The 46,679-nt window shown below is 38.7% G+C and carries 42 protein-coding genes (1 of these 42 cut by a window edge); 33 read left to right on the top strand and 9 right to left on the bottom strand.

The features are described from left to right. The first annotated feature begins 313 nt into the window (after positions 1 to 313). The gene (glmS, locus tag ACTQX6_RS07610) at positions 314 to 2,128 is read left to right on the top strand and encodes a glutamine--fructose-6-phosphate transaminase (isomerizing) (RefSeq protein WP_304002375.1); all 1,815 of its coding nucleotides are present in this window, start codon (positions 314 to 316) and stop codon (positions 2,126 to 2,128) included. Positions 2,129 to 2,209: 81 nt separating this feature from the next. Next, positions 2,210 to 3,379, top strand: a complete 1,170-nt coding sequence (locus tag ACTQX6_RS07605) for an iron-containing alcohol dehydrogenase (protein WP_441657404.1) — start codon at positions 2,210 to 2,212, stop codon at positions 3,377 to 3,379. A 14-nt stretch (positions 3,380 to 3,393) separates the two neighbouring features. On the opposite strand, the gene ACTQX6_RS07600 is transcribed toward ACTQX6_RS07605, so the two are convergent. Beyond that, on the bottom strand, positions 3,394 to 3,966 hold the full coding sequence (locus ACTQX6_RS07600; protein WP_272005798.1) for a DUF5662 family protein: 573 nt from the start codon (positions 3,964 to 3,966) through the stop codon (positions 3,394 to 3,396). A gap of 120 nt (positions 3,967 to 4,086) precedes the next feature. On the opposite strand from ACTQX6_RS07600, the gene ACTQX6_RS07595 reads away from it, so the two are divergent. Continuing rightward, a complete protein-coding gene (locus tag ACTQX6_RS07595) occupies positions 4,087 to 5,784 on the top strand; it encodes a M3 family oligoendopeptidase (RefSeq protein ID WP_294688574.1) in 1,698 nt (565 codons plus the stop codon). Further along, positions 5,781 to 6,254 carry a pyridoxamine 5'-phosphate oxidase family protein gene (locus tag ACTQX6_RS07590; protein WP_294688572.1) on the top strand — a complete coding sequence of 158 codons (474 nt, stop codon included), beginning with the start codon at positions 5,781 to 5,783 and terminating at the stop codon, positions 6,252 to 6,254. Before ACTQX6_RS07595 ends, ACTQX6_RS07590 begins: the two co-directional genes overlap by 4 nt. A gap of 53 nt (positions 6,255 to 6,307) precedes the next feature. Here ACTQX6_RS07590 and ACTQX6_RS07585 read toward each other — a convergent pair whose 3' ends face one another. After that, complete coding sequence (locus ACTQX6_RS07585; RefSeq protein WP_294688570.1) at positions 6,308 to 6,604, bottom strand: hypothetical protein; 297 nt, start codon at positions 6,602 to 6,604, stop codon at positions 6,308 to 6,310. 45 nt (positions 6,605 to 6,649) lie between these two features. Between ACTQX6_RS07585 and ACTQX6_RS07580 the strand changes: the two genes are divergently transcribed. Together ACTQX6_RS07580 and ACTQX6_RS07575 are read left to right on the top strand one after the other, a co-directional pair. Beyond that, entirely contained in the window at positions 6,650 to 8,011 is a 1,362-nt protein-coding gene (locus tag ACTQX6_RS07580) for an MATE family efflux transporter (protein WP_320801892.1), read from the top strand. Between the two features lie 44 nt (positions 8,012 to 8,055). Beyond that, entirely contained in the window at positions 8,056 to 8,802 is a 747-nt protein-coding gene (locus ACTQX6_RS07575; RefSeq protein ID WP_117446640.1) for a DeoR/GlpR family DNA-binding transcription regulator, read from the top strand. On the opposite strand, the gene ACTQX6_RS07570 is transcribed toward ACTQX6_RS07575, so the two are convergent. Further along, on the bottom strand, positions 8,799 to 9,695 hold the full coding sequence (locus ACTQX6_RS07570) for a glycyl-radical enzyme activating protein (RefSeq protein WP_117446639.1): 897 nt from the start codon (positions 9,693 to 9,695) through the stop codon (positions 8,799 to 8,801). The two genes, ACTQX6_RS07575 and ACTQX6_RS07570, sit on opposite strands and share 4 nt — an antisense overlap. A 132-nt stretch (positions 9,696 to 9,827) precedes the next feature. Here ACTQX6_RS07570 and ACTQX6_RS07565 point away from each other — a divergent pair, with 132 nt between their 5' ends. Beyond that, on the top strand, positions 9,828 to 12,239 hold the full coding sequence (locus tag ACTQX6_RS07565; protein WP_117446638.1) for a glycyl radical protein: 2,412 nt from the start codon (positions 9,828 to 9,830) through the stop codon (positions 12,237 to 12,239). Between the two features lie 49 nt (positions 12,240 to 12,288). Here ACTQX6_RS07565 and ACTQX6_RS07560 read toward each other — a convergent pair whose 3' ends face one another. Continuing rightward, positions 12,289 to 13,119, bottom strand: coding sequence for an Rpn family recombination-promoting nuclease/putative transposase (locus tag ACTQX6_RS07560; RefSeq protein WP_369067370.1), 831 nt, complete (start codon positions 13,117 to 13,119; stop codon positions 12,289 to 12,291). Between the two features lie 214 nt (positions 13,120 to 13,333). On the opposite strand from ACTQX6_RS07560, the gene uvrA reads away from it, so the two are divergent. The 5 genes from uvrA (at position 13,334) to ACTQX6_RS07535 (ending at position 20,043) form a co-directional block, all read left to right on the top strand. Further along, the gene (uvrA, locus tag ACTQX6_RS07555) at positions 13,334 to 16,156 is read left to right on the top strand and encodes an excinuclease ABC subunit UvrA (RefSeq protein ID WP_117446636.1); all 2,823 of its coding nucleotides are present in this window, start codon (positions 13,334 to 13,336) and stop codon (positions 16,154 to 16,156) included. Between the two features lie 4 nt (positions 16,157 to 16,160). Continuing rightward, positions 16,161 to 17,138 (top strand): HPr(Ser) kinase/phosphatase, encoded by a 978-nt coding sequence (gene hprK, locus ACTQX6_RS07550; protein ID WP_022790147.1) that lies wholly within the window; start codon positions 16,161 to 16,163, stop codon positions 17,136 to 17,138. Continuing rightward, on the top strand, positions 17,122 to 18,579 hold the full coding sequence (gene lgt / locus ACTQX6_RS07545; protein ID WP_117446635.1) for a prolipoprotein diacylglyceryl transferase: 1,458 nt from the start codon (positions 17,122 to 17,124) through the stop codon (positions 18,577 to 18,579). Before hprK ends, lgt begins: the two co-directional genes overlap by 17 nt. Continuing rightward, positions 18,555 to 19,469 carry a thioredoxin-disulfide reductase gene (gene trxB, locus ACTQX6_RS07540; RefSeq protein ID WP_117446634.1) on the top strand — a complete coding sequence of 305 codons (915 nt, stop codon included), beginning with the start codon at positions 18,555 to 18,557 and terminating at the stop codon, positions 19,467 to 19,469. The genes lgt and trxB overlap by 25 nt, the downstream gene beginning before the upstream one ends. Before the next feature lie 73 nt (positions 19,470 to 19,542). After that, positions 19,543 to 20,043 (top strand): PocR ligand-binding domain-containing protein, encoded by a 501-nt coding sequence (locus ACTQX6_RS07535; RefSeq protein WP_022790144.1) that lies wholly within the window; start codon positions 19,543 to 19,545, stop codon positions 20,041 to 20,043. 36 nt (positions 20,044 to 20,079) lie between these two features. Here ACTQX6_RS07535 and ACTQX6_RS07530 read toward each other — a convergent pair whose 3' ends face one another. Continuing rightward, complete coding sequence (locus ACTQX6_RS07530) at positions 20,080 to 20,928, bottom strand: patatin-like phospholipase family protein (RefSeq protein WP_320863143.1); 849 nt, start codon at positions 20,926 to 20,928, stop codon at positions 20,080 to 20,082. 128 nt (positions 20,929 to 21,056) lie between these two features. Between ACTQX6_RS07530 and ACTQX6_RS07525 the strand changes: the two genes are divergently transcribed. The 6 genes from ACTQX6_RS07525 to lepB all read left to right on the top strand — a co-directional run bounded on the left by ACTQX6_RS07525 (position 21,057) and on the right by lepB (position 27,862). Next, on the top strand, positions 21,057 to 21,380 hold the full coding sequence (locus tag ACTQX6_RS07525; protein WP_117446631.1) for a cyclic-di-AMP receptor: 324 nt from the start codon (positions 21,057 to 21,059) through the stop codon (positions 21,378 to 21,380). A 279-nt stretch (positions 21,381 to 21,659) separates the two neighbouring features. After that, complete coding sequence (locus ACTQX6_RS07520; protein ID WP_320863144.1) at positions 21,660 to 24,644, top strand: MucBP domain-containing protein; 2,985 nt, start codon at positions 21,660 to 21,662, stop codon at positions 24,642 to 24,644. Between the two features lie 26 nt (positions 24,645 to 24,670). Continuing rightward, positions 24,671 to 25,879 (top strand): DUF7601 domain-containing protein, encoded by a 1,209-nt coding sequence (locus ACTQX6_RS07515; protein ID WP_441657403.1) that lies wholly within the window; start codon positions 24,671 to 24,673, stop codon positions 25,877 to 25,879. A gap of 24 nt (positions 25,880 to 25,903) precedes the next feature. Continuing rightward, positions 25,904 to 26,653, top strand: a complete 750-nt coding sequence (gene srtB / locus ACTQX6_RS07510; protein ID WP_117446628.1) for a class B sortase — start codon at positions 25,904 to 25,906, stop codon at positions 26,651 to 26,653. Then, positions 26,650 to 27,279 carry a Spy0128 family protein gene (locus ACTQX6_RS07505; protein WP_022790138.1) on the top strand — a complete coding sequence of 210 codons (630 nt, stop codon included), beginning with the start codon at positions 26,650 to 26,652 and terminating at the stop codon, positions 27,277 to 27,279. Before srtB ends, ACTQX6_RS07505 begins: the two co-directional genes overlap by 4 nt. Then, positions 27,269 to 27,862, top strand: a complete 594-nt coding sequence (lepB, locus tag ACTQX6_RS07500; protein WP_220412088.1) for a signal peptidase I — start codon at positions 27,269 to 27,271, stop codon at positions 27,860 to 27,862. The genes ACTQX6_RS07505 and lepB overlap by 11 nt, the downstream gene beginning before the upstream one ends. Positions 27,863 to 28,031: 169 nt before the next feature. Here lepB and ACTQX6_RS07495 read toward each other — a convergent pair whose 3' ends face one another. The 4 genes from ACTQX6_RS07495 to ACTQX6_RS07480 form a co-directional block, all read right to left on the bottom strand. Further along, positions 28,032 to 28,391 (bottom strand): hypothetical protein, encoded by a 360-nt coding sequence (locus ACTQX6_RS07495; protein WP_117446627.1) that lies wholly within the window; start codon positions 28,389 to 28,391, stop codon positions 28,032 to 28,034. A gap of 5 nt (positions 28,392 to 28,396) precedes the next feature. Continuing rightward, complete coding sequence (locus tag ACTQX6_RS07490) at positions 28,397 to 28,714, bottom strand: hypothetical protein (protein WP_272001474.1); 318 nt, start codon at positions 28,712 to 28,714, stop codon at positions 28,397 to 28,399. A 164-nt stretch (positions 28,715 to 28,878) separates the two neighbouring features. Continuing rightward, the gene (locus tag ACTQX6_RS07485; protein WP_117446625.1) at positions 28,879 to 30,153 is read right to left on the bottom strand and encodes a type II toxin-antitoxin system HipA family toxin; all 1,275 of its coding nucleotides are present in this window, start codon (positions 30,151 to 30,153) and stop codon (positions 28,879 to 28,881) included. A gap of 10 nt (positions 30,154 to 30,163) precedes the next feature. Further along, positions 30,164 to 30,463: a helix-turn-helix domain-containing protein gene (locus ACTQX6_RS07480; protein ID WP_117446624.1), complete on the bottom strand. Its 300-nt coding sequence runs from the start codon at positions 30,461 to 30,463 to the stop codon at positions 30,164 to 30,166. Positions 30,464 to 30,681: 218 nt separating this feature from the next. Here ACTQX6_RS07480 and ACTQX6_RS07475 point away from each other — a divergent pair, with 218 nt between their 5' ends. From ACTQX6_RS07475 to ACTQX6_RS07405, 15 genes are all read left to right on the top strand, one after another. Further along, positions 30,682 to 31,077 (top strand): Fur family transcriptional regulator, encoded by a 396-nt coding sequence (locus ACTQX6_RS07475; protein ID WP_117446623.1) that lies wholly within the window; start codon positions 30,682 to 30,684, stop codon positions 31,075 to 31,077. A 4-nt stretch (positions 31,078 to 31,081) separates the two neighbouring features. Then, on the top strand, positions 31,082 to 31,615 hold the full coding sequence (gene rbr, locus ACTQX6_RS07470) for a rubrerythrin (protein WP_022790134.1): 534 nt from the start codon (positions 31,082 to 31,084) through the stop codon (positions 31,613 to 31,615). Positions 31,616 to 31,882: 267 nt separating this feature from the next. Next, the gene (locus ACTQX6_RS07465) at positions 31,883 to 33,049 is read left to right on the top strand and encodes a zinc-binding dehydrogenase (RefSeq protein ID WP_117446622.1); all 1,167 of its coding nucleotides are present in this window, start codon (positions 31,883 to 31,885) and stop codon (positions 33,047 to 33,049) included. A gap of 8 nt (positions 33,050 to 33,057) precedes the next feature. Then, a complete protein-coding gene (locus ACTQX6_RS07460) occupies positions 33,058 to 33,756 on the top strand; it encodes a ribulose phosphate epimerase (protein WP_117446621.1) in 699 nt (232 codons plus the stop codon). A gap of 13 nt (positions 33,757 to 33,769) precedes the next feature. Further along, positions 33,770 to 35,152: an MFS transporter gene (locus ACTQX6_RS07455; protein ID WP_117446620.1), complete on the top strand. Its 1,383-nt coding sequence runs from the start codon at positions 33,770 to 33,772 to the stop codon at positions 35,150 to 35,152. A gap of 86 nt (positions 35,153 to 35,238) precedes the next feature. Further along, positions 35,239 to 36,297 (top strand): NAD(P)-dependent alcohol dehydrogenase, encoded by a 1,059-nt coding sequence (locus tag ACTQX6_RS07450; protein WP_441657402.1) that lies wholly within the window; start codon positions 35,239 to 35,241, stop codon positions 36,295 to 36,297. Between the two features lie 12 nt (positions 36,298 to 36,309). After that, positions 36,310 to 37,149 (top strand): class II fructose-bisphosphate aldolase, encoded by an 840-nt coding sequence (locus ACTQX6_RS07445; protein WP_117446618.1) that lies wholly within the window; start codon positions 36,310 to 36,312, stop codon positions 37,147 to 37,149. A 3-nt stretch (positions 37,150 to 37,152) separates the two neighbouring features. Continuing rightward, entirely contained in the window at positions 37,153 to 38,121 is a 969-nt protein-coding gene (locus ACTQX6_RS07440; protein ID WP_168965045.1) for a carbohydrate kinase family protein, read from the top strand. A 15-nt stretch (positions 38,122 to 38,136) separates the two neighbouring features. Then, a complete protein-coding gene (ydjG, locus tag ACTQX6_RS07435; protein WP_117446616.1) occupies positions 38,137 to 39,126 on the top strand; it encodes an NADH-dependent methylglyoxal reductase in 990 nt (329 codons plus the stop codon). A 137-nt stretch (positions 39,127 to 39,263) separates the two neighbouring features. Next, entirely contained in the window at positions 39,264 to 40,637 is a 1,374-nt protein-coding gene (locus ACTQX6_RS07430) for a dicarboxylate/amino acid:cation symporter (protein ID WP_441657401.1), read from the top strand. A 58-nt stretch (positions 40,638 to 40,695) separates the two neighbouring features. Beyond that, positions 40,696 to 41,454, top strand: a complete 759-nt coding sequence (locus ACTQX6_RS07425) for a DeoR/GlpR family DNA-binding transcription regulator (RefSeq protein WP_117446615.1) — start codon at positions 40,696 to 40,698, stop codon at positions 41,452 to 41,454. Between the two features lie 142 nt (positions 41,455 to 41,596). Further along, positions 41,597 to 42,751: a Fic family protein gene (locus tag ACTQX6_RS07420; protein ID WP_441657400.1), complete on the top strand. Its 1,155-nt coding sequence runs from the start codon at positions 41,597 to 41,599 to the stop codon at positions 42,749 to 42,751. 193 nt (positions 42,752 to 42,944) lie between these two features. After that, positions 42,945 to 43,748, top strand: a complete 804-nt coding sequence (locus tag ACTQX6_RS07415; RefSeq protein WP_117446613.1) for a mannose/fructose/sorbose family PTS transporter subunit IIC — start codon at positions 42,945 to 42,947, stop codon at positions 43,746 to 43,748. Positions 43,749 to 43,922: 174 nt separating this feature from the next. After that, complete coding sequence (purD, locus tag ACTQX6_RS07410) at positions 43,923 to 45,164, top strand: phosphoribosylamine--glycine ligase (RefSeq protein WP_441657399.1); 1,242 nt, start codon at positions 43,923 to 43,925, stop codon at positions 45,162 to 45,164. Then, positions 45,157 to 46,679: the 5' portion of a formate--tetrahydrofolate ligase gene (locus ACTQX6_RS07405; RefSeq protein WP_441657398.1), read on the top strand. The gene runs 148 nt beyond the window's last position; the window shows 1,523 of its 1,671 coding nt (coding positions 1-1,523); it begins with the start codon at positions 45,157 to 45,159; the stop codon falls past the right edge of the window. Before purD ends, ACTQX6_RS07405 begins: the two co-directional genes overlap by 8 nt.

Raw genomic sequence — 46,679 nt, 5'->3', positions numbered from 1 at the left:
AAGACAAGGAAGATTTAACTCGACTTTTAGAGCTTTTACATCTGATTGAGGAAGAGTAATCTTCCTTTTTTTGTGGAGGAATTTGTCAAAGCTTATCTTTTTGCGTATAATAGAATGCATTCATGGGGTCTATACAAAGAAAAGCGCCAGGACTGTAATTTTACAGTTGACGAGGACCAGGTTTTTCGAAAGATTCGGCGGGTGACCTGGAGGCTGGATACGGCCTGAAACAATGGACAAAAACAGTCTGTGAAGATTGAACAAATCCATTCGGTATCCTCCATGAAGTGAATAGAAAATGGAGGATTTTTTCATGTGCGGAATTACAGGTTTCGTGGGTAAAGGGGAAGCTTTACCATTTTTAATGCAGGGTTTAAACAAACTCGAATACCGGGGATACGATTCAGCCGGTGTGACTTTAGTAGATGATAATGGATTATATACCTTTAAAAGTAAAGGACGTTTGTGTCAGCTGGAAGACTTGTTGAAGGGAGAGTCACATCCACAGAAAACCGGGATTGGTCATACGCGCTGGGCTACGCATGGTATTCCCAGTAATCTTAATTCACATCCACATACGAATGCGAAGAACACGATTTCTATCGTACATAATGGTATTATCGAAAATTATCAGGCCATCAAAAAAGAGTTGATTCGACAGGGATATCCTTTTGTATCGCAAACCGATAGTGAAGTCATCGTGCATTTGATCGACTACTATGATCGAGGAAATCTATTGGAGGCACTACAAAAGGCAGTGCGCTATTTAGAAGGCAGCTTTGCCTTGTGTGTGGTGTCTGTACAAGACCCTGATACGATTTATGTTGCCAAAAAGGAAAGCCCTATGATTATCGGACATTGTGCATATGGTAGTTTTTGTGCCAGTGATATACCGGCTGTTTTAGAATACACCAAAGATATTTTGAGTTTAGAGGATGAACAAATTGCGGTGTTAAAAGCCGATAAAATACAAGTCTATGATTTTCAGGGAGAACTTAAGAAACAAAAATGGATGCACATTCCTTACGATCTGCAGGCAGCGCAAAAAGGTGGTTATGATACTTTCATGGAAAAAGAGATTCATGAGCAACCTTATGTTCTATCAGAAACTTTGCGTGGTCGAGTGGATAATGATGTAAGAATGGATGAGCTGAAAGAATTAAATATCAACTGGGAAAAGCTGGAAAGAGTTTACTTTTTGGCCTGCGGAACGGCTTTAAATGCCGCTTCATATGCACAAGATCTGTTCCGTCAATGGGTTCCGGCCTGTCCTTCCTTTGCGTTGGCAGCCAGCGAATTTCGGTACGGGAATTATTATTTGAATTCAGATACGCTATGTATTTTTGTATCACAATCCGGGGAAACAGCTGATACCCTGGCGGCTTTACAGCTGGCAAAGGAAAAACAGGCAAAGACGTTATCTATCGTTAATGTATTGGGATCTTCTTTAGCTCGTAAATCGGATTGTACACTTTATACTTGTGCCGGACCGGAAATCGCAGTGGCGAGCACAAAAGCTTATACAACACAGCTTGTACTCTTAGTATGTCTGATGATCGCCTTGAGTGAGAAATTAGGACGCCAACCAAAAGATGTATCCAAGCTGATAGAAGATTTGCAAAGAATTCCAGAAATCACAAAGGATATGTTGGCACAAAAAGAAATTGTCAAAGATTATGCACAATGTTTAAAAGATCAAAAAGATGCGTATTTTATTGGTCGAAGATTGGATTATTTTAGTGTCGTGGAAGGCGCCTTAAAGCTAAAAGAGGTCTCCTATGTCCATGCGGATGCTTATATTGCCGGAGAACTTAAACATGGACCGATTGCCTTAATCGATAAAGGAACGGTGGTCATAGCGCTTGCGACACAGGAAGAAGTTGCTTCTAAGACGATTTCCAACATTGAAGAAACCATCGCCAGAGGAGCTAACGTTATACTGATTACGACTCAGCATCAGGATACACATGCATTTCAAAAAGTCCTGCGCATTCCGGATGTACACCCGGCTTTGGCAGCTATACCAGCCGCTATCCTTTTACAGCTTTTTGCCTACTATGGAGCGGTGTTAAAAGGCTGTGATGTCGATAAACCTAGAAATCTTGCCAAGTCAGTAACCGTGGAGTAATCAAATAACTTTGATAAAGCATAAAAATTGAAAAGCCTTTTTGAACTATGATTAAATAGAGTCAAAAAGGAGTGAGAACAAGTGCTAAATTATGTACATGATATTCCGACTAAGATCTATTTTGGGAAAAACCAGATTTCCCAACTGGAAAGTATTTTAAAACCATTGGGAAAGAAAGTTTTGTTGGCATATGGCGGTGGTTCCATCAAAAAGACAGGATTGTATGATACGATCAAAAAAATCCTTGATGCAGGTGGCTTTGAGGTGGTGGAGCTATCCGGCATTGCGCCTAATCCTCGAATTGAATCCGTTGTTGAAGGCGTGGCCCTTTGTAAGCATCATCAAATTGATGTGATTCTGGCAGTTGGCGGCGGTTCTGTCATTGACTGTTCCAAAGCCATTGCGGCCGGTGTTTATTATCCGGGAGAGGATCTATGGGAAATGGTCAAAACGTCAGATCATCTTCAAAAGGCATTACCGCTTGTCGATATTTTGACATTGAGTGCGACCGGTTCTGAATTTGATGGTGGCGGTGTTATCTCCAATTTAAAGACAAAAGAAAAACTGGGAGGACTTTTTACTTATCCTACCGCTTCGATTTGTGATCCGACCTATACTTTTAGTGTTTCTTCCTATCAAAGTGCTTCCGGATCTGCCGATATCATGAGTCATATCATGGAAGGATACTTCTCAAAAACAAAAGACAGTGATTTATCGGATGAACTGGCACAGGGTGTTTTAAAAACAGTGATCAAAAATTTACCAATCGTACTTAAAGAACCGGATAATTATTCTGCCAGAGCCAATTTAATGGCCTGTGCCTCCGTAGCATGCTCCGGCATTCCGGAATACGGAAAGGCTTCTACCGGATGGCCTTGTCATGCGATGGAGCATGAGCTTTCCGCTTACTATGATATTACGCACGGTGTGGGACTGGCGATCTTAACACCTGCCTGGATGCGTTATATCCTTCAAAAAGATCCTTCAGTAACGTGGCGATTTGTTCGTTTTGCCAAAGAAGTTTGGAATTTGGAAGGTCAGGATGAAACAAAGCTTGCCTATGCGGGCATCGATGCGTTGGAACACTTTTTCAAAGATGCAGGAATCCCTATGCGTTTAAGCGAATTAGGTATCGATGATATGCACTTTGAAGAAATGGCAAAACATGCTAATCGTAATGGACGTTTATCCAATGCCTTTGTTGCTTTAAATGAGCAGGATATTGTCGAAATCTTTAAAAATTGTCTATAAAAACAGGCTCTTTCTCAATTTTGTTTTGAGGAGGAGCCTGTTTTGTCTTCTAAAATGGAATATCCTTCTTTTCGTACATGATGAACGATAAAATCGATCGTATCGTCCAATCCATGATCTGCCAGATACTGCAGAAGAAAGAGAATCAGTCGGTCTGTATCCGGATGGATCATGATACGATTTCTACCTTGCATGTAATAATCCAAAGCACTGTGGTCGGTATATTGATCCTTTTGATAGATCATACTGGCGGCGACGCGATCACAAAACATCTCGATGACATAATTGGCCGGCATCTTTACCGGATGGACTCCATTTGGTCCATTATCTAACCAGTATTCCCAATGATGTTTATTACGGCCCTTATGATGAAGCCAGCTTAAAGAATAGCCTATGTCTTCCTTCTGGGCATCGATAGGGGAACGAAAACCTTGGTAATAGGTAAAACCGGTTTTCAGCTCTGTCCAGGTATATTTGCTTAAATCATGTAAAATTCCCTGCTTATACAAATGACAGCGAAAACAAAGCTGTGTAACTTTGGCTTTATGTTGATTGATCGTTTTCAGATGACCTCGAACCTTATGCATGGACAACATAGGATCCCTCCTGTCTGTATCTTATTCTAACACAATCCGTGATCACAAAATTTTATTCTGTATTTAAAAGTGATAAAATGATTCCATTGATAAATAACAGGAGGAACGGCCATGAAATTCAGTGAATATCCATATCATACAATTGATGTCAAACAGGCAAAAGATAAATTTCGGAAAATAGAAAGCCAGCTTGTAAACGCAGAAGATTATGCTTCTTTTAAACAAGCTTTTAAAGATTTAGATGTGTACAAAAAAGAGCTTTATACACAATTTAGTTTGTGTGAAGTTCGACATACGATCGATACACGGGATGAATATTATAAGAAAGAACAGGAGCATATTGATGAAATTGCACCGATTTTACAGGAAGATCTGGTTCGTATTTCTAATGTGATTTTGGAAAGTCCGTATCGAAAAGAATTGGAAAAGGAAATTCCTTCTACCTATTTTCTGGCTAAAGAATTTGATAAAAAATGTTTTTCTCCAGACATCATTGAAGAGCTACAAAAGGAAAATCAATATTCCAGCCAGTATCAACAGCTGGTTGCCAGTGCACAAATTGAATTTGAAGGAAAAAAGCGCACTTTGTCCGAATTAGAACCATTCATGAAGGCAAGCGATCGCTCTATGCGAAAAAAAGCTACAAAAGCATATTGGGGATGGTTTGAGAAATATGAGGAAGAATTAGGCGAGATTTTTGATTCTTTGGTAAAGATACGAACAACGATGGCACAGAAGCTGGGATATAAAGACTATACAGAGATGGGATACTATCGCATGTATCGTTTTGATTATACGAAAGAGGATGTTCAAACGTATCGTAAACAAGTATTGGATACGGTCGTACCGGTCACAGCTTCTCTTTTTGCGCGCCAACAAAAAAGACTGGGACTGGATGCGTTATATGCATGGGATGAAAAGGTGGAGTTTCAAAGCGGAAACCCAACACCTAAGCAGGATGCCAGGACGATGGTAAAAATTGCACTGCATATGTATCAGGAACTTGATAAAGATACCGGTGAATTCTTTCAATTTATGGTGGATCATGAACTCATGGATCTGGAAAGTAAGCCGGGTAAGGCTGCCGGTGGATATTGCACATCTTTTGATGTATATGGTGCACCGTTTATCTTTGCGAACTTCAATCAAACCAGTTCAGATGTAGAAACTCTCACACATGAGGCTGGTCATGCCTACCAGGCATATGCTTCTCGTGATATTTTTCCATCGGATTGTATCTGGCCAACCAGTGAGAGCGCAGAGATTCATTCCATGTCCATGGAGTTTTTGACATACCCCTGGATGAAAGACTTCTTTAAAGAAGATACCAGGAAGTTTTATTTTCAGCATTTAAGCGATGCCATCAGATTCTTACCTTATGGAGTTTTGGTGGATCACTTCCAACATGAAATCTATGCTCATCCAGAGTACACGCATGCCAAGCGTATGGAAACATGGAGAAAGTTGGAAAAGATGTATTTACCGCACAAAAACTATGATGAGATCGATGTATTGGAAAGAGGAGGCTGGTGGATGCGGCAGCTTCATATCTTTATGGATCCGTTTTATTACATCGACTATACACTGGCACAGATCTGTGCTTTACAGTTTTGGAGCCGGGCTCAAAAAAAGGATCCAAGTACATTAAAAGATTATAAAAAAATCTGTAAATTGGGCGGCAGTCTTCCTTTCCGACAAATCGTGCAGGCTGCCAACTTAAAGAGTCCTTTTGAAGAAGGTTGCCTGGATGAAACGATGAAAGAAGTACAAAACGCATTGAATGCGATTACCGATGAGGAACTACAATGAGAAGAACAAGGCAGGAACTATCAAAAGAAGAAACATTAGAGATTTTGAAGAGAAATACATCGGGAGTTTTGGCTTTATGTGGTATGGATCAAAAACCATATGCGGTGCCATTAAGCTATGTCTATGCCGATCAGAAGATTTATTTTCATGTGGCTTTGGAAGGCTATAAATTGAAACTGCTGAACCAGAATCCATATGCTTCTTTTTGTGTCATTGATAAAGATGAGATTTTACCGGAAAAATTTACGACAAAATATAAAAGTGTCATTGCTCAAGGAAAAATCACAGTGGCAGACGAGCATGAAAAAAGGAATGCGATTACGCACTTAGCAAAAAAGTATGCCCCAGATATGGATCCACAAGACGAAATTGATCGATTTTGGAATCAGTTTTTGATTTTGGTTTTAGAGCCGGAAACATGCACGGGAAAACAAGCTATCGAACTAGTCAAAGATGGATTACAGCTTTAATAGACTGACATATTCGACATAGTGTTTTTGAATCAAATGATTGAATTGAAACTTTAAATATCCCATCGATAGAAACCAAACAGGATAAAAACAAGAACCAGCATAGCAGCTAACATGGCAAAACAAATCCATAATATATCTGGCTTTTCACTGAGAAAAAAAGTAAGGATCAGTAAGATTGCCAAAATCAAAAGGGTCAAACAAACGGCAGCTTGAAAGGCTTTATGTTTGCGTTTTTGTTCCTTAGATAAGATAGAATATATAAATTTTAACTGTTCTAAGGATAGTTCTCTGCGACAGATTTTGTGTTTTGTATCCGCATCCAGTTTTGCGATAAAGATCTTAGCCATATCTGTATTATAAATCGGGAAAGTATCAAAAGAAAGGAGAAAGGTATGCAGAATCAGTATTTATCCAAGCTTCGAAATGGAGAAACCTTACACACATCCGATCAGATCAAAATGATATTTCTACTGGCACTGCCGGCCATCCTTTCTCAGATTTCCAGTACCGTGATGCAGTATATCGATGCCGGTATGGTGGGAAGCCTGGGCGCCAATGCCTCTGCCAGTATTGGGCTAGTATCCAGTACGACATGGATGTTTGGCGGAATTTGTTTTGCCGGTATTACCGGTTTTAGTGTTCAGGTGGCTCATGCCATTGGAGCCAAACAATTTAGTAAGGCACGAAATATCATGAAGCAGGGTTTTGTGATCTGTTTGGCTTTTGCCCTGGTTTTAAGCTTGATCGGATGTCTGATTTCTTCTTCATTACCGATATGGTTAAAAGGAACACCGGAAATTGTTCAAAATGCGTATTACTATTTTTTGGTGTTTGCTCTTTTTTTGCCCTTTCAACAGCTGAACTACATCGCCACAGGGATGCTGCAGGCATCCGGAAATATGAAAGTACCCAGTTTATTGAATATTCTGATGTGCATACTGGATGTTTTCTTTAATTTGTTTTTTATCTTTTATTTGAATCTGGGTGTCATGGGTGCCAGTATCGGTACGGGCTGTTCTCAGCTGGTCGTATCGTTATTGTTGTGTGGATTTCTGTTTTATAAAAGCGATATTTTAAAGCTTCATAAAGATGAAAAGCTGTGCTTTGATCGACACACGATTCAAAGAGCCATGCAGATTGGTCTTCCGGTAGGATTGGATCGTTTTGTGACAAGCAGCGCATATGTGGCATTTACCCGTATCGTATCGCCTCTGGGGACGATTGCGATTGCGGCCAACAGTTTTGGGATTACGGCTGAAAGTTTATGTTATATGCCGGGGTATGGAGTACAAAGTGCTGCCATCACCTTGATTGGGCAAAGTATTGGTGCCAAAAGACAAGATTTGACCTTTCGTTTGGGCACGTTGACTACGGCATTAGGTGTTGGCTTGATGACTTGTTCTGGCTTGTTTATGTATTTTGGTTCACCTTTGATGATGCATTTATTAACCCCTGATGCACAGATCATCGCTTTAGGGGTACAGATCCTTCGCATAGAAGCTTTTGCCGAACCGATGTATGGAGCCAGCATTGTCGTGGCCGGTGTTTTGCAGGGAGCCGGCGATACATTATCTTCTTCTTTGATGAATCTTATCAGTATGTGGCTGGTTCGTATTCCTTTGGCAGCCGGTTTAGCCGGTCATTATGGCTTACCGGGCGTCTGGTTTGCGATGGCACTGGAGCTTAATGTTCGTGGCGTTCTCTTTTTATTTCGACTCTTTCGCAAAAAGTGGATGCATCGCCTAAAGGGTTAAGACTCTTCGTTGTTTTTAAAAGAAGATAATGGTATTCTTATCGTATGAACGAAAGACATGCGAAAATATTAGAGTTATTAAGTCGATATCATAAAATGGAAGTCTCGCGCCTTTCCACGCTTTTAAATGTTTCACAGGTAACGATTCGAAAAGATCTGATTGCCTTGGAACAAAGTGGGATGTTGGTTCGTGAACATGGATATGCCACGCTGAATAACAGTGATGACATTAATAAACGGCTTGCCTTTCATTTTGAACAGAAGATGCAGATTGTAAAAAGAGCCGCACAACTGGTTGAAGATGGGGAAACGATCTTTATTGAAAGTGGATCCTGTTGTGCTTTGTTGGCAGTGGAAATCGCACAGACAAAAAAGGATGTAACGATTGTAACCAACTCGGCTTTTATTGCCGATTATGTGCGCAAGATCGAAAATGTGCAGATTGTTCTTCTGGGTGGAAACTATCAAAAGGAATCGCAGGTCATGGTAGGACCGATGACGGCGCAATGTGCGCAGGCTTATTTTGCGGATAAATTGTTTATCGGCACAGATGGCTTTAGTATTCGTACCGGATTTACCGGAAATGATTATATGCGAAGTGTTGCGGTACAAGATATGGCTAAACAAGTGGAAAAAGTCATAGTGGTGACAGATTCCTCCAAATTTTATCAGAAAGGCAATGTATCTTTGATCGCCACCAATCGAATTCATATGTTGATTACCAATTCGGATATTCCGGCGGAGCAGGAACAATATTTATTGGAACAAAAAGTAGAAATTATAAAGGCTTAGAAAAAACAATCTAAGCCTTTTTTTATGAATTCATTTTGATATTCGATTAAATCTTCTTTCTGCAGCGCCCTGACGTTTTTATAGGCATATTCTTTATGCATCATCTCGTATTTTCGCTCTCCAAATTGATGAAATGGAAGAAGTTGTACTTTTTTGAGTCCAATCTCCGTCAATAAAGAAGCTAAACCGGCGGCATCTTGGATGGAATTGTTAAAGCTGGGGATAACCGGAATACGGGGAAGGATTTCCAGACCTTGATGAAAGGCCCATTTTAAGTTGTTGATAATTCGTTCATTGTGAACGCCGGTACCTTCAAAATGGCGGTTGGTATCATAGTGTTTGACATCAAATAAGAGCAGATCAAAGAGTGGCGCCAGCTCATGAAAGGTTTCTTTTGGAATATAACCGGTTGTTTCAATCGCCAGATGTAAATTGTGTTTTTTTAATTCTTTGACCAGTTCTTTTAAGAAGTCTGGTTGTGACATCCCTTCCCCGCCGGATATCGTGATACCACCGCCGGATTCTTCATAAAAGTCTTTATCTTGTAAGGCAATGCGCACGATTTCTTCAATTTCCTTTGTTTCTCCTTCATTAGACAGTGCACTTTGAAGACACGTTGAAACGCAGTTCAGACAGCCTTGGCAAAGCGCTTCATCGATATGAATTTCTCCCTCTCTACATGAAATTGCCTGATACATACAACTTTTTACACACTGAAGACAATGTACACATTTCTTTTGATCCCATAAGATTTGAACATGGGCACTTTGGCTTTCAGGATTGGCACACCACTTACAGCGCAAAGGGCAGCCTTTTAAAAAAATCGTAGTTCGAATACCGGGTCCATCATGAATCGAAAATTTTTGTATGTTGAAAATAAGTCCTTTTGTCATGCTTATAGTGTATCAGTGGGAAGTCAGTTTGTAAACATAAAAAGTTTCAAATGAAACTAAAAAACATTACAAATGAATTGACAAGAGAGAAAAGGATTGATAGACTACAAGTAAAATAAGGAGGACACTCTTATGGAGAATACACAACATTTTGGTTCTTTGACACCTCGTATGCATAAATATCGTCAGAGTGTTTTAGATAAGAAACCGTATGTTCGATCACAAAGGGCTTTATTATGTACAGAAGCATATAAGGCAAATCTGGAAAAGCCGGTTGTCTTAAAACGTGCGTTGATGTTAAAGAATATTTTGGAAAAGATGGATATTTATATCGAAGAGGAAAGCTTGTTGGCAGGCAATCAGGCAGAATCGAATCGTGATGCACCCGTCTTTCCGGAATATACATTGGAGTTTGTGATCAATGAGCTGGATACCTTTGAAAAAAGAGATGGTGATGTTTTCTATATTACAGAACAAACTAAAGAAGAGCTTCGCTCAATTGCGCCTTTTTGGGAAAATAATAATTTGAGAGCTAAAGGGATGGCGATGCTTCCTAAAGAAGTAGATGTTTATATGGAAACAGGTTTCTTTGGCATGGAAGGAAAGCTGAATGCAGGTGATGCACATTTAGCAGTTTATTATGAACGATTATTAAAAGAAGGTTTGAAGGGATATGAAAAGCGTACTTTGGAGGCAAAAGAAGCATTAGATCTTTGTGATCCTGCATCCATCAGTAAATATCATTTTTATGATGCGGTTTTGATCGTGATCGATGCCGTGAAATCGTTTGCCAGACGCTATGCTGATCTTGCCAGAGAACAGGCTAAAACCGCAAATGAAGAAAGACGACAAGAGTTGTTGGAAATCGCAAGGATTTGTTCTAAGGTTCCTTATGAGCCGGCGGAAAGCTTTTATGAGGCCATTCAGGCAATTTGGTTGATTCAGGTTGTTTTGCAGATTGAATCCAATGGACATTCTGTATCTTTTGGACGCTTTGATCAGTATATGCAGCCGTATTATCAAAAAGATAAAGAACAAGGATTGATCGATGATGATCAAGTCTTAGAACTTTTAAGCAATCTTTGGATCAAAGCCTTGACGATTAATAAAGTACGTTCGCAGGCCCATACATTTTCCAGTGCCGGTTCACCGATGTATCAAAATGTAACGATTGGTGGACAAACAACAGATAAAAAAGATGCGGTCAATGAGATGTCTTATCTGGTGCTTCGTTCGGTAGCACAGACTCGCTTGACGCAACCGAATTTGACGGTGCGCTATCATGCCCATATCGATCCAAAATTCTTTGACGAATGTATTGAAGTGATGAAGCTGGGCTTTGGCATGCCGGCTTTCAATAACGATGAGATCATCATCCCTTCTTTCATCGATAAAGGGGTAAAGGAAGATGATGCCTATAATTACAGCGCCATCGGCTGTGTAGAAACGGCAGTTCCAGGGAAATGGGGCTATCGTTGCACAGGCATGAGCTATATGAATTTTCCAAGAATTCTTTTGATGGCCATGAATAACGGGATCGATTTGACCAGTCAAAAGCGGTTCACAAAAGGCTATGGTCAATTTACCGATATGAAAAGTTTTGAGGAATTGATGGATGCCTGGGGTAAAACCGTAAGAGAGTTAACACGAATGAGCGTGATCGTAGAAAATACGATCGATCAGGCTTCGGAAAAAGAAGTGCCGGATATCTTATGCTCTACACTGGTCGATGATTGTCTTGCCCGAGGAAAGACTATCAAAGAAGGTGGTGCGATCTATGATTTCATTTCCGGATTGCAGGTGGGAATTGCCAATATGGCAGATAGCTTGGCCGCCATTAAAAAACTGGTTTTTGAAGAAAAGAAGATGACTCAAAAAGAGCTGTGGGATGCAATTTTAGATGATTTTTCCAGTCCAGAAAATCAAAAGATTCAGAAAATGTTGATCAAAGAAGCGCCAAAATACGGTAATGATGAGGATTATGCGGATCAATTGATCGTACAGGCTTATGCTTCTTATATCGATGAAATGAAGAAATATCCAAACACTCGTTATCACAGAGGTCCGATTGGCGGTATTCGTTATGCGGGTACTTCTTCGATTTCTGCGAATGTGGGGCAAGGATTTGGTACCATGGCTACACCGGATGGCAGAAAGGCCAGAGAGCCATTGGCAGAAGGTTCCAGTCCGGCACATGCGATGGATACGCATGGACCAACAGCGGTATTCAAAAGTGTATCTAAGCTTCCGACCATTGAAATCACCGGTGGTTCTTTATTGAATCAAAAGGTAACACCGGCTATGTTATCGACGGAAGAAAACAAGCAGAAGCTGGAAATGATGTTGCGAACTTTCTTTAATCGTCTGCATGGCTATCATGTACAATACAATGTTGTAGATAAGGAGACATTATTGGATGCTCAGATTCATCCGGAAAAACATCAGGATCTTATTGTTCGTGTTGCCGGATATTCCGCATTCTTTAATGTATTAAGTAAAGCGATACAGGATGATATCATCGCTCGAACAGAACAGCAATTATAAAAAAAGTCAGATGTTGAATCATTTATTCAGCATCTGATTTTCTTTGTATTTACTGTTGAGATAGTTTTAGAACAGCTTCTTCGCTAAGTCCTGTCAAGCGAGAAATCAGGTCATGTTGTAGGCCCTCAGATAACATATTTTGCGCAATTTCATAAGCTTTATTTGTTAAACCTTTTGAATAGCCATTTTCAATACATTCCTGTGCATATTCTTCTAATGCTTTACACATGCTGATAACACCCTCCTTTGTATGCTTTTGTATAAACTCTTGATTTAAATTCACAAATACATTGGCATGATAGAAGATATCCTCTTCTACGTTCTCCAGTAAGGAATCCGTGTATAAATTTTCCCATTTCTTTTGATATACATATTGTATGATACGAAAGAACTTCTGTAAATAAAGACACATAAAATCGATAGGATCACTGTTAATGTCAAACAGTTCCATCTGATAGTCGGGAATCTCCTTTGCGTTCCACTGATTATCGACCATGCACTCATACAATCTCTTACGATGTTCCCATTTTGATTCGCCCATGTAAAGGGTCAGGGAATAAACCGGATACAACAGATGCAGTTTGGTATCGGTCTTGATCTGTTGATGGATACCGGCATACTTGTAGTTTAAGATACGAACGGGCATGTAGGGATCCTTCTTTCTTTGAAATTCAAGATGGAGAAAGAACTTGTTATCATAAAACATCAACAAATCATTTTCCTTACGAAATCCTAAATCATGATGTGTTTCCTTGTCATAGAGTGAAAGCTTATCTGGATTCAGAAGTAACCCCTTTTTAAAGTAGACGGTAGAAAACAGATCGGCAAAATGCTGTTTATTGGAAAAGACCTCCTTTAAACAGAGATCATAGGGATTCACTGTCAAAATATCACCTTCTTTTCTTTTTATGAATGAATCCTGAATCAGCACTATATCTATTCCGGAAAAAATAAGTACTACTATTTAATACGATAAAAAATCAAAAAACGTTTAAAAGTTTTTTAAAAAAATTGTCTTATACTTCAGAGATATGGTCTTGTCGGTAGGTGAAGTGTTTTTCCTATGGTATAATAACAAGGCAGGTGATAAAAAAATGGAACATAAAACAATTTCAATCAAAGGTGCTCGTGAAAACAACCTGAAAAATATAGATTTGGAAATCCCTCGTGATAAGCTGGTCATTATGACCGGAGTATCCGGAAGTGGGAAGACCTCTTTGGCATTTGATACGATTTATGCCGAAGGGCAAAGACGATATATGGAATCTCTGTCGGCGTATGCCCGACAGTTTTTAGGGAATAGTGAAAAACCAGATGTGGATCAGATCGATGGTCTGTCTCCGGCCATTGCGATCGATCAGAAAACGACTTCCAACAATCCTCGCAGTACAGTCGGTACGGTAACCGAAATTTATGATTATCTGCGTTTGATGTATGCGCGGATCGGTGTGCCCTATTGTCCACATCACAATGAACCGATTACCGGCAGTACGATCAAAGAGATGATCGATCGTATCATGGAATTGGAAGACGGAACACGTTGTACGATTCTGGCACCGGTGATTTCCGGAAAGAAAGGAACACACAAGGATCTTTTGGACAAGTTGATCAAGGAAGGCTATGTTCGTATTCGTTTGGACGGACAGATCGTTTATCTGGAAGAAGTGGAACCATTGGAAAAAAACAAAAAGCACAACATTGATGTGGTTGTGGATCGTATCGTGAAATCGGATAATCGTTCGCGTTTTCATGATTCCCTGGAAACCGCATTAAAGTTAAGCGATGGCCTGGCCATTTTACTGACAAAGGACGAAGAGATTCTTTTTTCCAGTAATTATGCCTGTAAGATCTGTGGTTTCAGCGTACCGAAACTGGAACCTAAATTGTTCAGCTTTAATGCGCCTTTTGGGGCGTGCCCGGAATGTAAGGGTTTGGGGATCACACAAAAGGTGGATCTACAATTGTTGATTCCGGATCCTTCTTTATCTATTGATAAGGGAGGCATTCGCTACTATAAAAACATCGTCAATACGGAAAATCTGGAATGGCAGCGTATGCAGGCATTAATTGATTATTATCAAATCGATACAAGTGTTCCGATCAAAGATCTTCCGAAGAAAAAACTGAATTATATATTATATGGATCGGATGTACCGATTGCCTATCAGCTTCATTCGCGCGGTGGTATCCATCAAACGAAAAATGAATATATTGAAGGGGTCGTACCGATGATCGAACGTCGGTATATGGAAACAACTTCGGCTATGTCCAGAGACTGGTATGGATCCTTTATCGCCGATGCCCCATGTCCGGTATGTCATGGTGCGCGTTTAAACGAACAGGCTTTAAGTGTGCGTGTAGGTGGAAAAAATATTCATGAATGGACACAGATGTCGATCAAAGAAGCCTTGGATTTTATGAATCATTTAGAGCTGACGCCCATGCAGGAAAATATTGCACATCTGATCATTAAAGAAATCAAGAACCGCTTAGAATTCTTAAATCATGTCGGATTGAATTATTTAACCTTGGATCGTTTAGCTTCTACCTTATCCGGAGGGGAGGCACAGCGTATTCGTTTGGCCACACAGATCGGTTCTCGTTTGACCGGTGTGATGTATGTATTGGATGAACCGAGTATCGGTTTGCATCAAAGAGATAACGATCGTTTGATTTCTGCCTTAAAAGATATGCGTGATTTAGGCAATACACTAATTGTGGTAGAACATGATGAAGATACGATGCGTGCCAGTGATTATATCGTGGATGTCGGACCGGGGGCCGGTATTCATGGCGGACAGATCGTTGCGGCAGGAACACCACAGGAAATCATGGAAAATCGGGACTCCATCACCGGTGCGTATTTAAGTGGACGTAAACGCATCGAAGTTCCGACAAAGCGCCGTAAAGGAAATGGAAAAAAGCTGCGTATTGTTAAAGCCAGTCAAAATAACTTGAAAAATGTAACCGTAGATTTTAAACTTGGTACTTTTACCGTTGTGACCGGTGTTTCCGGATCTGGGAAGTCCAGTCTAGTGACGGAAGTTTTGACCCATGGCGTACAAAATGCACTAGGTCTTCTTCGTATCAAACCGGGTCAGTGCAAGGAAATCAAGGGTCTGGAAAATATTGATAAGATCGTAGAGATCGGTCAAGATCCGATCGGTCGTACACCACGAAGTAATCCGGCGACTTATACCGGTGTTTTTGATGATATTCGTGATTTGTTTGCCCAAACCAAGGAAGCAAAAATGTTAGGATATGATAAAGGACGTTTCTCGTTTAATGTCAAAGGAGGACGTTGTGAAGCGTGTCAGGGTGATGGTATTCTTCGCATCTCTATGCACTTTTTACCGGATGTGTATGTACCTTGTGATCAGTGCGATGGAAAACGATATAACGAAGAAACGTTGCAGGTGCGTTATAAAGGAAAGAATATTGCGGACGTATTAGATATGACGGTCGAGGAAGCACTGGACTTTTTCTCCAATGTATCCAAGATTCGTCATAAGCTGCAGACTTTATATGATGTAGGTTTGTCGTATATCAAGCTGGGACAGAGTGCGACGACCTTGTCCGGTGGGGAAGCACAACGTGTTAAACTGGCCAGTGAACTGCAGAAAAAGGCAACCGGAAAGACTTTGTTTGTCTTAGATGAGCCAACGACCGGCTTGCACAGCGACGATGTACGAAAATTGATTGAAGTTTTACAGCGATTGGTCGATCATGGAGATACGGTGGTTGTGATCGAGCACAATCTGGATGTGATCAAATGTGCGGATCAGATCATCGATATCGGACCGGAAGGCGGTCAGGATGGTGGAACGATCTTAGTCACAGGAACACCGGAACAGGTAGCTGCCTGTGAAAAGAGCTATACCGGACAATATTTGAAACCTTTGTTGGAAAGGAAGTGAGAACATGGCACAGCAGGAAACACAGCCAACGATCAGCGTCAAAGATCTAGCGGCTAAATTTAATTGGGAAAGAGTAACGGGCGATGAAGAAAGCCTGCAGCGAAAGTTGGTCACCGCAGAAACCAATCGACCGGGGTTGGAGCTGGCCGGTTATTTTCCCAATACAGTAACCAAAAGACTGACGATTTTAGGAGATAAAGAAATCTTATATATTGAGCAGGAGATGGATGAAGTCTCACAGCGAAGAAGCTTTGAATTTTTGACGGGTGAAGATACACCGGCCATCGTAATTGCCCATGGGCATGAATGTCCGGCTATCCTGGCGGAAATTGCGATTCGTAAGAATTTTCCGATTTTTAAAACGGCAGTAGAAACCGCACATACGATTGTTAATGTCACCAACTATTTGGATGAAAAGTTGGCACATTCTATCATCATTCATGGCGAATTGATGCGTATTTATGGAATTGGTGTCATGATTACCGGACCTTCCGGCATGGGAAAAAGTGAGATTGCCCTGGAATTGATCAAAAAGGGACATCAGTTGATTGCTGATGATCGTATCGACTGTTATCGAATCCATAATGTATTGGTAGGGCGTACCCCGAAGATGTTGGAAGGCTTTATGGAGCTTCGTGGTGTTGGCATCATCAATGTAGGTCGTATGTATGGTGTTGGTGCTTTTGCCCATCAGACTAATATCGATTTTCAGATCGAACTGGTTTCTTTTGATGGAAACGAAGAGTATGACCGCGTGGGAATCGAGGAAAAAGAATACTCGGAAATCATGGGAGTAAAGATCTTAAAGATGCGCATCCCGGTCAGTGGCGGACGTCCGATGTCAACGATCATTGAAACGGCGGTTACGAATTACCTGCTGTTGCAGGATGGATTTGATTCGGCCAAAGAATTTGAAGAAATGGTCTTAAAAAAGATTGCGGCCAATAAAGAAGAGGATGAAGACAATGCAGCTCTTTCCTGATACAAAGATCATTCTTTCTATAGGAGGACTTCATGTCACATGGTATGCCGTTTTGATTCTGACCGGTGTACTGGCCGCCTACTTTCTGGCGCAGAACACCATGAAGAAATGGGGTTACAGTAAAACAATTTTAGAAGATTATGTAATTCCCATGATGGCTTTATCCATTATTGGCGCACGTTTGTACTATGTGATCTTTGAGTGGGATTTTTACAGTGCGCATCCTGATCAGATCATTGCGATCTGGAATGGCGGCCTGGCTATCTATGGTGGTTTGATCGTAGGGGTTCTTTACAGCATTTACTACTTTAAGCGACAGAGGATCAGCGCTTTGCGAATGGCCGACTGTATCATGCCCGGTGTCATGGTGGCGCAGGCTTTCGGACGTTGGGGCAATTTTATGAACCAGGAAGCCTTTGGAAAGATCGTACCGGAAAGCTACTATGCGTTATTTCCATCTTTTATAAAAGATCAGATGTACATTCAGGGAGCGTATCGTGAGCCGACCTTTCTTTATGAAAGTGCCGGGAATATTTTAGGCTTTCTGTTTATTTATTTTATCTTTCGTAAACGTTTTTATAAAAGACGAGGCGATTGTGCCTTTATGTACTGTATCTGGTATGGAGTGCTTCGCTTTTTAGTCGAAGGCCTGCGTACCGATTCTTTGATGATTGGTTCTTTTCGAGTCTCACAGCTTGTTTCTTTAGCAATCATCTTGCTTGGAGTATTGGGCCTCACCGGTATCTTACATAAAGCGTTTCACTGGAATCAAAAGCCGGTGATCCTTTTTGATCTGGACGGAACACTGCAGGATTCGCAACATTTAGTATTTGAAACTTTCAAGGAAGTATTTCGAATCCGTAAACCGGAACATAAACTGTCACAAGAGGAACTGTATTCTTTCTTTGGGCCTACCTTGGAAGAAACCTTTTTAAAATACTTTAAAAAGGAAGAACTGGATGATGTGATCGCCTTGTATCAAAAGATCAATATCCAATTACACGATACTTTATTGAAACCGATGCCCAATGCCTTTGAAACGGTATCGACATTACATGAACAGGGTTATAAAATGGCGGTTGTTTCCAATAAGCGAATCGGTATAGTGAAAATGGGATTAAAGGCCATTCATTTGGAGCCTTATTTTGATGTGGTCTTAGGAAAAGAGCAGCTTCCTGAACCCAAACCAAGTCCATCCGGACTCTTAGAAGCATGTAACTTGTTAAAAGTGGGACATGATGATGTAATATATGTCGGAGATAATGTGACAGATATTTTATGTGCCAAGAATATGGCTGCATATTCTGTCGGTTTCAGCAATGACGAAAGACAGTTGGAACAACAAAAACAGGTACATCCTTGTAAACAGATCACAGATCTTCGTGAATTGATTGAATTATGTAAGGAGGAACGCGCATGGAGCGACAATACGATTTGGTAATCATAGGAGCCGGGCCAGCCGGAATGGCTGCCAGTGTATATGGATCTCGTGCCGGCTTAAAAACATTATTATTAGATAACGGGGCACCGGGAGGGAAACTGATCAAAACACATTTGATTTCTAACTATCCGGGTGTAAAAGAACTTTCAGGTGTTGATCTTGCGACACAGATGTTTGAACAATCGACATCCTTTGGTGCAGAGTATGCCTATGGCGATGTCGAAAAAGTAGATGCGGATAAAAAAGTGTATTTAAGTGATGGTACAGTTGTAGAAGGAAAGGCCGTAATCGTTGCGACAGGAACGAAAGAGCGTCTTTTAAACATACCGGGTGAACAGGAAAACATCGGACGTGGCGTATCTTTCTGTGCGGTATGTGATGGAGCCTTTTTTAGAGGAAAAGATGTAGTCGTGATCGGTGGCGGGAATTCCGCTTTGGAAGAAAGCTTGTATTTAACACAGTTTGCCAATTCGGTTACGATCGTGATTCGAAGAGATGTATTCCGCGCAGAAAAGCGAATTCAGGATCAGATTCAAAACAATGAAAAGATCAAGGTGATCGTCAAGCACATTCCAAAGGAAATATTGAGTGAAAACGGCAAAGTTTCCGGCATTGTTTTGGAAAATGTAGATACCAAAGAAAAACAGACGGTTGCCTGCCAGGGAATCTTCCCTTATATCGGACAGGATCCAATCACATCTTGTTTGGAAGGTTTGGGCGTTTTAGATGAAAGAGGCTATGTCAAAGTTAATGAGCACATGGAAACATCGATCAAAGGCTTGTATGCGGCTGGTGATGTGATCCAAAAAGAACTTCGTCAGGTCGTAACAGCAACCAATGATGGTGCCATCGCCGCCCAGCATGCTTTTCACGAGATTACCGGAATTTAACCTGTAAAGGCTTTCATTTTCCGCAAAAAAATGCTTTAATAGGGATAGAACTATTAGTATTGGGGTGAAAGATATGAACGCTATGGAAGCAATCTATAAGGCTATGGATGCCTATCATGAAATTACCGGATTGCACAGTTATTTTGTACAGGACGAGACAGATATTGTCAGTGCCAGTGCCAAAGAGAAGAATTTTTTCTGTAAATGTCTGAAAACCAGCAACAGTGCTTTAAAACATTGTGATGAGTGTACAGTAGAAAACTATACACAGGCATTACAATCCATGAAGGTACAGACATATTCCTGTCATGCCGGTCTTGTCAAATGGTCGGTTCCGGTAGAAGTTAAGGGATTGACAGGTGTGATCATTTCTGAAGGAGTTATTTCTAAGCAGCAGATCAAGGAAAGTGAAGACTGGATCTCCTATTTATCGGAAAAGTATAACGTATCAAAGTCGATCCTGTTGGAAAACTATCATCAGGTACAACAGATGACAGAAGAGCAGGTGGATCGAAGCATTCAGCTTTTAAAAGATATTTTAGCTTATTATGCCGCAAGTATCAGTGAGGACTAAGGTTCTCACTTTTTTTCATGCATCAAAAAAGATGCATTATGCGATCTGAAGATATTCGCAAAGTGCATCTTTACAATCTTGTGCATCTTGATAACCGGTTTTATAGAGGCTTTCCAGTTTTACGACATCTTGTTCCAGGCGTCCTACGCCGTGCGTATCACTGGGGTAAATGACAAAAAGCTTGCCTTCCTTTTCCAACTCTTCCATTTTTTCAAACTGGGCATTGTATCGAGTGTGTCTGTTTTTACAGGCATCAATCACATAAGGATAATCTTTGTACATTTTCTCAATCATTGGCATCAGCTTGTTGGAGCTTTTACGATAGCCTCTGACTTTTGTGGAAACCACAACGATTTTTTCATAGCCTTTATCCATCATAAATTCAAAAGGAATGGAATCGCCTAATCCACCATCTAACATCTTATGACCATCAAACTCTACGATCTTAGAGATGATCGGCAAGGAGGCACTGGCACGTATATATTCCATGTTTTCCTGAATGTGCGGAATCGGTGCATAAATTGATTCTCCGTTTTCGCAATCAAAACAAACGCAGTACATACGAGTTTTAGAGTTATTGAAGGTTTTATAATCAAACGGATCGATCACATTGGGAATTTCATCATAGATGAACTGTGCATTGAACAAATCACCTGTCTGTATCAAAGATTTGAAAGAAAAGCTTCGTTTATCTACTAAATAGTGCGCACTAATACGAATGGCACGTCCTCTTTGTTCGCTGATATAGCTTGTCGCATGGCAGGCACCGGCACTGACACCGATCACACCGTCAAAATGAATGTTGTTGTCGAGAAGAAAGTCAATGGTTCCACACGTATAGGCACCACGCATGCCTCCTCCTTCTAAAACGAGTGCTGTTTTCATAACATGACCCCCTTTATTGAATATTTATTATACCGCAATTGCTGTTCGAGGCAAGGAAGTATCACCAATAAATTGATGTGGATGTGTTAGAAGGAGTATAATGATAAAAAGAAAGTGAAGTGATCAAAATGAAATTGATTCTTGCGATTATGTCGAATGATGACAGTCCTATGGTAAGTTCAGCCTTGAATAAAGATGGTTTTCAAGTGACCAAATTAGCAACGACTGGTGGTTTTCTTCGCGCCGGAAATACTACATTGATTTGTGGATGTGAAGATGAAAAAGTAAAAAACGCAATTTCTATCATTGAAAAATATTCCAGTAAACGAACAGAGCTTGTTCCTAATACAGCAGGTTATGATATGAGCCATTTTGCGACATTTCCTTTAGAGGTTCAAGTAGGTGGAGCCGTTATCTTTGTTTTGGATGTCGATCAGTTTATAAAGGTATAATTCATAAGGATATTGAAAAACTTCTTAAGAATAGGTGTTTATAGCTTATTTTTAAGGAGTTTTTTTATGTACGATAGATACTATTAAATCACACAATTTGTGATTTTTTTATATAAAAATGGGAAATGTAAAATAATATACTAGTAAAGCGATATGAAATATGGTATAAATGAATTAGTCTTATATGACTCAAATAACAAACAGGTCAAAATATGATCTTATTTAACGAATAAAAATGACAATATAGAGAATGAAATAGGAAGGTTAAAGGGTGAGAAAATGAGAAGAGGATTAAAAAAATGCTGGATTTTTTCTCTGGCTGTTTTTTTATCATTAACCACAATATTAGCTCGTGTACCACCGGATTTGACGGTATATGCGCAAAGCAAGGATGTAGAAGTATCCGCCGTAGATTTAGATGGAAATTCGTTAGGGCAAACGGTTTCCTTTGCAGGGGGAGATATTACCGAAGCCACTGCACCGAAAATAGAAGGTAAACGATTTATCCGGGCTTATGTGATTGATTCTGTAACCAATAAAAAAGAAGCGATTCAAAGTATTGAATCCAGAGGTGGACGTGCTTACATTAAGCGAATCAATGAAAGTGTAGATGCTTTGGAACGCTCTTATCTAAGTACAGATACTGCTTCTAAGATTTATTTTGAATATTTAGATATGGCGAAAACAGTAACAGTTACATATCAACCCGAAGATGGCAAAGATATTATTGTCACCGGGCCACCACATCTAGAGTTAGTGAATGGCAGTGCTGTTGGATATTTTACGGTATCTGTTCCACGAAATGCCAAACCCATAATTGAGACAAAGGAAGTTGCTTTCGATCAGGATGTGTCCACAACTAAAAGAACGGTATATCGTTACAAGATTATTACTTCAAAAGATTTAAATATTCCTATCCGAAGTGAAGTCAAAGAAACTTTGACTATCACGGCAAAGGCAAGTAATGATGGCAAACATGCCGATGATTGGAAGATGTCGGGGCTTCCTGTCTGTAATATAGGGGAAGCAACTGATAATAACAGTTATGGACGTGCGTGTGTTCGACAAGATTATTTCTATGCCCAAACAGAAATTGTTACGGGAAATATTACCAATCAGGATATTGCCAACAAAAATTCGGTTGGTGAACAAATCACAGAAAGTACAGAAACTTCTTCGTATGGCAGTACAGTTCACCTCAAAGCTTATCATGATATGACTTATTGGGGCGGAAATAAACCTGCTGTATATTCTACCTTCATGTCTATTCTATGGATCAATGGACAACCGTTTGGAGCGCCACAACCTATGGCTCGCTTTGGACCGTCTGCTTATGAAAACACATCGAAAGAGGCATCCTATAAACGGCCATACTATGAAGATGTAAATGCGAGTTGGAATAATCGCCCTGGCTATGCGAATAAATATACGCTTGTTTCCACGTTTGGACGAAGACAAGGATGGGAACCTTATTGGGGATCAAAGTATTGGAGCGAAAAGAATCGTGACAATGGTTTTTACATTTGGTACAACGATATTATAAAAAGGCATGTCATCGGACAAAAAACACAGACATATGTACAACATGGTCCGCTAGCCGGGGCAACGGTAACGATCACGATTACGGATGCCAAACCAGATAACTATCGTGGCAGCTTAAATACATTTAATGAGTATAAAGATGGTGACGGTTGGGATGACACCTCAGCTTACAATAAAGGGCAGCATAATTCACTTCGTTTAGCCTATGATATTCAAATTGATAATGCACCAACGGATATTGAGGCTATACCTGAATGGGCATCAACGAATCAGTCAAAAGTCGGAATGTATCTAAACTATGGTGTGGAAGATACATGGGTACATGCTGCTGTTGTGAATGAAACAGGTTCTGGTCAAAACAAAACCTCCACGGTCAATGATCCGGCAGATTGGCGTAAAAGTGATTCTTCTTGGTTTGCCACCGCGAATTCAAATGATCGATATGTGAATGGTGTAGATACAAAATGGGATAAAGATTTTAATCGAGAAAAACTAGATGATCCATTAACTTCCATTGTCGGGAAAGTAAAGAATGGGTATACCAAGCCCATGTATCGAGATATGGCGATTAGTGATGTACACCTTGTGCCTAATTCCAGAGAGGCAAAATATGATGATCGATATGCCAAGCCCGGCGATTTCTTTGTGAATGTACCTGTGTTTGTAAAAATAGGAAATTCCATAGAAAATGATCGAACGTACGGATATGTTTCTGTCGGAGGAATGAATGTCATTGGTGTAGAAGCAGAGCTACTACATTTGCCGGTTGATTATTATCTGGATGGCGGAACGGTTCAAACGCCTTCGGATTTCCCGGATGCGGCAACATCTAAGGCCGATGGAAATGAACGATTTATGTATGATGTGGAAGGAAATCCGATTATCCATGTACCGTTAGAAGTTCCAACTCGCGAAAACTCTCAGTTTGTCGGTTGGGGATTATATAAGGTCAGTAACGGGGTGAAAGGTGAGAAGATTGCTTCTGTTGCTCCGGGAGAAGATATTGATGTTCGAAACGAAACATTGTTTGGTCGTATCAGCGATACGCTTGGAAACGTTAACTTTGATACTGTGCGCTTGGAAGCGGAATATATCGGTACCGAACAGCAAGCTGCAGATGCGTTTGTTGTCAATCATGTCTATAAAGAAAACGAAGACAGCAAACAAGAAGATGGAACAGCGACGGTTGGATCGTTTGTTTCTATTCATGGAACAGATTCCAGCTTAACGGAAAGCGGAGAAAAGAAATTCGCACCGGATAAGTTAGAATACAATGGCAATAAGTATAAACTGGTACTTTCTGATGATGCATCGCCTAGGGGTGGATATACAACCTTTACAGATACATCGACTTCTATGACATTTACATATGTACGAACGCGAGGCACTGTAAAAGTTCGATATGAAGATACAGAAGGAAATTTATTGCCGGATACGAAAGAGATTACCCTGGTTGATAACGGACTGGAAGGTACCGAATATGAATCGACAAAGGAAGAATTTACGGATTATGTATTTGTCGACATGAAAGAGGACTCGGCCCCGGCAAAGGGTACGGTCCAAGAAGGAGATCAAACTGTTGTGTATGTGTATCGTCCTAAGGTCAAAGTTCCGAATACGGGACTGGATGTACCAATGGGCCCTACACTGGCCATACTATTGGATGCTGTGTTGGCTACGGGGATATTCTTGTTAATACGCCGTAAAAGACGAGGATTGTAAAGTAAGAAAGTCAAAGGAGAAAGAAAATGAACAAAAGATTTCAAAAAGGTTTGGCTGTTAGTGCTTTAACGGCCATGGTAGTGGCACCGTTTGCACACCCTGTATATGCTGTAGGGACTGATGCCAATTCAAATGGTCTGAATGAGACAGAGGAAAGTACATTAAATCTTAAAAAAGATTTGACAGTCAGAGATTTAGATGATGCGAATTATACACCAGAAACACCAAACGTTACTTTTGGCTACACTGTTAGCAATGGTGAAGCAGGAACTTTTGCATCTAAACAAGATGATAAAGGGGATCAAGTGTTCCAGGTAAAAGCCGGTAAAGATGGAAATTTGGTTAAAGTTAACGGTACAGTGACTACAGGTAATGTTGTATTTACCCAAGATGATACAGCAAGTAAGGGTAAGGTTACTAAGGATATTGCATTGGATTTTAGTGGAATTACATTTACTGAAGCAGGTATCTATCGTTATGTGATTACAGAAGCTGATTATACGGTTAACGACAATTCTCAGCTTACAAATGCACTTCCACAAACCACAGCGAACAAAACACGTAATGTCGATGTATATGTAGAACAAGATGGTGATGCCTATAAAATTAAAGGCTATGTTGTTAGTAAAACAAGTGATTCTACTGGAAAAGATGCCGGTTTTACGGAAGAGAAAACAGATGGGAATGTAGACCCAACAAAGAGTAGTGTGTACTCTACATATGATGTAACATTAACGAAAAAAGTAGATGGCGTTTTAACAAACAATGCTGGTTATTCTTTTACTATTACATTGCCAACAGATGACAACGGTACTTATGGATATCAAAAGAATAGTGATTCGGCAACTACGGTAGAAACAACAAACGGTAACAATACTCATACTGTAACATTGGCGAAAAATGACAAAATCAAAATTCAAGGTTTGCCGGTAGGTGCAACGATTGACATCGCCGAAGACCATGTAGAAGGATTTAAATTGCCGACTATTACTGTAGATGACCAATCAAAAAAAATGACAAATGATGACGCTGGTAAGAAATGGAAATATAGCGGTGTAGGATCTAACGATGCCAATAACGATGCAACCGATGTAGTAATTACCAACAAGACAGAAAATGATTCTATCTTACCTCCTACAGGTATCTTAATGACTATCGCTCCATTTGCAGCTATGGTAGGATTGGGTGCTGCCTTGATCGCATTGTTTGCCAAAAAACGTAAAAACGAAGCTTAATTCGAACGCTAAAAAGTAAACTTTATGTTGCTGGCAGAAAGAATCGCCCGATTTGGGAATAAAATTGTATCGCTTCTGACGGCTATATTGATCATATTGCTTCTAACGTATGGTCTATATTCTTTATGGGATATTTATCGTATCAATCATAATGCCTTTATATCCGATGAGTTATTAAAGTATAAGCCCGGACAGGAAAATGGCTTAGGCTTCGATGCTTTACGAGAACTCAATCCAGATGTGAAAGCTTGGATTACCATCGATAATACACATATTGATTATCCTGTATTACAGGGAAAAGATGATATGGAATATGTAAATAAGGATCCGTTTGGTGAATTTGCACTAAGCGGTTCCATATTCCTGTCAACCAAAAATGCATCGGATTTTTCAGATATTTACAACATGACATATGGTCATCATATGGAAAATGGTGCTATGTTTGGGGATCTGACAAAAATGTTGGATTTAAACTATTTAAAAGAACATACCACGGGAACACTGTATGTACCGGATAAAACTTATTCGGTGAAATTGTATGCTGCTTTGGAATGTAGTGCTTATGAAACTCGAATCTATAACTTAGCTGGTGTGATGTCAGATATGGAAGGGTTTCAAACGTATGTAAAAGCCAATGCCACATCGTATATAGATCAAGGAGTCAAATCGACGGATAAGATCATTGCGTTGTCTACGTGCATGAGTGCGACAACCAATGGAAGGGTTGTTGTATTTGGAACATTAACGGAAACAGAAAAGGAGGTTCAATCATGATTATGTTTTTAAAAAAGAAACATTTTATTGTGTTTGGCTTTCTTTTTTGTATTTTTTGTTTTAGCTTGTTTGCGCAACCGTTACAAGCCTTGGAAACGGTAAAAACAAAATTAGATATTGAACTAGCCGTTGATGGGAAGTATCCTGATTTACTGCCCAAGGATACCTATGAATTTATACTGGAAAAGGAATCTGGTGGCACATACAAGATTGTGCAGATGGTATCCATCGTTGCCACTAAGGAAGGCAAAGCTTCGATAGAAAATATTTTGATTGAGAATGCGGGAGAGCATCATTATCGTCTCTATCAAAAGGCTGGATCGAATCAGGATATGAGCTATGATCCTACTGTGTATGATATTACGGTATATGCTTTTTATAATTCGAACCAAGAGTTGGTATGTGATGCTGTAGCCTATAAAGAAGGGGATACGCAAAAGGTATCTAACTTTGCGTTTACCAATCAAATGAATCATCAAAATGTAGTTGATGTCAGTGAAAAGAAGGATAAAACCGATACTTCAACACGGACGAATGAGCAAATGTATGCCATGTTATGTACATCCATGATTGTCTTGATGGTCGTTCTATATAGACGTTCCAGGAGAGAAACGAATGGCTCTTAGAAAGGCAAAGCGAAAAGAAGCACAACAGTATTTCCCAAAAGAATCCGTAGAATCCAGTCCGGGTCAAAAGCCAAAAAAGAATCCTAAAAAACGAGCGTTGGAGGAAATTCGTTTCTTTTTGATGCGAGCTGGGGTTCTTCTTTTGATTTTATACATCATGTTTGGCTGGATCTTTGGTCTCCATGTCGTAAATAATTTGGATATGCAGCCTAAGATATTTGCGGGAGATCTATCTTTGTTTTATCGTTTAGACCCCAGCTATAATATAGGTGAAGTACTTGTTTATCAGGTGGATGGAAAAACTTATCTTGGACGTGTGGTGGCAAGAGCAGGGGATGAAGTTGATATTACTGAAGACAACCATTTAAAAATCAATGGAGATATCATGATTGAATCAGATATCTATTATGAAACCGGTCGTTATGAGAATGGAATATCACTTCCTGTGAAAGTGCCGGCGGACAGTTATTTTCTATTGTGCGATTTGCGGGAAGGTGGAAAGGATTCTAGAATTTTCGGGCCCATTTCTCGTTCCGATATTAAAGGAAAAGTCATTACGATACTAAGAAGAAGCAATCTTTAAATCCAAAGGAATGTAATTTTAAAAACGTATTGAATGAGAAGCAGGAGATTTTTAACTCCTGCTTTTTGGTTGCTCCACTAAAAAAGAGCAAAAACTACGTGTTCGATGGCGCAATAGTTTTGGCTCTCTATATTACAGGGCTGAGACAATGTCCACACCCGGTAATGGCTTATTGAATTCTTTCCTGAATCAATTTCTGAATCTCTTCTGCTTCTTCTCTATCTTTTTGATAAATCGAAGTATTGAATTGTGTTTTGATATCCGAAACATAAATGGCGCGTACAGAATGATCCTTTAAGGTAAGCTTGATTCCTACATAAAGACTTGGTTCTGCCGCAATGCTCATAAAGGTAACACCACCTAATACTTGATGCGCAAAAGGTGTTGATTTCCCTTTGAATTTGGCATCTTCATTTGCCACAGATACTTTTTCGATATCCGTATAAGCTACCTCTCCAGAAGATCCGATAAGAATGGATAATTTCTTATTCTCATCATCAAATACAACAGATTGAAATTCTTTTTTCATGATCTTTACCTCAATTTTTCCAGCGATTTTTTAGCAAGCTCCCTATCTTCTTCGTACTCTTTGGTTTGAAAGCGTACCAGGCGATAAGATACGGGGGCAACAAGCTTATCCTCTCCGATTTCCATATAGATACAGATATAGAAAGATGGTGGGCTTAACCATCCGGTGGGAATAGCTGTATCGGCAATCGTATGTTGATAAGCAGTAGGAGAATCAATAAACTTTTTATCAATGTTTACGATCTTACAGTTAGATACAGAAGATATAGGATATTCTTTACCGTGAATGTAAACATGATTCTCTTTAATTTGCAGGGTATGCATGATAACCACCTCGCTTAAAGCAATCAATAAGCAATATGTATGATCATTTATTAGATCATTACCATGATGAAGTGTTTTTTAACTAATTTAAGAGGGTAGCCTTTATTTATTTTCATTATATGTACAATTGTATGAAAATGCAATAGAATAATAGTCTTTACTTTTTATAAGCTGTTATATTGATTAGAAAAATCAAAAGCAGAACGAATTTGATTGATAGATTCTCTAGGGATTTTTTGGGTTTTCGCAAGACTTTCCCAATTGTTATGTACGGTTTGCAGAATGAACTTAATATCTTGTTTTGCTTTTAACGAATCCATTCCAATTAATTCAGAAAAGTTGATTAACGTTGGTAGACTAATTCGATTGTCATCATCTGTGACATTGAGAGATAAAGTATCACCATAAGGAATAGGGTTTACATCATAAAGCGGAGATAAAATCCATCCTTTTTTACTCAATAAAAATCCATGATTTCTTAAATGATCATCTGTGTTTGAAACAGCCATATTAAAAATGATCCTTTTCCAAAGTTCATGAATATCTTGATTTGGAGTAGCGCCATAGGCTTTTATAAAATCAACGATATCTAAATAACTTGAACCATCTTGAGCAGAAGCACCGTCTATTTTTCCCAGCAATGTCATAGCGGATGAGAAATGGATGCGTTTCTTCCCAATTCTATCAAATCTTTTTGTCAGAAAAGTACTGCCATATTTTGAAAACTTTTGAACCGATGTTTGCGGGACTTTAAGTCCACATAATTTTGCCAATTCCATTGTCAGCTTTTCCCAAGCTCCTATATCGGTTTCATCGTATTTAGACGGGAATTTTGCTATCCACAATTCGCCTTTTGTATCTTGGATGGTGGCTTTTGGTCTGGCTCCCCCTAGTGAAGATCCGGGCTTGATTAGCTGTTTGATCCATTTTTCTATATTGTCTTCTCTGTTAGTTTCAAAACCACGGGAAGCTTCTTCTAAATCTCTTAACGTAGCCCAGGGAGGGACTGCTTCATCTTCGTTGTCAGATAGAAATGGTCCATTCTTTTCTGTTTTAAATCGTAAGGCACCCATTCTTGTTTCGTCATAAACTCCTAACAGGAAATCGCTTGTAGTTAACGTTTTAGGTTTTCTACCTTCTTTTTGAGCGATAATCAGTTCTCTTCTTTTCATCAAAGTTTGTCCCCAACGATCTGGGCATGAGTCTGAAAAGATACCAAATAATTCTTGATGTATTGGATATTGTCTGCCTTGGTAAAATTCAAGATTAGGATCTAGGATGAATTGAGTTATAGAAGTAGATTTTAACCAGGTATCATCATACTCAAACGAATAGTTTTCAGATCCTCTACTTTTAGATACAAATAATATCCCCATTAATAGAGGTTCATCATGACTCCAATTTTCATAAACATAAATTTTTTGTTCTTCGTTTGCCATAAGATTCCTCCTATCTCTTTTTTAGTAACTCTATATCTTGCAGCTTTCTTCCTAATTCATCATCTTTTGCGATTAATAATAAATCTTTATCCATGCCATTGATCGCATGAAGAACGGCAGCATAAACTCCCATAGATACAGAAGAGTTTCCTTTTTCAACGTTCCATAATGTAGAGCGACTAATACCAGCTCGTTCGGCCGCAAGAGTTGCCGAAATTCCTCTTCTTAAACGGGCTAGTTTGATCTGTTCTCCCATTTGTTTAAGAATATTTTCTGTACTTCGCATGATTTTTACTGTTTTTTTTGCCATATTGCACCTCAATGTTTGATTACAAAAACATTATAGGCTATTTTGTTTTTGTAATCAAACATTTTTAATTGTTTTTAGAACAATTAGACTGAATAAAAAGATAGGAAAATCAAACAGGTAAACTATTGGCTAATGTGTTAGCTGTATCTCACCATTTCTTCTTGTTTTTCTATAAATAAAGGTTTAAACTAAGAACAGTTCTTAGAAAAGGGGATAAAATGTACAAGGTTTCGAGGCAAAGAGAGTGGATCTATGATTATATTCAGTCACATCCAGATCGTCATATGAGCGTAGAAGAAATCTATGAAGGTCTAAAAGAAGAAAATCGTGAGGTTTCAGTTGCGACCGTATATAGAAATCTGAAGATCTTACAAGATGAAAATCGGATTGCCAGCTTAATGTTGGAGAGTGGGAAACAGGTTTTTGATAAGACATGTCGGCCACATGATCATCTGATTTGCACAACTTGTCAAAAAGTCTTTGATGTGGATATGCCTTATGATCGTTCCATTGAGCGCAAAGCGGAAAATCAGTTGCATATTCCCATTGAATCGCACTCTCTTGTGTTGTATGGAACATGTGCAGATTGTCTTCAAAAGAAAGGTAAGGTATAGGAAAATGGAATTAAAAGGATCTAAAACAGAAAAGAATTTGCAGACTGCATTTGCCGGAGAAAGCCAGGCTCGTAACAAATACACGTATTTCGCCAACGTAGCTCGCAAAGAAGGTATGAATCAGATTGCGGAAATCTTTGAAGAAACAGCTCGTAACGAACAAGAACATGCTCGTTTGTGGTTTGAAGCTTTAGGTGGAATTGGCAGCACAGATGATAACTTAAAAGCAGCCGCTGCTGGTGAAAACTATGAATGGACAACAATGTACAAAGAATTTGCCGATACAGCTCGTGAAGAAGGGTTCACTAAGATTGCTTTCCAGATGGACAAAGTAGCTGAAATTGAAAAACAACATGAAGAACGTTACTTGAAATTATTGTCCAATGTAGAAGAAGGAAAAGTATTCTCCGGAGAAGAAAGCGACACTTGGATTTGTGGAATTTGTGGTTTCCAATATACAGGTGCTAATGCTCCTAAAGCTTGTCCGGTATGTGGATATCCTCAGTCTGTATTCCGTAGAATTGCGAAAAATTATTAATAGATTTATTGTTTTAATTGGAAGAGCTGCTCTTTTAAAAAGAGTGGCTTTTTTTGTGATGTTCCATATGAAAAACTCTTTTGATATCATTAATAGTATCTATTTATTAAGTATTGAATTAAACATTTTCAATCGCCTGAGTTTACTGAAACAAACTAAATAATCTGTGAAACAAAGAAAAATATATTGATTATAATAAAATTTGCGGTTATAATACAGATGATTTAAAAAGAAAGCGTTTTCGGCCGAACGCATAAGGAGGAAAAGATGAAAGCATTAACTCGGTATTGTAGCGATCAGGGAGAATTTGGTGGATATCATTATATTGATTTACCAGCCCCGGAATGTGGTCCTGATGATATTGTTATTAAATTAAAAGCAGCAGCTATTTGCGGTGCAGATATGAAACATTGGTATGCAGATTTGAACAATGAAAATCATTCAACAGAATTGGATTCTATTCGAGGACATGAATTTGCCGGTGTCATTGTTAAAGTGGGAGAGAACGTAAAGAAATGGCATGTGGGGCAAAGAATTGTATCGGATAATAGCGGACAGGCTTGTGGGGAATGCCCGGCATGCGAGCAAGGTGATTTTATGCTTTGTGAACATAAGAGCGGATTAGGATTAGATCATAATTATAAAGTATTTGGTGGATCTGGCGGCTTTACAAAATATGCGAAGATTCCTGGAGAAATATTGAAATTACATCCACATGCCATTTGGGAAATCCCAGAGGGCGTTAAATATGAAGAAGCAGCAGTATTGGATCCTATTTGTAATTCTTATAAGGCGGTAGCTCAACAATCTAGCTTACTTCCTGGTCAAGATGTAGTTGTATTTGGTACAGGACCGTTAGGTTTGTTTGCTGTTCAGATTGCTCGTATTATGGGTGCTGTTAACATTGTTATGGTAGGATTAGAAGAAGATGTAGAAACACGCTTTCCAATCGCAATGGAAGTTGGAGCTACTCATTGCGTCAATGCTTCAAAGGAAGATGTGGTAAAACGTTGCACGGAAATTTGTGGGCGAGATAATCTAGGATTAGTTATTGAATGTTCAGGAGCTAACATTGCCTTAAAACAGTCTTTAGAAATGTTGAGACCAAACGGAGAAGTGATTCGTGTAGGAATGGGATTTAAACCATTGGAATTTTCAATCAACAATATCACTGAACTGAACAAAAGTATCATTGGGCACATGGCTTATGATTCTACTTCATGGAGAGAAAGTATTCGATTGTTGAAGTCTGGTGCCATTAAAGTGCAACCAATGATTACACATCGTTTAGGTCTTTCGAAATGGAAAGAGGGTTTTGCAGCTATGGCAGATAAATCGGCTGTTAAAGTTATCTTCCATTACGATGAAGAGGATAAGGATGTAGCTGAATTTGGTGAAGAAGAAACTCCTAATGATTACGATTTTAATGATTGATAAAGAAAATGAGTAGAAATAAATTGTATTTGGCTCCATCTATGGGCTGTTGTGACTTGTTTGATTTTAAACATCAGGTTGAATTTATAGATAGTAAAGCAGATTTTTTACACATTGATATTAAAGATGGAAATTATGTAAAAACCTATAGTATCGGCCCTGACTTTATGAAAACATTAAAACCTGTTGTAAAAACACCAATGGATGCTCATTTGATGGTTAAACATCCGCAATGGATCATAGAAGAATGTGCAAAAGCAGGAGCCGCCTATATTACACCTCATACAGATTGTATAGAAAGTGATGCTTTTGTCACAATTCATAAAATTTTAGATTTAGGATGCAAAGCAGGTATTGCTTTAAATCCTTCTACTTCTTTGGAAACCATTCGTTACTATTTGCCACTTTTATCAAAGGTTACGATCATGATTGTAGATGCAGGTTATGCGGGTCAAGAAGTTATAGAACAAATGTATGAAAAAATTCAGACATTAGTTCAATGGCGTAATGATATGAAACTAGATTTTTTGATTGAAGCAGATGGATCAATGAATGCAGATGTTTATGGCCCTCTATATGAAGCGGGAGCGGATGTAGTTGTTTTAGGACCACCGGCTTTATGGAACAAGGATAAGGATATTGAAAAAGCATGGAACATTATGCAAAAAGAAGTAGAAAACGCATTAATACATGTGAGTAGAAAGTGATAGGAATAGGGAAATGGATAATGTAAAGGGCGCTAATATTGGCGCAAGATTAGATCGCCTACCAAATTCTGGATGGCATACAAAGATGTGGCTAATAACAGCATTTGCACTTTTAGTATGCTGGTCAAATGGAATAGGTGGTGCGGTACAGAATATTTTGTTAAATGAAGTACATTGGTTAAAACCTGGATCGATGCTGTTGGCTATGTGGGGAACGACTTATACAATCGGACAATTGTTTGGAGCACTAATCGGAGGGCCTATTGGAGATAGAATCGGAAGAAAGAAATCTATCCTTTTATATGAGGTTGTACATATTATTGTGATGATCGGTGCAGCTCTTTCACCAAATGTTGAAATTTTATATATTTTCCGCTTGTTACAAGGTTTTGCGCTAGGTGCATTGCTGGTTGTTTTATTTGCAGGGTTTACGGAATATGTACCGGGAAGAAATCGTGGAACATGGTCCAGTCGAACTTCATTTATTGGAAACTGGGCACATCCTATATGTAATTTGATTGCGTTAATTCTGATTGGTACAGGTATGAGCATGAGCATGAATTGGCGAGTGGAATTTATGATTCCATCTGTTCTTTCTATTATCGCAACTTATATGATTTATAAAAAATTTCCAGAATCTCCAAGATGGTTAGAAGCGCAAGGCCGTGTTGAGGAAGCAGAAGAAATCATGAGTCGAATCGAGAAAGAAATTGAAGAATCTACAGGTGAGCCGCTGCCACCAGTAACCGAAGCTCCAAAAGAAGTTAAAAACTTGCCATATTCAGCCTTATTTAAAGGAGCTCTTCTTAGAAGAACAATTGTTGGATCTCTTGTTTTGATTGGAATGAACACAATTCAATACACCTTGATGAATTGGATGCCTTCTTTATTGGTTGGATTAGGATATGATACATCACAATCTCAATTTATGACTGTATTTGGATTGTTTGGAGCTCCATTCGGAATTTTCATTGCTTCTCTGATTATGGATAAAGTATCAAGAAAATTGTTAGGTGTTCTATTGTTGAGTGGTATGGCCGTGTTTGGAATTATTATCGGGTATGTAACACAAGCAGGTTTGGTTGGAATGAATGGATTAATCATTTTAACTTTCTTAATGAATACGATCATCTACATGTATGTTTGTTATGCCTCTGCCGTATATGTTCCAGAAATGTGGCCTACATCTGCTAAATTATCGGGATCTGGTTTCTCAAATGCGATGGGACGAGTTTCAAATGTGTTATTTCCATTTTTAGTTACTACCTTAGCTGCACAAAGTCCAAGTTACGTCTTTATATTACTGGCTATTGTAGCTCTGATTATTGCCATTGGTGTGATTTTCCTTGGTGTAGAAACTAGAGGGGAATCGGTTGAAGATATTGGAAATGTTTAATAAGTATTAGGAAGATCAAGTAAATTCTAGTGTAAGTTCTCCTTAAAAATCAATTTTTTCTTCCTGTTATTTTAGAAAGGTTATTTATGAAAAATACAAAAGCAATATTGGTCGAACCTAAACATTTTGAAATTAAGGATGCAGAGGTTCCACAACCTAAAGATAATGAAATTTTATTAAAAGTAGAATATGTTGGAATGTGTGGATCTGATATTCATGGATTTGAATTTGGTCCTTTTATTCCACCAAAGGATCCGAATCAAGAAATAGGATTAGGGCATGAAGTCGCTGGGGAAGTTGTAGGCATTGGATCTAAAGTGACGAAATTTAAGATAGGAGACAAGGTGCTGATTGAACCAGGTGTACCAGATGATACATGTGAGTATTGTCGTACTGGTAGATACAATATCTGTCCAGATGTAGATTTTATGGCTACACAGCCCAATTATAGAGGGGCATTATGTAACTATATGACACATCCTGAAGAATGGACTTATAAGATTCCTGAAGGTATGAGTGTTATGGAAGCTGCATTGGTGGAACCGGCTGCCGTAGGCATGCATGCAGCGATTTTAGGACAGGCAAAGCTTGGAAGTCACATTGTTATCTTTGGTGGAGGTACGATTGGTTTAATGACTTTACAGGCGTGTAGAAGTTTAGGTGCTACAGATATTACAGTAGTTGATATTTTACCGAAACGTTTGGACTTAGCTTTAAAATTAGGTGCTAAAAGAGTAATAAACGGAAAAGAAGAGGATGCAGTAAAAGTTCTTCGTTCTTCTCAATGGTATGGAGATCATGGTGTTGATTTAGTTTTTGAATGTGCTGGTTCAGCGTTTACTGCAAATCAGGCCGTACAGGTTGTAGCGCGTGGCGGAAGAATCATGATGGTTGGTACGCATTCAAAACCAGTACCGATTGATTTCTTGAAGATTAATCGAGAAGTTACGATTCAAACTTCTTTCCGTTATTGTAATAACTTCCCACAAACTATAGAAGCAATTGCCAGAGGAAAGTTTAATGTAAAAGATATGGTAAGTCATGTTTATGATTACAAAGATGTACAAAAAGCGTTTAGCGATGCCATTGATCCGGTAAAAAAAGCCGATATGATCAAAGGTGTAATTAAGGTAGAAGAGATTTAGAGAGGTATAAAAATGTTAGCGGATATTCGTTATTGGGAAAATAAAGCCAAAGAAGGAAAATTTGCAATTCCACACTTTAATGTATGGAATGCAGAGATGTTAATGGGTGTTATAGATGCTGCAGAAGAAGCGCAAGCTCCTATTATCATTTCTTTTGGTACAGGATTTGTGGGAAATACATCTTTTGAAGATTTTTCAAACATGATGGTTTCGATGGCAAAACAAGCTTCTGTTCCGGTGATTTGCCATTGGGATCATGGTCGAAGTATGGAGATTATTCAAAATGCTTATAATCATGGAATGAATTCTGTTATGCGAGATGCCTCTGCTTTATCTTTTGAAGAGAATATTCAGGAAATTAAAACAGCAGTGGACTATTTTCATCCATTAGGTATTCCTGTAGAGGCAGAGCTTGGACATGTTGGAAATGAAACTATATATGAAGAAGCTTTAAGTGAATATAAATACACAGATCCTGCACAAGCAGCAGAGTTTGTTCAAAGAACAGGATGTGATTCGTTAGCGGTGGCAATTGGAAATGTGCATGGGGTTTATAGTTCTGAACCTAAATTAGATTTTGATGTCATTAAAGCATGTAGAGATGCGGTTGATGTTCCTTTGGTGTTGCATGGAGCTTCCGGTATCGGGGATGAAGATATTCGTAAATGTATTTCGTTAGGAATCGCAAAAATCAATATTCATACTGAACTTTGCCAAGCTGCTATGGAGGCTATCTCAAAAAATACAGATAAGTCTTTCTTGGAATTGGAAAGATTAGTTCGTCAAGCAATTAAAGAAAGAGCTCTTTATAAGATTCGTCTCTTTGGGGATGAAAATAAGGCTAGTTTATAAACTATGGAAAAACAATTTGATGTGCTTTGTGTAGGCGCTGCTGTCATCGATATTCCTTTACAACCGGTTAGTAAAAATATATTTGACGTAGAGTCCTATCCTTTGCAGCAAATAAGCATGACAATTGGTGGTGATGCTATCAATGAATCGACTATTATCTCTAGGCTTGGTCATAAAACGGCTTTGGCAACTATGGTTGGAGATGATGCGGCTGGGCAATATATCATTCAACATTGTCAGCGGGAAGGAATTTGTGTAGAGGGTATTCGAACCAAAGAAAATATAGATACTTCTATTAATGTAGGATTAGTTACTCAGGATGGAGAACGTACATTTGTTACAAACCGTAATGGAAGTCTATGGAAAATGACGATAAAAGATATTGATCTTGCTTTAGTTCCCAAAGCAAAAATATTGTCTTTGGCAAGTTTTTTCAACAATCCTTTATTAGACAATGATGCACTAGTTAAGATTTTTTCAAAAGCTAAATCAAACAATATGATTATAACTGCAGATATGATTAAGCCAAGATTAAATGAGACGTTGGATGATTTTTCGGAAGCATTGAGTTATGTAGATTACTTTTTCCCGAATTTTGATGAAGCTTGTTTGATGACAGGAGAAAGCGATGTAGAACTCGTTGCAAAGAAATTATTGTCTTATGGTGTAAAAACAGTAGTGATTAAAATAGGAAAAAGAGGAGCTTATATTCAAACACAGAATCAGGAAGGTATGATTGTACCGGCAATGAAAGGAATTAAAGCTATTGATACTATTGGGGCTGGTGATAATTTTGCTTCCGGTTTCATAAGTGGACTTTTGGAAGGAAAGTCACTAAAAGAGTGCGGAGAATATGGAAATGTGACGGCATCTATAGCTATTCAAAGTATTGGAGCTACAACCGGTGTAAGAAATCGCTTAGTATTTGAACAACGTATGAGGGAATATCGTCAACAATATCCAGAAGTATAGAAGAGAGGAAACAATATGAGATATGCAGAATTAGGAAATTCAGGGATTCAAGTTTCAAAGATGGGACTTGGAACCTGGGCTATTGGTGGAGGTCCTGCTTGGAGCGGTGATCTCGATGAAAAACGATGTATAGATACTATTGTAGCAGCTGTAAACAATGGTATTAATTTGATTGATACGGCGCCGGGATACAATTTTGGAAATAGTGAAATCATTGTAGGAAAAGCCCTTAAAGAAGTGGATCGTTCAAAAGTCGTATTAGTAACAAAATGTGGGGTTGTATGGAACAGAAAGGGAAGTGTATGGAATAAAGTTGGAGATCGTCAATTATATAAATTATTGACACCTGAATCTGTACGTTTGGAAGTCGAAGAATCATTAGAACGCCTGGGTACAGATTATATAGACTTATACATGACACATTGGCCTTCCGTTGAGCCGTATTATACCCCGATTCGTGAAACGGTTGAAGAATTAAACAAATTGAAAAAAGAAGGGAAAATTCGTGCCATAGGTGCTGCCAATGTAAGTATTGATCAAATCAAGGAATACTTAGATTGTACACAATTAGATCTTGTTCAAGGAAAATATAGTGTTTTAGATCGCGCTGTAGAAGAAGAATTAATTCCGCTATGTGTAAAAAATAAAATTACTATGCAGGCATACTCACCTTTGGAACAGGGACTGTTAACTGGTACTATATCCAAAGATTATCGTCCGGAGCCGGGCAACGCAAGAGCAAATAAAAAATGGTGGCAGCCTGGGAATATGGAACGAGTTATTGATATGCTAGAAGCATGGAAGCCTCTGGCTCAAAAATATAATGCGTCAATTCCAGCTCTTTGTTTAGCTTGGATCATGAACCAGGGAGATTCTATCAATTTATTAAGTGGTGCTACCACACCTGCTGAGGTAGAGATGAATGCAGTTGCTGCCGACATTGTACTTTCTAAAGAAGATTTAGCTATGATGCGTAAAATGGCAGAGGCATTAGATCAAGAATAATAAAATTTATCATTTATAAACGCAAGAAACGTTTTCAACACAATCGTCAATATTTGAGCTTATAAATGGTTGAAAGGTATGAAACCTCTGTCTATAATATTTGGTTTTCATACCTTTTTTAGAAAAAGGAGTCCTCTATGAAAAAGAATAAAGAAGGAAAATCCTCGATTGTACGCCGTATGATTTGGGCGGTTGTTTTAGGATTTATGTGTGGTATATTGATGATCATCTTACGAGAGAACTCAACAGGAGATTTATCAAACGCTTGGAAATTTGTTGATGCTCTACTATTTCAAGATATTACAACAACAAAAGGAATTGAAGGAATTGGCTTGTTTTATATTGTAGGACAGATATTTATGCGGGGCTTACAGTTAGCCATTGTCCCTTTGGTTTTAACTTCACTTTCTCTTGCTTTATGTTCACTTGCGGATCCAAAAAAATTAGGAAGAATTGCAATCAAAACATTTATCACATATCTTTGTTTTTATCTTGCGGCAGCAACATTAGCGGGAGTAGCAGCTTATGGAGTGAAATTAACTGGTGGCTTTGATGTTGTATTACCATCTACTCAGGCTGCAGAGATTGCAACGATGGAAGGATATAATCCTTTGGTTACTATTGTAAATGCGGTGCCGAATAATATTTTTTCTGCCTTTACATCCAACAATGCAATATTATCTGTTGTTGTAACTGCATTAATTTTGGGATTGTGTATGACATATCTAAAAGACAAGGCAGAACCGCTAAAACAAGTGATAGAAAGTCTAAATGAAGTGATACAACTTTTTTTGAATTTTTTGATTGATAAAGTGGGCCCTTTTGCGATCTTTTGTATGATTACACGAGCTTTAGCTGTATATGGGGTAGAATACATTCGACCAACTTTGGTTTGGATGATAACAACAATAGTTGTTAGCTTAGTTCTGGTATCTACTATCTATCCCATTGGAATCTTTTTAACCACTCGACTGAATCCACTTCCTTTTATGAAAAAGGTTTTTAAAGTTGGATTGTTTGCGGCTGCAACAAATTCATCGGCTGCAACGTTACCTTTAAATGTAAAAACTTGTACGCAAGAATTAGGTTGTACTGAGGAAATATCAAGTTTTGTGTTGCCAACGGGGATGACAATTAACATGAATGGTACAACAGCAATGCATATGATTGCGATTACCTTTATTGCTTCGGCAGCAGGTTTGGATATTTCTCCCGCCACTTTAGTATTGGCAGCTTTTCTGTCTATATGTACAGCTATGGGAACACCGGCAATCCCGGTTGCCGGAACAACTATGGTTTATGTTGTTATGATGGGGTTAGGTTTAAATTCTGAATTATGCATGATTGGATATTCCTTGGTTTTAGCAATGAATTATCTGCCGGGCATGGCGGTGATAACGCTAAATGTAATTGGTGATGCTGCGACAAATGTTATTGTAAACTTTAAAGAAGGGGTATTGAATAAAGAACAGTATATGGAAAAATCATCTAATGGAAAAGAAGTCAAATAACATTTTGACAGTTTCAATTATACCGATGTAAAATTTGAGGTAGAATAGGGGCTTGGTTATGGCAAAAAATCGTCTAGAGCAAATGAAGCAATATATACATGAAAAAGGAAAAGTTACAGTTTCAGAATTAAGTAAACAATGGAATATAACAGAAGAAACAGTACGAAGAGATTTAGACAAATTAGAAGCAGATGGAATTTTAACTCGTATTCATGGTGGGGCTATCTGGAATGAATCGATTCGTCATGAAGGAATATATTTTTATCAAAGACAACGAAGAAATTTTGCCGCAAAGAGAAAACTGGCAACCTTGGCATTGCCATTGATTAAGTCTAGTGGTGTTATATTTGCGGATGCAAGTTCTACGGTATTAGAAATGTTGCGTTTATTAGCGGATGAGCCTAATTTAATCGTAGTCACAAATTCTGCTGAGATATTTTTAGATTCGGCAAATATGAAAATGCATTTAATTTCTACTGGTGGAATTTTTAATAACAATTCTATGTCTTTTCAAGGAGAAGTTACCAAAAATGCAATTCGAAAATATAATGCGAAATTAGCGGTTATTGGTTGCAAGGGGATGACAATGGAACAAGGAGTACTTGATTCCTATGAGAGTGAAGCAGAAATAAAAAAAGTGATGTTAGAACAGGCGGATCAGGTAGTTTTGTTAATTGATCATACTAAATTTGATCAAATCGCATTTTTGAAGCTTATCGATTTTGATCAAATTAATTATGTTGTAACAGATCGATGCCCATCAGATTCATGGATTGAATTTTTTAAAGAACATCATATTCAGTTGATTTATGAATAAACTCTGAATGATTAAAGTTTGAAGTGGAAAGACTCTATCACTTATTTGATATAGAGTCTTTTTTTGTGGCATAAAATTTGACTGAAATAAAAGTATAATGATAAACTGATACTAATTGATATCAATTAGTATCGGAGGTTATATGGAAATTACCAAATTCTTAGAGATTCTTCACGATAAAAAATTTATGGATTATAGAAAGATGAGTAATAAATATTCAGATACATTTCAGGAATATTTAGATACGCTTTCTATGTTTTATAAGAAACTTCCTTTAGAAGACGCACAGGGAAATTTTATGGTGTTTTTGGAAGAGCCTTTAAAAATTCAAACATCTACACTTAGAACATTGTTTCAAAATCAAAGTGATTTATATAGTAAAAAGTCTTTGGAAACAGAAATTATTGCGACTTCCGCCATAGAAAATATTGATTTTTCCAGAGATAGCGTGCGATCTATTTTATCAGGACAGGCATCTAAGAATGAAGAAGAAAGAAGAATTGAAGGTCTAAAAAAAGGAATGGAATTTATTGCAGACCGAGACAATAAGATCACGGAAGAGAATATATATAAGTTGTATAAGATGGCAATTGGTAAATATCTCGATGAAGAAAATCAGTTAAAGGAAGGCAATTTATATCGTCATGATTCGGTTTATGTAGTAGGAACAAAAGTAGAACATATCGGAATTAGCTACAAGCAAGTTTCTTCGTATATGAAGTCTTTGGTTGGATATATAAATCAAAAAGATGACATACAAGATCTTATTAAAGCTTGTATTATTCATTTTTATATCGCTTATGTTCATCCATGGTTTGATGGAAATGGTAGAATGGCCCGATTAGTACATCTTTGGTTTTTGGTACAAAGAGGGTATCAATCAGTATTGTTTATTCCTTTTTCCAGTTTTATTGAAAAGACAAGAAAACAATATTATGATGCCTATCAAACCATTGCAGACAATTATCGCTATACGCATAAAATAGATGTAACACCATTTTTGTTGTATTATATAAATAATGTTTATAACAAGATCGAACAACCATTACAGGAGGCTACTTTTTCTGTATATCGATCAGTATTAGATCATAAAAAGATCACAAATAAAGAAGATAAGTTATGGAAATTTGTCTTATCTTATTTTGGTACGGAAGAATTCTCAACGAAAGAATTGGAAAAGGCATATGGAGATGCAGCCTATGCCACGATTCGAAGCTTTGTATTAAAATTTACGGATTTAGGTTTGTTGACGGCAATTTCTTATACGACAAAGAATAAGTATAGGGTGAAAAGATAAATAAGATAAGCATTATTTAAACATAGTCTTGTTTTACAAAAAACCTATAAAAAACTGCAAGAAAGCAGAAAAATATATATAAAAATCTGCAGTATTGCAGGTTTTTATAAAATTTGATTCTTTTCCAGGAAAAATTTTAAAAATGGAAGAATTGTTGTATAGTTAACTTAATTAGAAGATGGGAGTGCTTTTCATGTCTTTAGTAACTTGCCTGCTTATATTAGTTGTTGCCTTTTTGGCCGGTGTAGAAGGAATTTTAGATGAGTTTCAGTTTCATCAACCGTTAGTAGCATGTACCTTAGTTGGTTTGGTATCCGGATATTTAACAGAAGGCGTTTTGTTAGGGGGCTATTTGCAGATGATGGCTTTAGGATGGGCTAATGTTGGTGCGGCGGTTGCACCGGATGTAGCGTTAGCTTCTATTGCCTCCTCGATTTTGATGGTTCATGGATTACAGGGAAATCTTCCTGTAGATTTTGTGATTTCTGTATCAATTGCGATTGCCATTCCTTTATCGGTGATTGGTTTATTTTTGACAAAGTTTTGCAGGACAAAAGCAATCCAACTGGTACAAAAGATGGATCAAGCGGCATTGCAGGCAGATTTTAAAGCAATGGAAAGACAACAGCTATTAGGTATAGGTATGCAGGGAATGCGTGTAATGCTTCCGGCTTTGTTGCTGGTGTTGATTCCAAATGATTGGATCATTTCTTTGATTGCTGCCTGCCCGGTTGTTGTATTAAGAGGTTTGAGTGTTGCCAAAGGATTGATTCCAGCTTTAGGCTTTGCGATCGTCATTAATGTATTGGCTTCAAAAGAAACATGGGTTTTCTTTGCACTGGGATTTATTTTGGCGGGTATTTCATCACTTTCCCTGGTTGGTGTTTGTATCATTGGTGCTGCGATGATGTTGATTTATATGGCTTTGAAAAAAGGGACAGATCAAGGAACGAATTTTGATGTTGATGCATCAATCAGTGATTTGCTGGATCGATAGATCAGTGTGGGGTGTGATATGCACATCCTTTTTTTACGTTTTTTCAAATTTTCTTCAAAAAAGTTTGGATTTTAAGTTTCAAAGGCCTTTATATGCTAAAGACATCAAAAGAAAAGATAGTTAGAGCACAATGATTCATGTTAGAATGTAAAGGATGAAAAGGAGAACAGGTTCATGAAAATTCTAGTGATTGGAAAAGGTGGAAGAGAACATGCTTTGGCTTTGGCATGTTCTAAAAGCAAACTTTGTACACAATTGTATATGGCACCGGGAAATCCGGGCATGGCAAAAATTGGTACATGTGTGAATGTTTCGGATAGTGATGTAGATGGATTGGTGGCATTCGCCAAAGAAAAAGAGATTGATTTAACAATCGTTGGACCGGAGGCAACTTTGTCTTTGGGCGTTGTGGATGCGTTTCAAAAAGAAGGGTTGAAGATCTTTGGCCCGACAAAAGCCGCTACACAGGTAGAATCCAGCAAGGACTTTGCGAAAAAGATCATGGCTAAATACAACATTCCTACGGCGGCTTATGAAACCTTTGATGATTATGAAAAGGCAGTTGCCTATGTAAAAGAAAAGGGAGCGCCTATTGTTATTAAGGAAGATGGATTAAAAGCTGGAAAAGGTGTAACGGTTGCCTATACGTTAGAACAGGCATTGGAAGCTTTAAAGATTGCGTTTGACATTCCGGGCAATAAAGTGGTTGTGGAAGAATGCTTAGTCGGCTTTGAATTCTCTTTGATCTGCTTGGTGCATAATGATGTAGTCGTGCCATTACAGATTGCCCAGGATCATAAGTGTGTGGGTGATGGTGATACAGGGCCTAATACCGGTGGTATGGGATCGTATAGTCCGGTTAAAAAGATCACACCGGAAATCATTGAATATACGATGAATACTGTTATGATCCCTATGGCTAAGGCCATGATGCAGGAAGATGTTTCATTTACCGGTTTCTTGTATGGCGGTTTGATATTGACAAAGGATGGCGTCAAAGTCATCGAATTCAATGCTCGTTTTGGAGATCCAGAAGCCGAAGTCATTCTACCTCGACTGGAAAGTGATTTTGTACAAGCTATTCTGGATGTCATGGATGGAAAAAAGGTAGAATTGAAGTGGACCGATAAAGTCAGCCATGGTGTGGTTTTGGCCAGTACAAACTATCCGGCAAGTTCGACAAAGGGTGCCGTCATTGAAAATCTGGATGCGGTAGATGCCCTGGTTTATCATATGGGAACCAAAGAAGCGGACGGACACTTAGTAACAGATGGTGGACGTGTATTGATGATTACCACCTTGGAAGATACACTGGAAAAAGCTTATGAACATACATATAAAGAAGTAGAAAAGATTCAATGCAGTGATTTGTTTTATCGTCATGATATAGGAAAGAAGGATATGGAACATGAGTAAGTCAGATTTAGAGATTGCACAGGAATGTGTCTTAGAACCGATTGAAAAAGTAGCAGCTAAAATTGGTATTCCATCCGATTGTCTGGAACATTATGGAAAATATAAGGCAAAATTATCCTTTGATTTCATTAAAAATTTAGAAAAAAGAGAAATGGGGAAGCTGGTGCTTGTGACAGCAATCAACCCTACAAAAGCCGGAGAAGGAAAAAGTACGACAACCGTTGGTTTAGGGGATGCCTTAAATCAGATTGGTAAGAAGTCGATGATGGCTTTGCGTGAGCCAAGTCTTGGGCCTGTATTCGGTTTGAAAGGTGGCGCTGCCGGCGGTGGTTATGCCCAGGTTGTTCCAATGGAAGATATCAACCTTCATTTTACCGGGGATATGCATGCGATTACAACAGCCAATAACTTAGTTTGTGCCGTGATCGATAATCATATCCATCAGGGAAATGAATTGAACATCAATCCGGAAAAGATCACCTTTAAACGTTGTCTGGACATGAATGATCGTACCCTTCGTGATATCACGATTGGTCAGGGATCCAAAGCCAATGGAGTAGAGCGTAAAGATGGTTTCAACATTACAGTGGCCAGTGAAGTTATGGCGGCTTTGTGCTTGGCCAGTGATTTAATGGATCTAAAGAAACGCTTTGGTGAGATGTTGGTTGCCTATACGTATGAAGATAAACCGGTATATATCAAAGATTTAAAATGCGAAGGCGCCATGGCCATGGTTTTGAAAGATGCGATTCTTCCCAATATCGTACAGACATTAGAGCACAATCCGGTATTGATTCATGGAGGTCCATTTGCCAATATCGCGCATGGATGTAACTCCGTGATTGCCACGAAAGCTTGTTTACGACTGGCCGATTATACTGTAACCGAAGCAGGTTTCGGAGCCGATCTGGGTGCTGAAAAATTCTTGGATATCAAGTGTCGATTAGCCGATTTACATCCAAATGCTGTAGTCATTGTAGCTACGGTACGTGCTCTTAAACAACATGGCGGTGTTGCCTATGAAGACTTGAAAGAAGAAAATGTACAGGCGTTATTAAATGGTTGCCAAAATTTGGCCAAGCACATTGATACGATTCAGCAGTTTGGTTTACCTTATGTGGTTGCGATCAACCAATTTGTTTCGGATACCGACAAAGAAATTGAGGCATTGGAAAACTGGTGTAAGGAAAATGGATATCCGATGTCTTTGTCAACTGTTTGGGCTGATGGGGGAAAAGGTGCCATTGATTTAGCCAACAAAGTCGTTGAACTTTGTGAAAAAGAAAATACTTATGCACCACTGTACGATGTCAACAAATCTATCGAAGAAAAGATCATAACGATTGCCCAGAAAGTGTATGGAGCTGATGGGGTAGAATTTACCGAGGAAGCCAAAGCACAGATCGAAACCTTTAGTAAAAACGGATGGGATAAATTACCAATCTGTATGGCTAAAACACAGATGTCTTTAAGTGATGATGGATCTGTGATGGGAAGACCAACCGGATTTAAAAT

This window comes from Faecalicoccus sp. LCP19S3_E2, from assembly GCF_052121255.1.
In the GTDB taxonomy this organism is placed as follows: domain Bacteria; phylum Bacillota_I; class Bacilli_A; order Erysipelotrichales; family Erysipelotrichaceae; genus Faecalicoccus.
Note: the sequence above shows the minus strand (reverse complement) of the source record. Positions and strands in the feature narration are given on the sequence as shown.

What these genes read in the sequence shown, in the direction of transcription:
- ACTQX6_RS07460 (WP_117446621.1), top strand. Translation starts at nt 33,058, where the DNA reads ATGAGTAGAAATAAATTGTATTTGGCTCCATCTATGGGCTGTTGTGAC.
- ACTQX6_RS07490 (WP_272001474.1), bottom strand. Translation starts at nt 28,714, where the DNA reads ATGCATACCCTGCAAATTAAAGAGAATCATGTTTACATTCACGGTAAA.
- ACTQX6_RS07580 (WP_320801892.1), top strand. Translation starts at nt 6,650, where the DNA reads ATGCAGAATCAGTATTTATCCAAGCTTCGAAATGGAGAAACCTTACAC.
- ACTQX6_RS07445 (WP_117446618.1), top strand. Translation starts at nt 36,310, where the DNA reads ATGTTAGCGGATATTCGTTATTGGGAAAATAAAGCCAAAGAAGGAAAA.
- lepB (WP_220412088.1), top strand. Translation starts at nt 27,269, where the DNA reads ATGGCTCTTAGAAAGGCAAAGCGAAAAGAAGCACAACAGTATTTCCCA.
- ACTQX6_RS07530 (WP_320863143.1), bottom strand. Translation starts at nt 20,928, where the DNA reads ATGAAAACAGCACTCGTTTTAGAAGGAGGAGGCATGCGTGGTGCCTAT.
- ACTQX6_RS07485 (WP_117446625.1), bottom strand. Translation starts at nt 30,153, where the DNA reads ATGGCAAACGAAGAACAAAAAATTTATGTTTATGAAAATTGGAGTCAT.
- ACTQX6_RS07515 (WP_441657403.1), top strand. Translation starts at nt 24,671, where the DNA reads ATGAACAAAAGATTTCAAAAAGGTTTGGCTGTTAGTGCTTTAACGGCC.
- ACTQX6_RS07570 (WP_117446639.1), bottom strand. Translation starts at nt 9,695, where the DNA reads ATGACAAAAGGACTTATTTTCAACATACAAAAATTTTCGATTCATGAT.
- ACTQX6_RS07565 (WP_117446638.1), top strand. Translation starts at nt 9,828, where the DNA reads ATGGAGAATACACAACATTTTGGTTCTTTGACACCTCGTATGCATAAA.
- trxB (WP_117446634.1), top strand. Translation starts at nt 18,555, where the DNA reads ATGGAGCGACAATACGATTTGGTAATCATAGGAGCCGGGCCAGCCGGA.
- ydjG (WP_117446616.1), top strand. Translation starts at nt 38,137, where the DNA reads ATGAGATATGCAGAATTAGGAAATTCAGGGATTCAAGTTTCAAAGATG.
- ACTQX6_RS07455 (WP_117446620.1), top strand. Translation starts at nt 33,770, where the DNA reads ATGGATAATGTAAAGGGCGCTAATATTGGCGCAAGATTAGATCGCCTA.
- ACTQX6_RS07585 (WP_294688570.1), bottom strand. Translation starts at nt 6,604, where the DNA reads ATGGCTAAGATCTTTATCGCAAAACTGGATGCGGATACAAAACACAAA.
- ACTQX6_RS07575 (WP_117446640.1), top strand. Translation starts at nt 8,056, where the DNA reads ATGAACGAAAGACATGCGAAAATATTAGAGTTATTAAGTCGATATCAT.
- lgt (WP_117446635.1), top strand. Translation starts at nt 17,122, where the DNA reads ATGCAGCTCTTTCCTGATACAAAGATCATTCTTTCTATAGGAGGACTT.
- ACTQX6_RS07595 (WP_294688574.1), top strand. Translation starts at nt 4,087, where the DNA reads ATGAAATTCAGTGAATATCCATATCATACAATTGATGTCAAACAGGCA.
- ACTQX6_RS07590 (WP_294688572.1), top strand. Translation starts at nt 5,781, where the DNA reads ATGAGAAGAACAAGGCAGGAACTATCAAAAGAAGAAACATTAGAGATT.
- rbr (WP_022790134.1), top strand. Translation starts at nt 31,082, where the DNA reads ATGGAATTAAAAGGATCTAAAACAGAAAAGAATTTGCAGACTGCATTT.
- hprK (WP_022790147.1), top strand. Translation starts at nt 16,161, where the DNA reads ATGGCACAGCAGGAAACACAGCCAACGATCAGCGTCAAAGATCTAGCG.
- ACTQX6_RS07505 (WP_022790138.1), top strand. Translation starts at nt 26,650, where the DNA reads ATGATTATGTTTTTAAAAAAGAAACATTTTATTGTGTTTGGCTTTCTT.
- ACTQX6_RS07430 (WP_441657401.1), top strand. Translation starts at nt 39,264, where the DNA reads ATGAAAAAGAATAAAGAAGGAAAATCCTCGATTGTACGCCGTATGATT.
- ACTQX6_RS07495 (WP_117446627.1), bottom strand. Translation starts at nt 28,391, where the DNA reads ATGAAAAAAGAATTTCAATCTGTTGTATTTGATGATGAGAATAAGAAA.
- purD (WP_441657399.1), top strand. Translation starts at nt 43,923, where the DNA reads ATGAAAATTCTAGTGATTGGAAAAGGTGGAAGAGAACATGCTTTGGCT.
- ACTQX6_RS07600 (WP_272005798.1), bottom strand. Translation starts at nt 3,966, where the DNA reads ATGCATAAGGTTCGAGGTCATCTGAAAACGATCAATCAACATAAAGCC.
- ACTQX6_RS07465 (WP_117446622.1), top strand. Translation starts at nt 31,883, where the DNA reads ATGAAAGCATTAACTCGGTATTGTAGCGATCAGGGAGAATTTGGTGGA.
- ACTQX6_RS07440 (WP_168965045.1), top strand. Translation starts at nt 37,153, where the DNA reads ATGGAAAAACAATTTGATGTGCTTTGTGTAGGCGCTGCTGTCATCGAT.
- ACTQX6_RS07525 (WP_117446631.1), top strand. Translation starts at nt 21,057, where the DNA reads ATGAAATTGATTCTTGCGATTATGTCGAATGATGACAGTCCTATGGTA.
- ACTQX6_RS07450 (WP_441657402.1), top strand. Translation starts at nt 35,239, where the DNA reads ATGAAAAATACAAAAGCAATATTGGTCGAACCTAAACATTTTGAAATT.
- srtB (WP_117446628.1), top strand. Translation starts at nt 25,904, where the DNA reads ATGTTGCTGGCAGAAAGAATCGCCCGATTTGGGAATAAAATTGTATCG.
- ACTQX6_RS07425 (WP_117446615.1), top strand. Translation starts at nt 40,696, where the DNA reads ATGGCAAAAAATCGTCTAGAGCAAATGAAGCAATATATACATGAAAAA.
- uvrA (WP_117446636.1), top strand. Translation starts at nt 13,334, where the DNA reads ATGGAACATAAAACAATTTCAATCAAAGGTGCTCGTGAAAACAACCTG.
- ACTQX6_RS07420 (WP_441657400.1), top strand. Translation starts at nt 41,597, where the DNA reads ATGGAAATTACCAAATTCTTAGAGATTCTTCACGATAAAAAATTTATG.
- glmS (WP_304002375.1), top strand. Translation starts at nt 314, where the DNA reads ATGTGCGGAATTACAGGTTTCGTGGGTAAAGGGGAAGCTTTACCATTT.
- ACTQX6_RS07415 (WP_117446613.1), top strand. Translation starts at nt 42,945, where the DNA reads ATGTCTTTAGTAACTTGCCTGCTTATATTAGTTGTTGCCTTTTTGGCC.
- ACTQX6_RS07535 (WP_022790144.1), top strand. Translation starts at nt 19,543, where the DNA reads ATGAACGCTATGGAAGCAATCTATAAGGCTATGGATGCCTATCATGAA.
- ACTQX6_RS07475 (WP_117446623.1), top strand. Translation starts at nt 30,682, where the DNA reads ATGTACAAGGTTTCGAGGCAAAGAGAGTGGATCTATGATTATATTCAG.
- ACTQX6_RS07480 (WP_117446624.1), bottom strand. Translation starts at nt 30,463, where the DNA reads ATGGCAAAAAAAACAGTAAAAATCATGCGAAGTACAGAAAATATTCTT.
- ACTQX6_RS07520 (WP_320863144.1), top strand. Translation starts at nt 21,660, where the DNA reads ATGAGAAGAGGATTAAAAAAATGCTGGATTTTTTCTCTGGCTGTTTTT.